This window comes from Asticcacaulis sp. AC402 (assembly GCF_000495835.1).
Classification (GTDB): Bacteria; Pseudomonadota; Alphaproteobacteria; order Caulobacterales; family Caulobacteraceae; genus Asticcacaulis.
Map to the genome: position 1 here is coordinate 1 of NZ_AWGC01000027.1, position 57,671 is coordinate 57,671.

50 protein-coding genes and 1 tRNA gene (1 of these 51 running past the window's edge) are annotated in these 57,671 nt (G+C 60.9%); 18 read left to right on the forward strand and 33 right to left on the reverse strand.

The features are described from left to right. Nucleotides 1–3,225, reverse strand: a 3,225-nt coding sequence (locus tag ABAC402_RS34835; protein ID WP_023450497.1) for an S-layer family protein, incomplete at its 3' end; no start/stop codon positions are given. A gap of 663 nt (nucleotides 3,226–3,888) precedes the next feature. On the opposite strand from ABAC402_RS34835, the gene ABAC402_RS34840 reads away from it, so the two are divergent. The 5 genes from ABAC402_RS34840 (at nucleotide 3,889) to ABAC402_RS34860 (ending at nucleotide 9,227) form a co-directional block, all read left to right on the forward strand. Further along, the gene (locus tag ABAC402_RS34840; protein ID WP_031235835.1) at nucleotides 3,889–4,935 is read left to right on the forward strand and encodes a 3-oxoacyl-[acyl-carrier-protein] synthase III C-terminal domain-containing protein; all 1,047 of its coding nucleotides are present in this window, start codon (nucleotides 3,889–3,891) and stop codon (nucleotides 4,933–4,935) included. Further along, nucleotides 4,929–6,113: a hypothetical protein gene (locus tag ABAC402_RS34845; protein WP_023450499.1), complete on the forward strand. Its 1,185-nt coding sequence runs from the start codon at nucleotides 4,929–4,931 to the stop codon at nucleotides 6,111–6,113. Before ABAC402_RS34840 ends, ABAC402_RS34845 begins: the two co-directional genes overlap by 7 nt. Beyond that, complete coding sequence (locus ABAC402_RS34850; protein WP_031235836.1) at nucleotides 6,110–7,207, forward strand: ATP-grasp domain-containing protein; 1,098 nt, start codon at nucleotides 6,110–6,112, stop codon at nucleotides 7,205–7,207. Before ABAC402_RS34845 ends, ABAC402_RS34850 begins: the two co-directional genes overlap by 4 nt. Further along, nucleotides 7,180–8,199, forward strand: coding sequence for a GNAT family N-acetyltransferase (locus ABAC402_RS39365; protein WP_082180000.1), 1,020 nt, complete (start codon nucleotides 7,180–7,182; stop codon nucleotides 8,197–8,199). The genes ABAC402_RS34850 and ABAC402_RS39365 overlap by 28 nt, the downstream gene beginning before the upstream one ends. A 65-nt stretch (nucleotides 8,200–8,264) precedes the next feature. Then, on the forward strand, nucleotides 8,265–9,227 hold the full coding sequence (locus tag ABAC402_RS34860) for a Rieske 2Fe-2S domain-containing protein (protein WP_023450502.1): 963 nt from the start codon (nucleotides 8,265–8,267) through the stop codon (nucleotides 9,225–9,227). Nucleotides 9,228–9,275: 48 nt separating this feature from the next. Here ABAC402_RS34860 and ABAC402_RS34865 read toward each other — a convergent pair whose 3' ends face one another. Together ABAC402_RS34865 and ABAC402_RS34870 are read right to left on the reverse strand one after the other, a co-directional pair. After that, nucleotides 9,276–9,620 (reverse strand): hypothetical protein, encoded by a 345-nt coding sequence (locus tag ABAC402_RS34865; RefSeq protein ID WP_031235838.1) that lies wholly within the window; start codon nucleotides 9,618–9,620, stop codon nucleotides 9,276–9,278. Between the two features lie 183 nt (nucleotides 9,621–9,803). Then, nucleotides 9,804–11,435 carry a S41 family peptidase gene (locus ABAC402_RS34870; protein WP_235079986.1) on the reverse strand — a complete coding sequence of 544 codons (1,632 nt, stop codon included), beginning with the start codon at nucleotides 11,433–11,435 and terminating at the stop codon, nucleotides 9,804–9,806. 222 nt (nucleotides 11,436–11,657) lie between these two features. Here ABAC402_RS34870 and ABAC402_RS41260 point away from each other — a divergent pair, with 222 nt between their 5' ends. Beyond that, entirely contained in the window at nucleotides 11,658–11,825 is a 168-nt protein-coding gene (locus ABAC402_RS41260) for an RES family NAD+ phosphorylase (protein ID WP_369751407.1), read from the forward strand. Nucleotides 11,826–12,842: 1,017 nt separating this feature from the next. Here ABAC402_RS41260 and ABAC402_RS34880 read toward each other — a convergent pair. From ABAC402_RS34880 to ABAC402_RS34890, 3 genes are all read right to left on the reverse strand, one after another. After that, nucleotides 12,843–14,252, reverse strand: a complete 1,410-nt coding sequence (locus ABAC402_RS34880) for an amino acid permease (RefSeq protein ID WP_023450505.1) — start codon at nucleotides 14,250–14,252, stop codon at nucleotides 12,843–12,845. Nucleotides 14,253–14,388: 136 nt separating this feature from the next. After that, on the reverse strand, nucleotides 14,389–15,153 hold the full coding sequence (locus ABAC402_RS34885; protein WP_023450506.1) for a class II glutamine amidotransferase: 765 nt from the start codon (nucleotides 15,151–15,153) through the stop codon (nucleotides 14,389–14,391). Nucleotides 15,154–15,213: 60 nt separating this feature from the next. Continuing rightward, on the reverse strand, nucleotides 15,214–15,591 hold the full coding sequence (locus ABAC402_RS34890; RefSeq protein WP_006270895.1) for a helix-turn-helix domain-containing protein: 378 nt from the start codon (nucleotides 15,589–15,591) through the stop codon (nucleotides 15,214–15,216). A gap of 119 nt (nucleotides 15,592–15,710) precedes the next feature. Here ABAC402_RS34890 and ABAC402_RS34895 point away from each other — a divergent pair, with 119 nt between their 5' ends. Then, a complete protein-coding gene (locus ABAC402_RS34895) occupies nucleotides 15,711–16,544 on the forward strand; it encodes an SDR family oxidoreductase (protein WP_023450507.1) in 834 nt (277 codons plus the stop codon). A 101-nt stretch (nucleotides 16,545–16,645) separates the two neighbouring features. Here the strand turns inward: ABAC402_RS34895 and ABAC402_RS40315 are convergent, their stop codons facing one another. The 5 genes from ABAC402_RS40315 to kduI form a co-directional block, all read right to left on the reverse strand. Continuing rightward, nucleotides 16,646–16,804, reverse strand: coding sequence for a hypothetical protein (locus ABAC402_RS40315; protein WP_023450508.1), 159 nt, complete (start codon nucleotides 16,802–16,804; stop codon nucleotides 16,646–16,648). Nucleotides 16,805–16,824: 20 nt separating this feature from the next. Then, complete coding sequence (locus tag ABAC402_RS34900) at nucleotides 16,825–17,610, reverse strand: IclR family transcriptional regulator (protein ID WP_082180001.1); 786 nt, start codon at nucleotides 17,608–17,610, stop codon at nucleotides 16,825–16,827. A gap of 98 nt (nucleotides 17,611–17,708) precedes the next feature. Then, a complete protein-coding gene (locus ABAC402_RS34905; protein WP_023450510.1) occupies nucleotides 17,709–18,968 on the reverse strand; it encodes a DUF2264 domain-containing protein in 1,260 nt (419 codons plus the stop codon). A gap of 349 nt (nucleotides 18,969–19,317) precedes the next feature. Beyond that, a complete protein-coding gene (locus tag ABAC402_RS34910) occupies nucleotides 19,318–21,396 on the reverse strand; it encodes a glycoside hydrolase family 88 protein (protein WP_023450511.1) in 2,079 nt (692 codons plus the stop codon). A gap of 23 nt (nucleotides 21,397–21,419) precedes the next feature. Continuing rightward, nucleotides 21,420–22,268, reverse strand: a complete 849-nt coding sequence (kduI, locus tag ABAC402_RS34915; RefSeq protein ID WP_023450512.1) for a 5-dehydro-4-deoxy-D-glucuronate isomerase — start codon at nucleotides 22,266–22,268, stop codon at nucleotides 21,420–21,422. Nucleotides 22,269–22,695: 427 nt separating this feature from the next. Here kduI and ABAC402_RS34920 point away from each other — a divergent pair, with 427 nt between their 5' ends. From ABAC402_RS34920 to ABAC402_RS34930, 3 genes are all read left to right on the forward strand, one after another. Then, on the forward strand, nucleotides 22,696–23,448 hold the full coding sequence (locus ABAC402_RS34920; protein WP_023450513.1) for a response regulator transcription factor: 753 nt from the start codon (nucleotides 22,696–22,698) through the stop codon (nucleotides 23,446–23,448). A 103-nt stretch (nucleotides 23,449–23,551) separates the two neighbouring features. Further along, a complete protein-coding gene (locus tag ABAC402_RS34925; RefSeq protein ID WP_023450514.1) occupies nucleotides 23,552–23,899 on the forward strand; it encodes a hypothetical protein in 348 nt (115 codons plus the stop codon). Nucleotide 23,900: 1 nt separating this feature from the next. After that, entirely contained in the window at nucleotides 23,901–24,359 is a 459-nt protein-coding gene (locus ABAC402_RS34930; protein WP_155847437.1) for a hypothetical protein, read from the forward strand. On the opposite strand, the gene ABAC402_RS34935 is transcribed toward ABAC402_RS34930, so the two are convergent. Then, nucleotides 24,356–24,817, reverse strand: a complete 462-nt coding sequence (locus ABAC402_RS34935) for a YaiI/YqxD family protein (protein ID WP_023450516.1) — start codon at nucleotides 24,815–24,817, stop codon at nucleotides 24,356–24,358. The two genes, ABAC402_RS34930 and ABAC402_RS34935, sit on opposite strands and share 4 nt — an antisense overlap. Nucleotides 24,818–24,866: 49 nt before the next feature. On the opposite strand from ABAC402_RS34935, the gene greA reads away from it, so the two are divergent. Continuing rightward, nucleotides 24,867–25,346 (forward strand): transcription elongation factor GreA, encoded by a 480-nt coding sequence (gene greA / locus ABAC402_RS34940; RefSeq protein ID WP_023450517.1) that lies wholly within the window; start codon nucleotides 24,867–24,869, stop codon nucleotides 25,344–25,346. Between the two features lie 6 nt (nucleotides 25,347–25,352). Here greA and ABAC402_RS34945 read toward each other — a convergent pair whose 3' ends face one another. Next, nucleotides 25,353–27,773 (reverse strand): glycoside hydrolase N-terminal domain-containing protein, encoded by a 2,421-nt coding sequence (locus ABAC402_RS34945; protein ID WP_031235842.1) that lies wholly within the window; start codon nucleotides 27,771–27,773, stop codon nucleotides 25,353–25,355. 203 nt (nucleotides 27,774–27,976) lie between these two features. On the opposite strand from ABAC402_RS34945, the gene ABAC402_RS34950 reads away from it, so the two are divergent. Continuing rightward, the gene (locus tag ABAC402_RS34950) at nucleotides 27,977–28,411 is read left to right on the forward strand and encodes an MAPEG family protein (RefSeq protein ID WP_023450519.1); all 435 of its coding nucleotides are present in this window, start codon (nucleotides 27,977–27,979) and stop codon (nucleotides 28,409–28,411) included. A gap of 3 nt (nucleotides 28,412–28,414) precedes the next feature. On the opposite strand, the gene ABAC402_RS34955 is transcribed toward ABAC402_RS34950, so the two are convergent. After that, nucleotides 28,415–28,894, reverse strand: a complete 480-nt coding sequence (locus ABAC402_RS34955; protein WP_023450520.1) for a hypothetical protein — start codon at nucleotides 28,892–28,894, stop codon at nucleotides 28,415–28,417. 194 nt (nucleotides 28,895–29,088) lie between these two features. Then, nucleotides 29,089–30,252 carry a hypothetical protein gene (locus ABAC402_RS34960; RefSeq protein ID WP_023450521.1) on the reverse strand — a complete coding sequence of 388 codons (1,164 nt, stop codon included), beginning with the start codon at nucleotides 30,250–30,252 and terminating at the stop codon, nucleotides 29,089–29,091. Nucleotides 30,253–30,570: 318 nt separating this feature from the next. Between ABAC402_RS34960 and ABAC402_RS34965 the strand changes: the two genes are divergently transcribed. Further along, nucleotides 30,571–31,074, forward strand: coding sequence for a hypothetical protein (locus ABAC402_RS34965; RefSeq protein ID WP_023450522.1), 504 nt, complete (start codon nucleotides 30,571–30,573; stop codon nucleotides 31,072–31,074). A gap of 129 nt (nucleotides 31,075–31,203) precedes the next feature. Here ABAC402_RS34965 and ABAC402_RS34970 read toward each other — a convergent pair whose 3' ends face one another. From ABAC402_RS34970 to ABAC402_RS35010, 11 genes are all read right to left on the reverse strand, one after another. Further along, nucleotides 31,204–32,076, reverse strand: a complete 873-nt coding sequence (locus ABAC402_RS34970) for an isoaspartyl peptidase/L-asparaginase family protein (RefSeq protein WP_023450523.1) — start codon at nucleotides 32,074–32,076, stop codon at nucleotides 31,204–31,206. Beyond that, complete coding sequence (locus tag ABAC402_RS34975) at nucleotides 32,073–33,332, reverse strand: cyanophycinase (RefSeq protein ID WP_023450524.1); 1,260 nt, start codon at nucleotides 33,330–33,332, stop codon at nucleotides 32,073–32,075. Before ABAC402_RS34975 ends, ABAC402_RS34970 begins: the two co-directional genes overlap by 4 nt. Continuing rightward, nucleotides 33,329–34,822, reverse strand: a complete 1,494-nt coding sequence (yfcC, locus tag ABAC402_RS34980) for a putative basic amino acid antiporter YfcC (RefSeq protein ID WP_023450525.1) — start codon at nucleotides 34,820–34,822, stop codon at nucleotides 33,329–33,331. Before yfcC ends, ABAC402_RS34975 begins: the two co-directional genes overlap by 4 nt. Nucleotides 34,823–35,165: 343 nt before the next feature. After that, nucleotides 35,166–38,240 (reverse strand): TonB-dependent receptor, encoded by a 3,075-nt coding sequence (locus tag ABAC402_RS34985; protein ID WP_235079987.1) that lies wholly within the window; start codon nucleotides 38,238–38,240, stop codon nucleotides 35,166–35,168. 180 nt (nucleotides 38,241–38,420) lie between these two features. After that, entirely contained in the window at nucleotides 38,421–39,443 is a 1,023-nt protein-coding gene (locus ABAC402_RS39370) for a FecR domain-containing protein (protein ID WP_023450527.1), read from the reverse strand. Then, complete coding sequence (locus ABAC402_RS0120580; RefSeq protein WP_082180003.1) at nucleotides 39,443–40,039, reverse strand: RNA polymerase sigma factor; 597 nt, start codon at nucleotides 40,037–40,039, stop codon at nucleotides 39,443–39,445. Before ABAC402_RS0120580 ends, ABAC402_RS39370 begins: the two co-directional genes overlap by 1 nt. Nucleotides 40,040–40,156: 117 nt before the next feature. Further along, nucleotides 40,157–41,620: a succinylglutamate-semialdehyde dehydrogenase gene (astD, locus tag ABAC402_RS34990; RefSeq protein ID WP_023450530.1), complete on the reverse strand. Its 1,464-nt coding sequence runs from the start codon at nucleotides 41,618–41,620 to the stop codon at nucleotides 40,157–40,159. Beyond that, complete coding sequence (locus tag ABAC402_RS34995) at nucleotides 41,610–42,875, reverse strand: hydrolase (protein ID WP_023450531.1); 1,266 nt, start codon at nucleotides 42,873–42,875, stop codon at nucleotides 41,610–41,612. The genes astD and ABAC402_RS34995 overlap by 11 nt, the downstream gene beginning before the upstream one ends. Before the next feature lie 3 nt (nucleotides 42,876–42,878). Beyond that, a complete protein-coding gene (astB, locus tag ABAC402_RS35000) occupies nucleotides 42,879–44,213 on the reverse strand; it encodes an N-succinylarginine dihydrolase (protein ID WP_023450532.1) in 1,335 nt (444 codons plus the stop codon). Then, entirely contained in the window at nucleotides 44,210–45,199 is a 990-nt protein-coding gene (locus ABAC402_RS35005; RefSeq protein ID WP_082180004.1) for an arginine N-succinyltransferase, read from the reverse strand. Before ABAC402_RS35005 ends, astB begins: the two co-directional genes overlap by 4 nt. A gap of 125 nt (nucleotides 45,200–45,324) precedes the next feature. Continuing rightward, a complete protein-coding gene (locus ABAC402_RS35010; RefSeq protein WP_023450534.1) occupies nucleotides 45,325–45,810 on the reverse strand; it encodes an Lrp/AsnC family transcriptional regulator in 486 nt (161 codons plus the stop codon). A gap of 121 nt (nucleotides 45,811–45,931) precedes the next feature. Here ABAC402_RS35010 and ABAC402_RS35015 point away from each other — a divergent pair, with 121 nt between their 5' ends. Then, nucleotides 45,932–47,284 (forward strand): aminotransferase, encoded by a 1,353-nt coding sequence (locus ABAC402_RS35015; RefSeq protein ID WP_023450535.1) that lies wholly within the window; start codon nucleotides 45,932–45,934, stop codon nucleotides 47,282–47,284. A 97-nt stretch (nucleotides 47,285–47,381) separates the two neighbouring features. Here ABAC402_RS35015 and ABAC402_RS40320 read toward each other — a convergent pair whose 3' ends face one another. Next, entirely contained in the window at nucleotides 47,382–47,597 is a 216-nt protein-coding gene (locus tag ABAC402_RS40320; RefSeq protein ID WP_162148530.1) for a hypothetical protein, read from the reverse strand. A 493-nt stretch (nucleotides 47,598–48,090) separates the two neighbouring features. Here ABAC402_RS40320 and ABAC402_RS35025 point away from each other — a divergent pair, with 493 nt between their 5' ends. From ABAC402_RS35025 to ABAC402_RS35035, 3 genes are all read left to right on the forward strand, one after another. Continuing rightward, nucleotides 48,091–49,227: a carbohydrate porin gene (locus tag ABAC402_RS35025; RefSeq protein WP_023450537.1), complete on the forward strand. Its 1,137-nt coding sequence runs from the start codon at nucleotides 48,091–48,093 to the stop codon at nucleotides 49,225–49,227. Between the two features lie 454 nt (nucleotides 49,228–49,681). Then, complete coding sequence (locus ABAC402_RS35030; RefSeq protein WP_023450539.1) at nucleotides 49,682–51,928, forward strand: bifunctional diguanylate cyclase/phosphodiesterase; 2,247 nt, start codon at nucleotides 49,682–49,684, stop codon at nucleotides 51,926–51,928. Nucleotides 51,929–52,307: 379 nt separating this feature from the next. Next, on the forward strand, nucleotides 52,308–52,754 hold the full coding sequence (locus ABAC402_RS35035; protein ID WP_023450540.1) for a hypothetical protein: 447 nt from the start codon (nucleotides 52,308–52,310) through the stop codon (nucleotides 52,752–52,754). On the opposite strand, the gene ABAC402_RS35040 is transcribed toward ABAC402_RS35035, so the two are convergent. Together ABAC402_RS35040 and ABAC402_RS35045 are read right to left on the reverse strand one after the other, a co-directional pair. Next, on the reverse strand, nucleotides 52,751–53,089 hold the full coding sequence (locus tag ABAC402_RS35040) for a hypothetical protein (RefSeq protein ID WP_031235849.1): 339 nt from the start codon (nucleotides 53,087–53,089) through the stop codon (nucleotides 52,751–52,753). The two genes, ABAC402_RS35035 and ABAC402_RS35040, sit on opposite strands and share 4 nt — an antisense overlap. A 297-nt stretch (nucleotides 53,090–53,386) precedes the next feature. After that, a complete protein-coding gene (locus ABAC402_RS35045) occupies nucleotides 53,387–53,905 on the reverse strand; it encodes a MarR family winged helix-turn-helix transcriptional regulator (RefSeq protein WP_023450542.1) in 519 nt (172 codons plus the stop codon). A gap of 83 nt (nucleotides 53,906–53,988) precedes the next feature. Here ABAC402_RS35045 and ABAC402_RS35050 point away from each other — a divergent pair, with 83 nt between their 5' ends. Then, on the forward strand, nucleotides 53,989–54,444 hold the full coding sequence (locus ABAC402_RS35050; protein WP_023450543.1) for a GNAT family N-acetyltransferase: 456 nt from the start codon (nucleotides 53,989–53,991) through the stop codon (nucleotides 54,442–54,444). A gap of 247 nt (nucleotides 54,445–54,691) precedes the next feature. Here the strand turns inward: ABAC402_RS35050 and ABAC402_RS35055 are convergent, their stop codons facing one another. The 4 genes from ABAC402_RS35055 to ABAC402_RS35070 all read right to left on the reverse strand — a co-directional run. Further along, on the reverse strand, nucleotides 54,692–55,126 hold the full coding sequence (locus tag ABAC402_RS35055; protein ID WP_023450544.1) for a nuclear transport factor 2 family protein: 435 nt from the start codon (nucleotides 55,124–55,126) through the stop codon (nucleotides 54,692–54,694). 438 nt (nucleotides 55,127–55,564) lie between these two features. Further along, entirely contained in the window at nucleotides 55,565–56,497 is a 933-nt protein-coding gene (locus ABAC402_RS35060; protein ID WP_023450545.1) for a phosphotransferase enzyme family protein, read from the reverse strand. Nucleotides 56,498–56,804: 307 nt separating this feature from the next. Further along, nucleotides 56,805–56,881: transfer RNA gene (locus tag ABAC402_RS35065), tRNA-Arg, on the reverse strand. A 338-nt stretch (nucleotides 56,882–57,219) separates the two neighbouring features. Continuing rightward, on the reverse strand, nucleotides 57,220–57,671 hold the 3' portion of the coding sequence (locus ABAC402_RS35070; RefSeq protein ID WP_023450546.1) for a glycoside hydrolase family 3 N-terminal domain-containing protein. The gene runs 1,831 nt beyond the window's last position; 452 of the gene's 2,283 nt are visible here — the last part of the coding sequence; its start codon lies beyond the right edge, outside the window — the gene reads right to left on this strand; the stop codon is at nucleotides 57,220–57,222.

The window sequence follows — 57,671 nt, forward strand, 5'->3', positions numbered from 1 at the left end:
GTTGGAGACCGTGGCCGAGTTGGTGAAGTTGCCGAACGTCAGGGCATCGGTGCCGGCGGCCAGGTTGATAACCGCTGCCGTGGCGATGGTGGCCAGGGTGACGTCGTCGGCCGCTGTGCCGCCGGTGATGGTTTCGACGTTGGAGACGGTACCGGTGTTGGCGACATTGGCCAGGGTCAGGACATCGGCGCCGGTACCCAGGTTCAGGGTGACACCGGTCAGGGTGGTGGCCAGGGTTATGGTGTCGATGCCGGTGCCGCCGGTGATGGTCTCGGCGTTCGAAACGGTGGCGGTGTTGGCGAAGTTGCCGAGCGTCAGAACGTCGGTGCCGCCGGCCAGGTTGATGGTGGCAGCCGCCAGGGCAGCCCCGATGGTGATGGTATCGACGTCGGCATTGCCGGTGAGGGTTTCGACGTTGCTTACCGTGACCGTGTTGGCGAAGTTGCCCAGGTTGAGCGTGTCGGCGCCGGTGCCGAGGTTGACGGTACCGGTCAGGGCCGTAGCGATCGTGATGGTGTCAGCCAGGCTGCCGCCGGTGATGGTTTCGACGTTCGACAGCGTGCCGGTATTGGCGAAGGCACCCAGGGTAAGGGCGTCCGCACCCGCCGCCAGGTCGATCGTCATGGTGTTGGCCAGGGCCGTCGCCAGGGTGATCGTGTCGGCTCCGGTACCGCCCGTGACGGTTTCGGTGTTCGAAACGGTGGCCGAGTTGGTGCCGTTGGCCAGGGTCAGGCTGTCGGTACCGGTGGCCAGGTCGAAGACACCGGCGGTGACGGCGGTAGCAAGCGTGATGACGTCGGCGGCGGTATTACCCGTGATGGTCTCGACGTTGGAGACGGTGCCGGTATTGGCGACAGCGGCCAGGGTCAGGCTGTCGGCGCCGGCGGCGAGGTCCAGCGTCATGCCGGTGAGCGTCGTGCCGAGCGTAATGGTGTCGGCCAGGGCGTTACCGGTCAGGGTCTCGGTGTTGGAAATCGTCGCCGAGTTAACGAAGTTGCCCAGCGTCAAGGCATCGGTGCCAGCGGCCAGGTTGATGGTCGCGGCCGACAGGATAGCGCCGATGGTGATGGTATCGTTGTCGGCATTGCCGGTCAGGGTTTCTACGTTGGAGACCGTGGCCGAGTTGGCGAAGTTGCCCAGCGTCAAAGCATCGACGCCCGTGCCCAGATTGATAGTGCCGCCGGTGATCTGGGTCGCCAGGGTGATGGTATCGTTAGCCGTACCGCCGGTGACGGTTTCGGTGTTCGAAACCGTGGCCGAGTTGACGAAATTGCCCAGGATCAGGGCGTCGGTGCCGGCGCCGAGATCAACGGTGCCGGCGGTCATGATGGCGCCGAGGGTGATGGTGTCGGCGCCGGTGCCGCCCGTGATGGTTTCGACGTTCGAAACCGTCGCCGAGTTGGTGCCGTTAGCCAGGGTCAGGCTGTCAGTGCCCGCCGCCAGGTTGATTACGCCGGCCGAAATGGCCGTGCCGAGGGTAAGGGCGTCAGCGGCCGTGCCGCCAGTGACGGTTTCGACGTTGGAGACTGTACCGGTGTTGGCGACATTGGCCAGGGTCAGGGCGTCAGCGCCACCGGCCAGATCCAGCGTCATGCCGGTCAGGGTGGTGCCAAGGGTCACCGTATCGGCATTGGCGTTACCGGTCAGGGTTTCGGTGTTGGAGACGGTCAGCGAGTTGGCGAAGTTGCCGAGGTTCAGGACGTCGGTGCCGCCGGCCAGGTTGATGACGCCGGCCGCGATGGCGGCGCCCAGGGTTATGGTGTCGACATCGGCATTGCCGGTGATGGTTTCGACGTTGGACACCGTGCCCGTATTGGCGAAGTTGCCGAGATTAAGGGTATCAGCGCCGGTGCCCAGATTGACCGTTACGCCAGTCAGGGTGGTGGCCAGGGTGATGGCGTCGACGGCGGTGCCGCCGGTGATGGTTTCGGCGTTGGAAACTGTTGCCGAGTTGGCGAAATTGCCCAGGATCAGGCTGTCGGTTCCGGCCGCCAGGTCGATCGTACCAGCCGTCATGATGGCGCCGAGCGTGATGGTGTCAGCACCGGTTCCGCCGGTGATGGTTTCGACGTTCGAAACCGTTGCCGAGTTGGTGAAGTTGCCAAAGGTCAGGCTGTCGGTGCCGGCGGCCAGGTTGACGACCGCTGCGGTGGCGATGGTGGCCAGGGTGACGGCGTCGGCTGCTGTACCGCCGGTGACGGTTTCGACGTTGGAGACGGTGCCGGTATTGGCGACATTGCCCAGGTTCAGCACGTCGGCGCCGCCGGCCAGATCCAGGGTCATGCCCGTCAGCGTCGTGGCCAGCGTAACGGTATCGACTCCGGTGCCGCCGGTCAGGGTTTCGACGTTCGAAACTGTGGCCGTATTGGCAAAATTGCCCAGGGTCAGGACGTCAGTCCCGCCGGCCAGGTTGATGGTCGCCGCCGACAGGGCAGCGCCGATGGTGATGGTATCGACATCGGCATTGCCAGTCAGGGTCTCGACGTTCGAGACGGTGACGGTGTTGGCAAAGTTGCCGAGATTCAGCACGTCGATGCCAGCACCCAGATTGACGGTACCGGTGAGAGCGGTGGCGACGGTGACGGTGTCGATGGCGGTGCCGCCGGTGATGGTTTCGACGTTGCTAACCGTGCCGGTGTTGACGACATTGGCAAGGATGAGAACATCGGCGCCGGCCGCGAGGTCGAGCGTCATGCCGGTCAGGGTGGTGGCCAGGGTGATGGTGTCGGCGCCGGTGCCGCCGGTCAGGGTTTCGACGTTCGAAACCGTGGCCGAGTTGGTGAAGTTACCAAACGTCAGGGCATCGGTGCCGCCGGCCAGATTGACGATGCCGTTGGTGAGGATGGTGGCGAAGGTGATGGTGTCGGCCGCGGTGCCGCCGGTCAGGGTCTCGACGTTCGAAAGTGTGCCGGTATTGACGACATTGGCGAGGAGCAAAGTGTCGGCCCCGGCGCCCAGGTCCAGGGTCATGCCGGTGAGCGTCGTGCCGAGCGTTATGGTGTCAGAGCCAGAACCGCCGGTAATGGATTCGGCGTTGGATACGGTCGCCACGTTGGTGAAGTTGCCCAGGATCAGGGCATCGGTGCCGGCACCGAGATTGATGGTCGCAGCAGGAAGGGCTTCGAGAACGGTGATGGTATCATCCCCCGTGCCCGACGTAAGCGAATCGAACGTTGTGACGGAGACGACGTTGTTATTGTTGCCGAGAACAATATTGACAGCCATGGCAATGCCCCTTTTACGAACACATTACGCCGTCCTGTTGCCCATGTTTGCGCGACGCCAACACGCACAGGAGTGCGCAAGTCGAATTGACCTGAATGGAGGCGCTTTCAGCAATCTGAGAGAATTTCTGTCTATTGAGAACGCAGTCCGCCCCGAAACGGGAACAGGCCTTATGCCAATGAGATTTTCACTCTCCAGCTCCCTTCTAGAGCCTATTGGTAAGTATTATGGGGACAAACGCTTGAACAAAGTGTTAATTGTTGCCCGTTCGTCTTAACGCGTAGCGCAGGGTCCTGCGCAACTGATAAATTGCTCATTAAATCAACGTTTTATAATATAGTATATAACCGTTATACGTGTTAATTTTTCGGAATCTCAACCCCTGGGGATCGCCTGGCTGGCTTGAATTTGACACTTTTGTTAATAATGGTGCGGCGCAATAAAAGTATTAACGGCAATACTTGCCGGGACTATACTGGGGGTAGGCAATTTTTGCCGATCTATACTGAATTTATCTCAATCACTGGCACAGCGGTACCTGATAACCCCGGCGATCGAATGTCGATCGCCCCCTGGCTTGCACGCATACAACCTTGCGAAAGACATTGACAAGACACGTGCAGAGTTTTATGAACAATGTTCAATATTGTCAGGAACGACAGCGTGACCTATCCCATCGGTCTCACCCTCGCCGGCGCAGGCACCTATGCCCCGCGCTTGCGCCGGCCCTCCAGCGAGCTGGATTCGGTTTACGGCCAGGCCGAAGGCTGGACGCAAGCCAAGTTCGGTATCGCCGAACGCGGGGTGGCGGCGCGCGATGAAACCACTTCCTTCATGGCGGCGCGGGCCTGCCGTGCCGCCCTGGATGAAGCCGGCTGGGGTGACGATTTCGACGTCATCGTCGGCGGCTGTGGTGTCATGGAACAACCGATCCCGGGGACCTCCGTCCTGGTTCAGAACGCGCTGGGCCTGCACAAGTCCGGCATCCCCTGTTTCGACGTCAACATGACCTGCCTGTCGTTCCTGAGCGCGCTGGACCTGGTCAGCCTGGGGTTCAAGGCCGGCCGGTGGCGGCGCGCCCTGATCTTCTCCAGCGACATCGCCTCGGCGGGGCTGGACTTCGGTGAGCCGGACATGTCGGCCATCTTCGGCGACGGCGCCGCCGCCGTCTGCGTCGAGGCCCCAATGGACGAGGCCACAATGGATGAGGCCCCAATGGACGAGGCCCCAATGGACAAGGGTGGTCCGGCCATCCTGGCGTGCCGGTTTGTGACGTTGAGCTCGGGCAAGGACCTGGCCCACCTGCGATCGGGCGGGACGCGCATCCGCATCGAGGATGGCATTGCGGCGTTGCAGGCGGGGGCGCATTTTCACATGGACGCCTTCGGAATCTTCAAGGCCGCCGGCCGGCGCCTGCCCGAACTGATCAAACAGACTGTCGACTCGGCCGGTTTGACGCTCGACCAGATCGATACCGTTATCGGCCACCAGGCCAGCAAGCCGGGTCTGGAATATGTCCGCCATATCATCGGTACGCGACCGGAGCGGGTGGTTGATATCTTTAGCCATACCGGCAACCAGATCGCCGCCTCACTGCCGACGGCCCTGTGCGCCGCCCGCGCCGAAGGCCGCCTGGCGCCGGGCAGCCATGCCCTGCTGGTTGGCACCTCGGCCGGGGTCAGCATGGGCGCCATGGTCATGCGGTGCTGACCGCCGTTTCGGCCTATTTCAGCGCCCGTTGGCCGCCGCAGTCGCGCTCTGGCCTGGAACAGCAGCAATTGCGGTTGTGGGGCCGACTGCAAAGCCGGTTTGCGCTCAGCCCAGCCCTGGCCAGCTACGCCAAAAAGCCGCTGGCCGAGCTCCCGGTGATTTCGACGGCGGAGTTTCGTGACCGGTTTAGCGATTGCACAACGCAAGGCCTCGATGCAGCAGTTGCCGCCGATGCGGCGCTGGCGGCGGAAACGGACGGCCGGGAGATTCTGCCAGGGGGTTTGAGCGCCGGATTTTCGACGGGCACGGGTGGGGGAACACGTGGCCTGTTCGTCGCTTCACCCGTAGAGCGCGCCATCTACGGCGGCCGGCTGGCCGGCAAGCTGTTCGGTCCGCTGGAGCTGGCCGGGCTGACGCGGATCGGCGTCTGTCTGCGCGCACCGAACCGGCTATACGAGAAACGACGGGTGCGGTTTTTCGGGCTTGCCGATGGCGACCGCGACACGGCGATTGCGGCCTGGGATCCGCAGGTCCTGATCGCCCCGCCTCAAGTCCTGCTCGAGCTGGCCGACGCCGGCCGCCCCCTGCCCGCCCTGCGCCGGCTGTTCTACGGTGCCGAGACGCTTAACGCCGCAGAACGCCGTTTCATCACGACCCGGCTGGGCCGGCGGCCCGACCCGATCTATCAGGCGACCGAAGGCTTCCTGGGTGCGCCGTGTGAGATCGGGACCTTGCACCTCAACGAAGACGCACTGATTGTCGAACGCGCGCCTTTGGGCGGCGACCGATTCCAGCCGATTGTCACCGACCTGTTGCGGCGCACGCAACTGGTGGTGCGGCTGAAGCTGGACGACATCCTGCGGCCCAAAACCTGCGCCTGCGGTTCGCCGTTGATGGCCGTCCATCCGGTCGAGGGCCGGGTCCAGGACATCTGGCGCTGGGGCGAGCAGGTGGTCTTCCCCGGCGACGTCGAAGCCGCCGTAGCGACGCACATCGCCCCCGGCCACCGCTGGATCGCGATCGGTCATTCGGGCGGCATCGCCTTTGCCTGCGAACAGGACGCCGATGCCCCACGGCTGGCCGGCGCCCTCGCCGCCTTTGGCAGGAAGCTGTCGCGTGAACCCTATGACCGCGGCCTGGACTTCCCCAAACGCCGCCACGTGCGATGGCGGCCATGAAGATCCTGCTGACCGGCACCCGCGCCCCGGTGACGCGCGACCTGGCAAGCGCTTTTACAGCCTGCGGCCATGAGGTCCACGGCATAGACAGCCTGGCCGCCGCCTCCACCAGCCGGGCCCTGGCCAGCTTCACGCTGTGCGCCGCGCCGGCCCGGTGTTTCGATGCTTTTGCCCGTCAGGCCGAGGCGATCGTCGACCAGCTGAAGCCAGACTTGATCGTGCCGCTGTGCGAGGATATCTTTTACTGGGCCAAGGCGAGCCACGGCTGGCCGCTGTTCGCGCCCGGCCTGAAGCCCCTGATGCGGCTGCATTCCAAGATGGCCTTCATCGACCAGGCGCAAGCGCTCGGCCTGAGCGTACCCAAGACGCGACGCGTTAAGCCGGACGAAGGCGCCACACCGGGCGACTGGGTCTATAAACCGGAATTCTCCCGCTTTGGCACCCACACCGTGATCCGGCCGAAACGGGACCAGGCCCTGGCGCACGACCCGGCCAATCCGTGGCTGCAACAGGCCTGGATTGCCGGCGAAGACCTGAGCTTTCACGCCATAGCCAAAGATGGCCGTGTGCGCGCTTTCGCTGCCTATCGCTCGGACTGGCGCACAGATGGCGGGGCCAGCTACTATTTCGACCCTGTGGAAGGTGTCCTCGCCAACAAACTCGAAACCATCGCGACGACCCTGGCGGGTGCCCTGAACCTGACCGGACAGTTTGCCTGCGACCTGCGCCGCGATGGTGACGGCGGGCTATGGCTGATCGAGTGCAACCCGCGCGCCACCAGTGGCCTGCACCTGCTGGTCCACGATCCGCAAGCCCTGTGCGCCGCCTTTACCGGCACCGGCGACGGCGTCGTGCATTCGAACGGCCTGGCAGCCTGTATCGGCGCGGCCATGTGGTTCTACGGCCTGGGTCAGGGACGTTTGCGTCAGTGGCAAGGCGATCGGGCGCGGGCGCGCGATGTCCTGGACGGGGTCGCCTGGACGGCCGCCCTGGATACGGCCGGGTTCATGACGCGCGCCGCCCTCTGCGGCCAAAGCCTTCAGGCGTTTCTGACGGCGGATTTCGAATGCAATCGAGACCTGACATGTACCTGAAAAATGCCTCTGTCCGGTTCGATGTGGTCGCCGTCAATGGAGAGGCCATAGACGTCCTGATTCCCGGAACACCCAATGCCTGCTGGCTGACCTCGCTGTGCGCGCTGATCGGACCGGTTGCCCGCGAAGAGGCCCGCCGCGCCATGAAGGGGCCAGAGCTTTGGGGCGTCCTGGTTCTGAGCCATGTCACTGAGGTGTTCGCCCGCCTGTTCCAGATCGACAAGGCGGTCTATCCTGGCCACCAACTGCTGAGCACCAGTCTTTACGGCGGTCGCGTCGATAAGGTGATTGCCGCAGCACCGGCCTTGGCTCAAGCCTATCCCGACCACGCCATCATCATCCGTTCCCTGACGAAGCGTCCGGAGTCCGGCACCTACTGGCCGTTGCGCGTGGTGTGGATCATCGACGATCAGCCCGAGGTCTGGACCAGGCACCGCGACAGCCGCCGGGATCTGAAGAAGCTGGCCGAGCTCAACCTCACCCCACGCCGATTCGGCGGCGAGATCGATGAGGCCCGCCTGGCGCGCTGCCTGGACCTCTATAGCGGCCTCTATATCGAGACCTATTCCGCCTTCAATCCCGACTATACGCCGACCGGTCTGCGCGACCTGCTGGCGCGGGGCGTTGTGGAATTTTGGACCCTGGAGGCGCGCGACGGCACCATCGCCGCCTTCTGCGCCGCCCAGGACGACGGCGAAACCCAGATTTTACCCCTGGTCGGCTATGATCGGACACGGCCCCAGGAGGACGGCCTGTACCGGGCGATCATGGCGCACATGGCGCAGCAGGCCATGCAACGCCACCTCAAACGCAACCTTTCGGCCGGCGCGCCGCACTTCAAGCGCCACAGAGGAGCCACCCCATGGATGGAATATCTGCTGATCGTCGACAGCCACCTGCCGATCTGGCGGCGGATGGCCTATCGCCTGATCGGGGCACTGCTTCGCCAGTTCGAGGCGAAGCTCGCGGCGGTCGCCACGGCCGGAGCCTGAGCGAGGCGCACGGCGACCAAACCAGAACGGGCCTTCCCGCCGGTATCGAAAAGGCATGGCTGCCGGTGGCGCTCAGTGGTCAGGTCGCAAAGCGCCCTTACGCCGTCAAGGTCGCCGGCGTGCCCGTTGTGCTGTGGCGCGGGCGCGAGGGCTTGCGCGCCTTTCGCGACCGCTGCCCGCACCGCAACTATCCGCTGTCCGCCGGACGCATCGAAGACGGCCGGCTGGTCTGCGCCTATCATGGCTGGGCCTTTACCGGCGAAGGCGCCTGCGCCGCTGTGCCGGGCTGCGCGACGGCCGACCTGTCACGACTGAAGGCGGAACGCGTCGCGGTGGCCGAGTGGCAGGGCATGATCTTTGTCAGCCTTAAGCCGGAAGACAGGTTGAGCGATGGCCTGCCGGACATTCCGCAAGGGCATGACTACGACCACTTCTGGTGGGCGATGAAACCCCAGCGCGCCCGGGTCTTCGACGCACTCGACAATGTGCTGGACCCGTTTCATACCAACTTTATTCACGACGGTCTGATACGCGTCAAACACCGCCGCCAGCGCGTCGAACAGACGATCGAGACCTTCGAGAACGGCTTTGAAGCGACCTATATTCAGAACACGGACTATGGCTGGATGTCGCGGGCGCTCGAGGGTGAGCGGGCCCGCAGCCGCGGCCGCTATATACCGCCGGTGGCGTTTCAGGGCCGCTGGGAAGGCCGAAAGGGTCTGAACCTGTGTGTCACCATCTGGTTCGTGCCGGAAGATGAGCACACCGTTCAGCCGATGGCGCGGTTTACCACTCTCAAATCGAAAGGCCCCGCCTGGCTGAAGCAAGTCATGATCCGGCTGTTCCTGTTCCAGGTGATCCAACAGGATGCCGATGCGCTGACAAAGTTGCACGATAACATTGCCGCTTTCGGCGGGCCGCAGTTCCACGCCGGGCCAGGCGACCGGGTCAGCGACAAGCTGATGCGGTTGTATAATGGCGGCAAGTTAGTGCCCGAGGTCCTGGGGCCTTATCACATCGAACTTTAAAGATACTGCGTCACTTTGGGGCGTGGCTGCATCCGCTGAAAGCCAGGTTTACTTCGGACGGCAGGTCACGCCGGGCATCGGCCAGGCTCGCTGCGTGTCGCGGCGTATCGCCAGGCATTGGCCGTCTTCGAGGACAATATCGAAGCGGATCGGCTGGGCGGTGGAATGGGTCTCATGCGGCCCCAACGGCGGCGGCAGGACGGTGACCACCGCGCCGTCGCTCGCGCCCAGTTCGATGCGGGCCTTGCCGACAGCCTTTGCCAGGGCGGAGGTGACGGCGGCCCGGGTGTCGGAGTCGCCGAGGTCGACCGTCGCTGGCGCGCGCACGGCGGCTGTGGATTGGCAAGCCGTGAGAACTAAAGGCAGGCTCACCAGGATAGAACGCAGTAACATTTCAAGGGCTCCGGACGGGACTCCCTCTCCCCGGCCTCGCCGGCAGGCAAGCGGGGAGAGGGTGGGGGTGAGGGGCAAGCTGTACCGTCCGAAGCTCAAATGTCCTCGGAAGGCCCCTCACCCGATCGCGTTCACTTCGTTCCGCTCTCGTCCTCTCCCCGTAGACGGGGGAGAGGTAAAATGTTAATGCGGCAATCTCATGTCGCGGTTGGTATCCATGATCCAGCGCTCCGGCGCTTCGAGCGCGATCGACGGCACCCTGGACGTCGCGCTGCCGGCCGAGGACGACCGTACCGCCGAAGACACCGGCGTCGGACAGGTTCCGCTCGCCCGGTAACTCAGCGCCGTCTGCAACAACCGCTCACTGGCGTCGCCCAGTTCATGGCCAAAGTCGTCGCCAACGACGCAGCCCGGCAACCGAACGCCAAACGCACTGGCAGAATTGTTCGGTATAAACCCGTCGGCATAGTCGCCAAAGCCGAGATGGTTTACGCCCTGGAACTGAATAGAGTAATAGGTCTCGCCGCAATTATCCTGCGGGTAGAAGCCGTACGGCTTGCCGCAGGTCTTGTCGCCGATCAGCACGACCTCGACGCCAGCCCCGCGCAGGCCGTTGACGACGGCCTCGCTGGCGCTGCAGGTATCGCCGGTCGCCAGGACATAGACGCGCGGGAGGTTCAGGCTGGGCAGAGGCGTACCGTCTGCGACGCTGAAGCCCAGGCCGGTGCGGTAGAAGGGCACAGGATCATTGATCTGGCCGGTCACCGGATTTCGGTTTCCGGCTGCCGCATTGAAGCGCAGTAACTCGAACGTCTTGCCCGCTGTTTGGGTGTCGCCGGCCACCATGAAACCGAGTTGCGAGGCCACGGCCAGCAGGCCGCCGCCATTGTAGCGCAGGTCCAGAACCAGGTCCTGGACGCCTTCGGTCTGCATCTGTTGCACGGCTGTAACCAGTTCGGTCTCGCTGGAATAGGGACTGAAGGTATTGAACAGGATATAACCAACCTTCTGGCCGCCGCTGGTCAGTACCCGCGTGCGGTTGACCGCCTTGGCGACCAGGTTCTGTGAGGTCAGCACGACCGTTCGCGATCCCGATGCCCCCGGATCCTGGACGGTAAAGGTGGTGGTGGTGCCGGCATTGGCCGGGAACAGGCCGGCGTTCAGCGCGTCGATCTCGGCCTGGGTGGCACCGCCATTGACCAGGTCGATGCCGTTGACGGTGAGAATACGGGTGCCGCGGATCAACTTCCTTTGGCCGCCCGACATGTCCTCGGCCGGGGAGGCCGGCTCGGTGAAGACGACCCGGACATCGCGCGGCACCGTCGGGGAGATAATGACAAACTCAGCGCCATAGCTGGCGCTGGCGGCTGAGTTGCGGCGTCGGAGATACTCGGTCGTCGGCTCACTGAAATGGAAGTCGTCCTTGGCCTTACCCGAGGCGGTGGTCGCGAAGGTCTTCAAGGTGTCGAAATACTGCAGGCGTGTGCCGCCCAGCGCTGGATTGCTATCGGCAACCTCGGTGTTCCACAAATAGGTCTCACGCGTCCACGAACGCAGCCAGTTCTTTTCGTCGGTGGCTGTTCCGGCGCGGTCAGGGAAGCCATTGCCTTCGATGTCCGTACCGGTGCGCACGGCTGCGCACTTGTCCTTGAAACTGCTGGCCGCCTGGAAGACGCCGGCAACCCAACCACCAGGCGTCGGTGTGAAGCCACCGCCACCTCCGCTGCTGCCACTGCTGGCGCCCCCACCACCACCGCCGCAGCCGAGAAGAGAGGCGGTTACGGCCACAACAAAGACAACTCTGACAAGGTTCACGGAGATATCCCCCATCTAAAAACACCTACGCTACGACTGACGTACCTAAAACTTATTGACGCCTCAGGTTTACCCGAATGGCGGCCGTGGGCATCCTTACCCTTTGCAGCCTAAGGCCAGGCCCCTGTCGATAATGATCCTGTTGAGGCCATCATGCAAGAGCCCGCCGAAGTCGGGCATGTGACGACACCGGGACGCCATGTCCGTCAAGCCTGATTCGCTTTGGGCGACGCCTGGCTCACCTCGCGCAGATCGCGCCTTCTGAAGGTCCCATCAGTCGTGGTGCCGCTGGAAACGAATAGACTTATCAACCCGCGCCACCCCTCCGCCGGTCAGTTCAGGATCATCAACACGACCAAATTCGTCTACGACAGCCGCATACGGCCGTGACAAGCAGCTAACTTCGGGCTCCATACGCGCCGATCCGAAAGATATTCGATATGAAGTGGCCCGCCACAGATCAAGGGCGGAGTGGCGATGCGTAGTAAAGACCAATCCTGTTTGGACGAGTTGTGCTGTTCGCAGGAACAGATCGTAAAACTGAAATGGAGCACCGACACGGTTCTTTATGCGTCCGCTAGGTGGCTATTTTTCGCCACGTTCATGACTCTGCTCGCCGGATGCGGAAACAATCACGCAAATTCCGAGCGGGCGCACCACCCAGCGGAATTGAAGCTGGGGCGGTTGTTTCCGGCGCCGTCGACAGAACATTGACTTATGAAACAGGCCTAATTGTCTTCGAATTACCCGCTGAACTCGCGACAAAAATCCAAAACAGCGGCATTTCGGCCCTTAACGAATTGTCTAATACCAAGCCTCATAAAGAATGACGCTCGGTATTCGCATTTTTTCAGCTCAAGCGCCGCATGGCTCCTCGCAAAAGCTCGGGCGCGCAGTCGCGCTTGCCAGCCCGCGATGAGTCAAGGTCATCGCGGGCTGGTATAAGAACGGTCGTGGCTCGAGCTCCAAGTATGGACCTTGGCAAGAAACACCTGTCATTAAGCCATCTAACGCCGTCGGAGATTTTTATTCGAAATATAGCATCGATGCGCTGACTGAATTTAGATGCACCGACTCAAAAGGTAGCTGGAAAAATGAGCAACCTTTGTGCAAAGCTCTCTCACTCCCAAGAAGCTATTACTCGGTTGGGTCAGATAACGAACTGGTCCTCGTAATGCCTAGAGCGCAATCCGATAAAGTGGACACCACTTTATCGGATTGCGCTCTAGACGAGCGATCAAGCGAAATAACTTACGGAAAAGGAGGTCCACAGATTTCACCGATTTAAGGGGATTTCACAAATTAAGCCTCTGAAAAATCTGTGAAATCTCCTTAAATCGGTGAAATCTGTGGACCCCTTCAAGAATATCCCCGCTGCACAGCGGAGGCAGAACGCCCCCTGCCCTACTACGCCTTTTCCTTCCGCAACCGGCTGTTCCAGAATCCGTAGGCGAAATAGAAGACCAACCCGATCACCATCCATAGCAAGGTAAAGCCCTGGCTGATCAGGGGCAAGCTGGAGAAGATGAACACGCATCCGCCAATCGTGATCAGCCCCACCAGCCAATAGGCCGGCGTCTTGAACACCCGTTCGACCGACGGATGCTTACGACGCAGAATGATCATCGACAGGGCCACCGCCACAAACGCAATCAAGGTCCCGGCATTGGAGAGCTCGGCAATCTGCTTCAGCGGGACAAAGCCAGCGAAAAACGCCACAAACAAACCCGTAAGCAAGGTGATCAAAGCCGGCGAACCCTTGGCATTGACCTTGGCCACCGCCTTGGGCAGCAGGCCATCACGCGCCATGACGAAGAATATCCGGCTCTGGCCGTACATCATCACCAGGATGACCGACGGCAGCGCCACAATAGCTGCGCCGCCGACCAGGGTCGCAATCAGGGGCTGGCCCAGGCTGCGCAGGACGTGCGGCAGGGGCTCGCCGCTGTCGGCGATCTCCTGAAAGGGCGCCGCCCCAATCGCCACGCCCGCGACCAGCATGTAGATCAGGGTCGAGATGGCCATGGAACCGACGATGCCGATGGTCAGGTCGCGACCTGGGTTCTTGGCTTCTTCCGACGAGGTCGACACAGCGTCGAACCCGAAAAATGCAAAGAAGACAATCGCCGCCGCGGCCATGACCCCGACCTTGGCGCCTTCGACCTCACGAGCCAGGAAGCCGAACGGCATGAAGGGGTCGTAATTGCCCGCCTGCACGGCCGGCAAACCGATGACGATAAAGGCGCCAAGGGCGATAATCTTCACCAGGACCAGTATGATGTTCAAGGTCGCGCTCTCACGCGCCCCGATCAGCAACATGCCCATGACGGCCAGCGACACCAAGACTGCCGGCAGATTGACCAGGCCGCCCGAGGCCGGACCGCTCAACAGGAAGGCCGGCAACTGCAGCCCGACGCCCTGCTCCAGCCATCCGACCAGGTGAGCCGACCAGCCGACAGCAACCGTCGAACAGGCCAGGGAATATTCCAGGATCAAGGCCCAGCCCACGACCCAGGCCGCGATCTCACCAATAGCCGAATAGGTGTAGGTATAGGCCGAGCCCGCTGTCGGGATCAAAGTCGCCAGTTCGGTATAGCACAGGGCGGCACAGGCGCAGACCAGGCCGCATAGGGCAAACGAGATGATGACACCCGGCCCGGCCAACCCGGCGCCGACACCGGTCAGGGTGTAGATCCCCGTGCCGATGATGCCGCCGATACCCAGGGCGATCAGGTGCGGCCAGCTCAGCGTCTTGGCCAGCGCCTTGCCGTCTTCCTCCGTCCGATAGAGCGGCTTGAGCGGTCCGAACAGTGCCATCAGGCATCCCCTAATAAAACAAGGCCGCGTCCCCTTGGCAAAGGTCGCGGCCTCAAGTGTTAACCGGGTTTCGGGGTCAACTCAAGGATGGTCTCGGATGCACCGAGTTCGGCGACAGGCCCGGCCATGACGGCGGTCAGTCCACCCGCTCTCCATCCCTGAAAACGATGGTCGAACCCGGCGGCACAACCGTCCAGCTTTCGTCGCGTGTCAACGGCGTCGAGGCAACGATGATCACCTTGTCATCCGGCGTCGTCTCCTTCGCAAAGTCGACCTCCATATCTTCGTCGATCAGGCTGGCGCGTCCGAACGGCGCGGCCCGGCGGATGTAACAAAGCTTGGTCGAGCAGCTGGCGTAAAGGGCGTGACCATCACCCAGCAGTGCATTGAACACGCCGAGGTCGCGAAGTGAGGCATAGGCGTCGGCGACAATACGTTTCAGCCTGGCGTTCGACGGCCGCTTGGCGCAGGCGATGCGGATCTGGTCCAGCAGCCAGCAGAAGGCGTGTTCGCTGTCGGTGCTGCCGACGGGTTGGTAGTGGACGAGGGGTCGTTTCTTGATGCCCTTGAGCTGACCGTTATGGGCAAAGCTCCAGTACTGGCCCCACATTTCGCGGATGAAGGGGTGGGTGTTTTCCAGTGCTACCTTGCCGCGGTTGGCCTTGCGGACATGGGCGATGACCAGGCAGCTCTTGATTGGATAGGCCTTTAGAAACTTAGCCAGTTCCGAATGGGCGCTGGGGTTGGGGTCGTGCAGGCTGCGGCAGCCCTTCTGTTCGTAGAAGGTGATCCCCCAGCCGTCGGTGTGAACGCCGGTCGCCCCGCCGCGCTGGACCAGGGCCGAAAAGCTGAACCGGATATCGGTCGGCACATTGGCGCTCATCGCCAGAAGTTCACACATTGCGGCCGCTCCTTTGTGCCCCTGTCTTTGCGCATTCACGGGCGGGCGTGCAACCGGAATTTACAGGATATCGGCGCGGGTATCGTAAGCGTCCTGGGCCTGAAGGATTTCGGTAATGTTGCTTTCGGCCCACTGGGAAATCTGGGCCACGGTCCCCGAAAGGGTCTCACCCAGCGGTGTCACCCGGTATTCCACCGTCACCGGCACCGTCGCAAAGGCCTGACGCGAGATCAGCCCATCGCGCTCCAGCTTTTTCAGCGTCTGAGACAGAACCTTGTGCGAAATGCCCTGGATGTCCCGATGCAGTTGGTTGAAGCGCGTCGGGCCGTCCATCAGCCGCCGCAAAAGCAACATAGCCCATTTGTCGGCCAGCCGGTCCAGCACCATCCGGGTCGGACAGTTCAGATCGAAGACATTGGGTATCTGATGAAAGCCCATGGCGGTTTCCTTGAGGTAACCTACTGAGTTTAAGGTGCATTCTTTCGCAAATCCGCGCGAATGTCTATCTTCTAACTCGTGGAAAGCAGATTTCCAACAGAAACCCATGGAGAAGCACTATGAGCGGAAAGATTTTGGTTGTGGGCGCCACCGGTACGGTCGGACGTCATCTGGTTGCGGCCCTGGTGGCCAAGGGTGAAACGGTGAAAGCGGCGTCGCGGACACCTGCGGCGATCGCCGGTGCCGAAAGCGTGGCCTTTGATTTTGCCGATCCGGCGGCGGCTTTGGAGGGCGTCGACCGGCTTTACCTGCTGTCGCCGACCGGCCATCTCGATCCGGTCGGCCTGTTGACGCCGGTGATCACCGAAGCGGCCAGGCGCAAGGTCAAGATCGTTCTACAGACCGCGATGGGGGTCGATGCCGATGACAACATCCCGCTGCGCCAGGTCGAACTGGCGGTCGAGCGGTCGGGTGTTCCGTTCGTGATTCTGCGTCCGAACTGGTTTGCCGACAACTTTGAGACCTACTGGAAGGGCGATATCCTGAACGGCACCCTCCGCGTGCCGGCCGGTAATGGCGCGACCAGCCTTGTCGACGCTCGCGACATCGCCGACAGCGCGGCCGGCGCCTTGAAAACGGACCGTTTCAACGGCCAGGCCTTTGCCTTGACCGGACCGGAGGCGCTGACCTATGCCCAGGCGGCTGAGTTATTGTCGAAGCACTACGGTCGCACCATCGGCTATCAGCCGACCGATGACCAGACATTTGTCGCCGCCATGACCAAGGCGGGTCTCAATGAAGGCTACGCGCAATTGCTGGCGGCCATCTTCCACCCCGTGCGTGAAGGCTGGACCGCCAGCGTGACGGACGCGGTGGAGAAACTGTCGGGCCATGCACCGCGCAGCCTGGAACAGTGGGCAAAGGACAATGTCAAGGCGTCGGTAGCGCAGTAGGTGAGCGTCGGCGCATCATCGGCCTCGAAAGGCCCCTCACCCGATCGCCCGCGCTTCGCTCGGCTCTCGTCCTCTCCCCGTAAACGGGGAGAGGTATTAATTTACCGAAACCCTGTCTCGATGTCCTGAAACAGCACCATGTCCGACGGTTCTGGAAACTTCGCCTGAGGCAGGTCGCGGTTGGGTAGCAGGGGCGTCGAGGCGGGTGGAGGCCGGATGGCAAAGCGGGCGCTGTGACCGGCCGATACACGGAAAGACATTTTGTGTACTTTCGGGAACTTTACCCGCCTGTGTAGCCGAACTGGCGGCTGATCTGGGCCGTAGTGTCCTTGACATAGGACTTCACCAGCTGAATCCGGTCGGAATCCATGTATTGAGCGGCCGAGGAGACGGAGACGGCGGCGATGATCTTGCCGCTCATGTCACGAATCGGGGCGGCGACGCAGCGGATGTGGTCTTCGTTTTCATCGAGGTCGAGGGCGTACTGCTCCTCGCGATAGTGTGTCATGACATCGAGCCACTGCTTGATGTCATATTTGTAACGGGGATAGAGGGCCGCCTCACGCAGGTAGACCTCGCGAAGGCGGTCTTCGGATTCATCCAGCAGAAGCGCCTTGCCCAGGCCGGTATGGCGCAGTGGCTGCCGTTCGCCGACGATGCAGCGGACCTCAATGCGACGATTGCCGGGGATTTTGGCGATATAGTGGACCTGGTCGCGTTCCAGTATGCCGAGATTGACTGTGTCGCCGGTATCGGCCGCCAGCCGGCCAAGGAAGTCCTGGCTGACCCGCGTCAGGGTGATCTGCTGTTGCGCGGCAAAGCCCAGCTCGAGCAGCTTGGTGCCCAGGGCATAACCTTCATGACTTGAATAGGAGAGGAAGCTGGACTCGACCAGGGTAGTGGCGAGACGGTGCACCGTCGTCTTGTTCAGGCCCAGGGATTTAGCCATCTTGCCGAGCGTATTGTCCCCCTTGGCGACCCGCGACAGAACATCAAGCCCCTTGGCCAGGGTCAGGGCACCGGCCGTTTTGACTTCGAGAATCTCAGGGCCCAACGAGGTGTTCATGCGCATGATTCCCATAAGTGAGGATAACCGTTCCTAATAGTGATACGGTCAAAATCAGAAATCAAGCGCCGTTGCAACACTTCGGGAATACGGAAAGCCTAGTAATCGACGGCGTAGTCCTTCGGGAAGGTCTGGTTGGAGAAGGCTTTCTTCTGCGTCCAGTCCAGGGCCGGTGAGGTCCAGTAGCTGTCGTCCTCGGCCAGGCCTAAAGACATAAAACCTTCCGACGTGATGTACATGCTGCCGTTGTTGGAATAACGGTCGCCCAGGGTCGGTTGATGCCCTGCAAAGCCTATGGTCAGGTAGCCATCGGCGGTAAAGTTGCTTGGATCAGTGAAGATGGCCCTGTGCGCCGCCGTCACCGCGGCGCGGACCTGGCCTTCCGGCAAGCTGGGCGGCAGCGATTTGCGCCAGGCCAGCAGACCCAGGGGCTGGAAGACTGCCGTACGGTAGGTCAGGGACCGTCCGATCGGCGGATAGGTTCCGATGGGCGATACGAACCGTTCCAGATGCTCGCCGTAGCGCTGCATGCGCTTGAGCCATTTCGCCAATTCATCGGCCGGCTTCAGGTTGTTGAATTTCGCGTCATAGGCCTTCAGGACCTCGAGGATTTCGACCAGCATCGGGTAGATGACGTAGGAATTGTAGTAGTCGAAGTGGAACTTGCTTCCGTCCGCCACCCATCCGTCGCCGGCGTACCATTCCTCCATCTTCTTGATGGCCAGGTCGACCCGCATGGGATCCCAGTCTTCGCCGATCATCAGGAGGAAGGCTTCGTTCATGGCGGCGAACAAAAGCCAGTTGGTGTAAGGCGGTGACACCCGGCGCAGGCCCTTGATCTCCTGGACGATGCGCTTTTTGGTGGTCGCGTCCAGCGGCTCCCATAGCTGTTTGCGCGCGCGCATCAGGGCGTTGGTGAAAAAAGCCGAGTCGACCAGAGCCTGGCCATGGCCGCGCCACAGCAGATAGTCCGGACTGTTAGGGTCAACCGAATGGACATAGGCTTGGACGGCGGCGTCGGTCAGGCTTTTGCGCATCTGGCCCTCGGGCGTAGCGGTGTCCGGCAGGCTGAGCCACGGCGCCGCACCGGCGATCAGACGGCCGAAGGCCTCCATGTAGGCGACACGCTTGTCGCGGCCGTCCCAATTGGGGGCGACCTCGACCGGGAAGGTTTTCTTGAGTTCGCCTTTTGCCATGTTGACCAGGACGGGCCCGGCCATCTTCTGCAGCAGACCGGCCATATAGGCGCGGTCACTGAGTTGGGCCGTGTTGGGAGCCTTGGCGGCAGAGGCCGCTCCGGCTGTGGTCAAGGCGGCGGTACCGCCAACAGCGGTCAGAAGAAAGTCGCGTCTTTGCATGGTCGGTTCCTCGGATCGCCAAGGTTCGTTTGAGACGGAGTAAGTTGCAGGGCGTTGGAAACAACGGCTGGCCAAATCCCCCCACCGTCTGCTCGCTTCGCTCACATCCACCTCCCCCGTATAACGGGGGAGTATAAGAAAAAAGCTATCCGCGGCTGGATGCGCTGTGCACGCAAGCGGCTTATACCAAGCCTCATAAAGAATGACGCTTGGTATTCGCATTTTTTCAGCTCAAGCGCCGGACTAGGCGCCCCCCATGGCTCCTCGCAAAAGCTCGGGCGCCCCAGAAACGTACACTGGCGCGCTTGCCAACCCACGATGAGTCAAAATTTTCGCGGGTTGGTATTAGTTAGTTCTTCGCCAGTTCGGCCTGGCGCACGGTCAGCCAGGACTTGAAGCCGTCCAGGGTCTTCACGCCCTGCTGGTCCTGGGTCCAGGCAATGCCAAAGGCATAGTCGATCGCCGCTGGGTCCTTGAAGGTGACGAACACCGTGCCTCCGTCATCCTGAGGGCCGCCGGCTACGCTGCCGGGCCTATAAAAGACCGCGATACCGAGATCGTCCTCCGCCAGGGACTGCTTGCCCCACGAGGCGATATAGGCCCAGCCGCCGGCCCCGGCCTCGCCTTTCAGCACCGTCACGCCCGGGTGTTTGATCAGGCCGGTGACCATCTGCGCGGTCGTGCCGGTCGCTTTGGCCTTGACGTGCGTCAGGGCTGAACCCTGTCGGATGTCGAGGGTGGTGACCAGTTTCGAAGCCGCGCCATCGAAGCCGGTATTGGTCACTTGGGAGACGGCATGGCCTGAGCCGCTTTCCAGTACCTTGACCGAAATCACTGACTTGCCCAGTTGGGTTGCCTTGCCGCCGCGCAGGACGCCGATGCCGCCGATGCCGACCGTATCGCCGACCTTGAAGATGTCCATGCCCCACGGCGCCATGTCGTGGTAGTTGTCGAGGCCCTGGCCGATGGTTTGCAGCACAGGGCCCGGCGTCTTCTTGCCGAATACATCAATGGCCATGCGTTCGTCGAGATAGAGGCGATAGGCGACCAGGTCTGACTCCCAGCCCAGGCCTTCAAAGGCGATCAGGCCGTCATGGATGAAGTGGTCGGCCGGAACGACGTATTCGAGCCGGGGACGGAAGGTTCCGCCTGCCAGCACGGAATTGACGAGCCGGCCGCCGTCCTGGACGTTCAGCACCGCCTGGACGGTCGCCACCTCGCGCTGGATGGTCAGGTCCTTGCCCGGCTTGAGGTCGAGATCGGCCACCGCCGTCGCTGCCAGCAGGAAGGCGCCAACGCCGTAGAATTGGGTATCGTCGTAGGAGACGCTTTCAGGACGATCGGACACCGGCTGGACCCAGCCCAGCTTGCCGTTGGAATGAACGGAACGAACCAGGGCGGTCCAGCCCTTGCGAACCGTCGGCTCGTATGCCTTCTGGTCCAGCAGGCCGGCCTTGATGCCCCAGGCAAAGCCATAGGTAAAGAAGCCGGTGCCGCTCGATTCGGGCAGTGATTTCGACGGGTCCGACAGCAGGGACGGCGACCAGTAGCCGTCGGGCTTTTGGATGGTTTTCAGGCTGGCCGCCATTTCCTTGAAGACGGTTTCCATGCGCACACGGCCGGGATCGCCCTGCGGCAACAGCGGGATCATCCGCGCCAGGCCGGCAAACACCCAGCCGTCGCCACGCGACCAGAACACCTTTTCGCCGTCGGGACCACGGCGCTCGAAGAAACGCGAGTCGCGGTAATAGAGGTGTTCGTCCTTGTCGTAGAGATAGTCGGTGGTGGCAATGAATTCCTTCGTGGCGTAGTCGGCGTATTTGGCATCACCCGTCACCTTCGACAGTCCCAGCCATGCCGCCGGGGCCATGAACAGGGCGTCGGACCAGCACCAGCGCTGGTCGCAGTCGACACCGCGCGGGTCGGAGTATTCGCGGTGTTCCAGGCCGACCTGGGGCGGGAAGGCCAGGATAGAGTCGAAGCGGGCTTTCAGGGGGGCGATGGCCTCAGGTCCGGCGCCGTTGCGCGACGCCCACAGATAGGACTGGCCGATGACATGGTCGTCGGCGTGATACGGCATCGGTCCCAATTGCCAATTGTTAGCGGCGCCGCGCGCCAGGATGGTTTCCTTGTAGATCGGGTTGGCGGAGTGGTCGGCCATCTCGGTCAAGCCTACGAAAAGGGCGCCCTGGACCCAGCCGGTCTTGTTGGGCGTATCGGGCGACGCCTTGGCCGGAATGGATCCGCCGGCCATGGTGGCCAACTGATAGTTGGCGACTTTTTCGGCCAGGGTCATGACCTCAGCCGAGCGGAAGGGGGTGGCGTAAGGCGCTGCCGCAGTGGGTTTGGCAGGGGCGGAAAAGGTGGTGACCGGGGCGGCTCCCAAAAGGGCAGCGACGGCGACGGTGGCGAAAATCCGGGCTTTCATATGTGGGTCCCTGTGTTTTGTGATTATGTCAGCTGACAGATATCGAGATTGTTCATGTCGTTATAGTCGAGATTTTCGCCGCCCATGGCCCAGATAAAGGCGTAGCGCGAGGTCCCGACACCGGTGTGCACCGACCACGGCGGACAGACCACCGCCTGTTCGTTGCCGACCACGATATGGCGCATCTGTTCGGGACGACCCATGAAGTGGAAGACGCGCGACTGGGGTTCAACGTCGAAGTAGAAATAGACTTCGGAACGGCGGTCGTGGAGGTGCGGCGGCATGGTGTTCCATACACTGCCAGGGTCGAGGATGGTCAAGCCGACCAGAAGCTGGGCCGATTCGCAGACGCCGGGCACGACCAGTTGGTGGATGGTGCGGGCATTAGCGGTTTCGGGCGAACCACGGCGCAGCGGATTTGCGGCGCGGATGGCTATGTGTTGGGTCGGAATTGCGCGGTGGGCCGGGGTCGAGGCCAGGTAGAAGCGGGCAGGGGTGGCCAGATCGGGCGAGGCGAATTCGACGTCGCAGGCACCGGAACCGATATAGAGGGCGTCGTTAGGGGCCAGATCGTAGGGGGTTCCATCGACGGTAACGCGGCCGATGGCCGTACTGATATTGACAGCAGCCATTTCGCGATGGGCCAGAAAAGGCTGGCCCTTCATCGACGGCGGATCATCGTGGCGCGGCAGGCGGACGGGTTGCGATACCGGCATGGCGCCGCCAACGACCAGTCGTTCCTGATGGACATAGGTGAGTGTCACGGCATCGCAACGGAAAAAATCCGTTATCAGGTAACGATCACGCAGGTCACACTGGGTCGCCCCAGATACCGAACCCGGATGCGTTGCATAGAGAACTCTGTCGTACATGGTCCCCGACTCTGCCCAAAATACAATGATCTGACGGCTCAGTGATTTTTAAAGGATTTTAGGTTGTGTATCATTTAGTGAAGATATGGTCCATCTATAGAAACGACAAATTTCCGATTTTCCGCCGCAGTTTTTGCAGGGCGCCGCACGTCGAGGCGCAGAGGTCCGCTTGATGTCGCTCGGTCTTGAGCTTCGCAGCCAGGCAGAGCGTCTCGCCGCAGGGGGGGCACTTGCTCACCACCTCCCGATTGAAGACATAGGGAGGAGACGTCGTTTTGTGGGCGTACCGGTATCCCTGACCCAAGTACCCCCTCACCCGTCACAACATACCTTTCGGAGGAAATCTTCCCTTACGGAAGCGCCCTAGCCAAAAGTGTTTTTTGCCGTTAACCTTTCTGGTTCGCTGAGGGCGTAACGGGGAAGTGGCATGCCGGACATCGATGACGATACCAAGGTCGACGCATCGTCGGTGCACCCGACGGATACCCAGCAACCGCCGGTGCCGGAAAAGGATGGCGACAACGATGATACCGCCGCCGACGGATTGTCGGCTCGCCAGAAGGAAATCCTTCGTATGGTGGCCCAGCATTTCGAGCGCAAGGAAATCGCCAACGCGCTGAAGATCAGCCCACACACGGTCAAGGCCCATATCGATGCCGCCCGCAAACGGATCGGTGTCAGCACCGACAAGCAGGCGGCGCGGTGGCTGGCCGAGCGCGACAAGGCCAAGGGACTAAAGCCGGGGGGTACCTCAATGCGGCAATCCCCCACGGAGGCAATGGCGGACCAGGACAGCGTTGCGTCATCTTTGGGGCATGAGCAAGCCCTTCGATCCGAACGCCAATTACATGCTGATCAGCTGGTCCGAACTGGAGATGGCGCTGCGGGTGCTTTCAGCCCCGGAGAAGCAATCCCAGATCGAGGACAGCATTCAGACCGTCCAGGTGCTTTACCGCACCGCCGGCCCGGAGAAGGCCATCATTCATCTGGTGGCAATGACAGCCTGGCTGACGGATGGGGGGGTGCACTCTCTCGACGTTTGATGAGCCTCAACGTTACGCAAGGCATCGGTTCCATCATTGTCCTGGCCATACTTCTGGCTCTGGCGTTTGTGGTGCTGATCGCCGGCGGCGCGACGACCATGCAGGCGATTCAAAACCTTACTGGCCAAACCGGCTGACTGTCGCCGACGCGGCAGTTTATTGTTCTGTCGCGCAATTTTTCCGAAAAGTGCTGCACACTTTGTCGGATGGTGCTCGAGCCGGCACCGCCGGAAAGGGACTATGATGCATAAAGCCGAAATGGTGCGGGCCAATGCCCAGCAATTGTTTGTTGCCGAAGACGCCGTCGACCAGGCCCTGGTTGAGGTTTCCAAACTGTCCCAAATGCTGTTGGAATCCCGCAGAACCACCAAAATGTCGGCTGTGGTCGGCCAGGAGGCTATTGACGGCCTGGCGACTTTGTATCAGCGTCTTTCGCAGGCGCGAGGCGATGTCGTGGATTTGCACAGAACTCTGGACGACATCAAAACGCAGATCGGCGCCCGCACCGTCATGATTGGTTCAGACAACGGCAAGCCAACTCCGGGCGGGACCGGCCAGTTCGAGGTGATCAAGGGAGACGCGGCCTAAGGTGTTGATGTACGGGCTCTGGATTGTGTGGACCGTCGGCGGCAATATTGCCGCCGCGGTTTGCTGTCTGTGGGCCTTCTGGCGCGGCGGGACGTTCGAACGCTGGGGCGCTAGCATTCTGGCGGTGGGCTGGATACTCACCATGATCGCCAAGCAACCCGGCATGGGGCCGAATGCGATCATCGTCGGAATCGATTGTGCGGCCCTCCTGGCGTTTGTTGTGCTGGCCCTATGGTCGCGGCGAATCTGGGTTTTCTTTGCCGCCGCCTGCCAGCTGAATGCGGTCTTTTCGCATTTCGCGCACCACTTCACCGATTTCGGGATTTACAGCTACGCAACGGCCAACGGCTTCTGGGGTGGATGGGCGCTGATTTTCTGCCTGGCCGCTGGCGTCGCCAGCTACCGCAGGCGCTACAATCGGCAACTTAAGGCCGCAACGGCACAGGCTCCGACGTCTTAGGCACCGGACAGCCTTGTCTGACGTACGATGATCTGATCCAGGGTCTGAAGGAATTTTGAGCGGTCGGTATTGGAGAACGGCGGCGGCCCGCCGGTGATCTCACCCGTAGAGCGAATATGTTCCATCAGCGCGCGCTGGGCCAGGGCTGCGCCGATCGAGTCCTGGGTGAAGGCGCGGCCGTTGGGTGCCAGAGCGTGGCCGTTCTTTTCCAGCACCCGGCCGGCCAGGGGAATGTCGTTGGTCACCACGACGTCGCCGGCGACGACTTGCCCGGCGATCCAGTCGTCGGCGATGTCCGGCCCGGCATCAACAATCATGCGGGTGATCTGCGGCGATTTGGGAATCTGGATAAAGCTGTTCGACACCACGAAGACCGGCAAGGCGTAGCGCGCGGCGACCTTGTAGGTCTCGTCCTTCACCGGGCAAGCGTCGGCGTCGATGTAGACAGTTATAGCCATAAGGGTCCTGAAATTGCTGTGCCGGGTGGTGTCTGCTATAGCATGGCGAATGAGTGTTGCCTTTACCAAAGACGAAGACCACGAGGCCGCGGCCGCCAACCTGCCCGACCGTCCGATTTCCCCGCATCCGAACCTGGTCACGCCACAAGGGTTGGCGCAGCTTCAGGCGGCGTTTGCCGCGGCCAAGGCCGCCTATTCCGCCGCCCAGTCTTCCGGCGAGGTCAGCGACGATCGCACTGCCATGGCGCGGGCGACACGTGACCTGCGGTACTACACAGCGCGCCTGAGCTCGGCCCAGCCGATCGAGCCGGTGACGGCGCCTCAGGCCGTCGTCTTCGGCACGACGGTGACGTTCGAGCGCGATGATGGCCGCACGCAGACCTTCCGTATCGTCGGCGAGGACGAGGCCGATCCGAAGCAGGGGAGCATTTCCTATGTCTCGCCGCTGGCCCGGGCATTGACGGGCAAGGCGGAGGCTGACGAGGTCAGGCTGGACGGCGTGGAAATTGTGGTCGTCAGTATCCGCTGAACCGGACTACCGACGATAATGTCCCGCCTTATCCAGGCGCACTTGCGTGACCACCGCGTTTTGGCGCAAGGGCACGATTGCATTTGGCGGGCCTTTCAGAGTCAGGGCTGTGACGCGGCCGTCACGCCAGGCCATGTCGACCGAGAGGGCTCCGCGAACGCGCAGTCCCGCCACCCGGCCCGCAGGCCAGGCCTTCGGCAGCGCCGGCAACAGGTGCACCTCTCCGCCCCAGGACTGAATCAGCATTTCGAGGATCCCGGCGGCACCACCGAAATTGCCATCGATCTGGAAGGGCGGATGGGCATCGAACATGTTGGGATAGGTGCGTTTGGGACCCAGCAGCGCCTTTAGAACACCGTGGGCATGGTCGCCCTCAGCCAGGCGCGCCCACAGGCAGAACCGCCAGGCCGTGCCCCAGCCCGTCGCCAGGTCGCCGCGCTGGCGCAGGGTCACCTTCGCCGCCTCGGCCAGGTCCGGCGTATCCCTGACATTGACCTGATCGGATGGATAGACGGCGTAAAGATGCGAGACATGGCGGTGGTGCGGTTCGGGCGCCGCGCCATCCCAATCCTCCAGCCATTCCTGGAACTGGCCGCTCGTGCCGATCCGGTCGGGCGCCAGCCGTGCGCGCGCCGACTCTACCTGCGTCAGCCATTCGGCATCAAGGCCAAGCGCCCGGCCTGCCGTCACCGTATGGCCGAACAGGTCGCGGACAATCTGGCGGTCCATCGCCGGCCCGGCACAGACCGAACTGCCAAAGGGATGCTGGTTTTCAGGCGACATAGAGGGCGAGGTGATCAGGCCCCGTCCCATGGGATCCTCTACCAGGGTATCGAGGAAGAAGGTGGATGCGCCCTTCATCAGCGGATAGAGCCGCTGAAGCACGGCTGCGTCGCGGCCATAGTCGTAATGGTCCCACAGGGTGTTGCACAACCACGCCCCGCCGCACGGCCACAGGCCCCACATCGGGCCGTCGATCGGTGCCGCCGCTCGCCACAGGTCGGTATTGTGGTGGGTCACCCAGCCGCGGGCGCCATACATGGTCTTTGCCGTTTTCGCTCCGGTGACCGACAGGTCCTCGGCCATGCGCAGCAACGGTTCGACGCAGGCGCTTAAACCCGCCGGACCCGCCGGCCAGTAGTTCATCTCGGTATTGATATTGATGGTGTATTTGCTGCCCCAGGGCGGATTGACGCCTTCGTTCCAGATGCCCTGCAGATTGGCGGGCTGGGTGCCCGGTCGCGATGACGAAATCAACAGGTAGCGGGCATAGGCGAAATACAACGCCGCCAGGGCCGGATCGTCGGAGGTCTCGCCGGCGGCGATGCGGATATCGGTGGGCTTGTCGGCGGCGGCTGTGCGGCCCAGCTCCAGTGACATGGTTCCGTACAGCGCCTGGTGGTCGCGAATATGATCGCGCTTCAGCGTTTTGAAAGCCTTGGCCCGCGCGGCCTCGGTTTGCCGGCGAACGCGCGCAATCGGATCGCCACTGACGTCGTCGTAGCTGACGAAGCTGGTCGCCGCGGCGATCAAGAGGGTGGCCCGACCGGCACCCGTTACCGTCAGGTGGCCGCTTTCGTTGCTGACCACGCCATCGCTGACCACGGCAATGCGCATGGCATAGGTCAGGCCGGCAGGAATGCCCGGGCCAGCTTCATTTCGGCCGGTGAACAGGACGGCACCCTCGCCATCGGCGGCCTTTGTGACGTCGGACCTGTCCGCCCAGGCGGGCTCCGTCGGGTCCCAGGCCGCTGACTGCGCCTTCGTCAGATCGGTTGCGGCGCCGGCATAGTCCGGCGCGGTGTAGTGGACCGAGCGCGGCCCACGCCAGGCCAGCTCGAAGCCCAGACCCGCCTCCGGGCCTTCCAGATGCAGGACGATGACCTGATCCGGTGCCGAGACGAAGGCCTGGCGCCGGAAGGTCCCTGCTGGGGTGCGAAACCGCGTCGTGGCGACGGCTGTGGCCAGGTCGAGCGCGCGCATGTAGGATTCTGCTTCGGCCATACCGTCATGGGTCAACAGCAAATCGCCCAGGGTGCCATAGGACATCTGCCACAGGGGCTTGGCCATCACCGCACGGCTGGCCAGGTCCGTCGCGTCCTTGTATTGCCCCGCAGCGATCATGCGGCGGACTTCGGGCAGGGCAGCCATGGCATCGGGATTGTCGGGCGTATAGGGCGCGCCGGCCCAAAGCGTATCCTCATTGAGCTGCAGCCGCTCCTGTCCGACCCTACCGAATACCATGGCGCCCAGGCGTCCATTGCCCAGCGGCAGGGCTTCGTCCCAGGTCGCGGCAGGCCGCAGATACCACAGGCGGTCCGGCGTGCCGGGTTTTGCAGCGCCGGCAACGGGAATCGCCGCCATAGCGGTCAGGACTCCGGTTGCGGCAAGTACAGCGCGGCGTGAGGCGTCATGGCGTTGCGTCAAACTACCCTCCTGAATTAATCCTGGCTCTCGCGGCCAGATTGTCACGTAGGCGAAAATCTATGCATATGCAAAAGTCATTGCAAGCCGAAGACGGCCACGGCGTGCTGCGTCTGGAGGGCGCATGGACGTTGATGTGGTACGGGCCCAGAGTACGGTAACCTGAGTACAGCAACCACACCAACCTAACCAGACCGGGGATAATCATGACGCTGGAACAGCTGTTTCTATTGCCGTTTCTGGTCCACTTCGGGCTGGCAACCGTGCTGTACGCCTGGCTGACCTTCGAGCGCCAGGTGGCGGTGCTCAAGCGCGAGGTAAGGCCTGTCGACTTCGTCAATGCCGGCGCCGATCCGGAACGGTCGAAACGCGTCGCCCGCAACCTGTCCAACCAGTTCGAACTGCCCATGTTTGCGCTGTTTGCGGCGGCGTTCCTGTATGCGTCCGGGGATATCGGGGTTATCGACGTCGGGGCGGCGTGGCTGTTCCTGGTGGGACGGCTGATCCATACTTTCGTGCAGACCCTTACCCGTAACGTGCCCCTGCGCGGCATGGTTTTCACCCTCAACTTCGTGGCCGTGGTGATATTGATGGCGCGGGTGGCGCAGGACGTCTTTCCGCAGTTCAGTATCGCCCTATAGATTTCAAGGCTGCACGAAGTAGTCCAACTGGATGCGGCGATAGCCCTTGCCGCGGACGAACAGTTGCAAATAGGCGATGTCACCGGCCTCGCCGTCCCAGCCTTCGAACACCAGAAGGCCGCTTTTGGCGATTCCGGGGGCATATTCGGTCTTCAGGTAGCTCCTGCTGTAGAACCCCGCGATGGCGATCTGGCGGGCGACGATCTTTCGACCGCCGGCCATCAGGTAGGTGCCGTTGCGGTTGTAACCCGGGCCGGCGAGGGCGATTTCCGACGTCGCCGCGCCCTCGTTCAGGACCTCGAAATAGACGGTGATGGTCTCAGAGTTGGATTCGATCCGGGTGAGCGTGATCTTGATGTCGCCGACATGCTGGACGGCCTGGCTCAGAACGTGATCGCGTCCCTCTGACGCAGCGCCTGCGCCCGCCATGACGGTCAGGGCCGCCGTCAGGGCGAGTACGGAAAACAGGCGACTTATCGGCATTTATTATCCTCTTATACCAAGCCTAATAAAGAATGACGCTTGGCATTCGTTTTTTTTCAGCTCAAGCGCCGCATGGCTCCTCGCAAAAGCTCGGGCGCGCAGTCGCGCTTGCCAACCCACGATGAGTCAAGATTTTCGCGGGTTGGTATTATCTGGTCTTTGGGCGATCGGCGCCACGGGGCAGGAACAAGTACCTACCCGGGGGCTCCGGACCAAACGGCCGCGCCCGGCATGTCAAAGCCGTAGATACGGCTGAAAAGCGTGCACATCCGGGGAAAGCGCGTAAAATAAACGGCAGGTCGTAAACGATCCGCCAGGCCGCCTGTGGCCAAGGCGACGTTGCGCTCAGAGTCAGCCGAGGGCTGATCGATGCGAAGTTGCACCTTCGGTGCCGGCGCCAGCGGATCGACGGCCGCATCGACCGGGACCATGGTGAAGTGGCCCAGGTCGACGACATCGCCGGCTGCGACGTCAAACGCGACTGTGCCGAGGCAGAAGGTCGTAAAGTCGTAGCGGCCCGTGCGCACATTGGCCAGGCTGTAGATGCCGGCCGGGATAACAAAGGCAAATTGCATCGCCGCGTTACCCTTGGCCTCTTTGGTGCGGGCTTCGAACCCAGGCCAGTTCCTGCCGCGGGTGGTTTGAACAATGCCTGCGTCTCCGCTGGCTTCGCGGCGATCAAAAAGTATGTGGGCACCGGCTCCGGTGGGAGAAGAGACGGTCATAAGGACGACCGCCTCATCCGGCCCAGGCTGCGGGACCGTGCCGGCCGGGACAGGCTTGACCGATTTGGTTGGCCCCCAGCGATTAAAGGTCGGAATGTCAGGCGAACGCGGCACGAATGACAACGGCTCAGCGGGCGCAGGCGCATCACCGGGCGCGGAGAGCCAATAGGTATTGGCCCATTTGCGCCTGAGTGTCCCTTCCGGCGGAACTTCGGCGCCGGCATAGTGTGCCTGAACCTCTGGCGCCAGCCGCGCGTAACGCTCGCGAAACTGACGCAGGTTTGAGCCGGTAATGTCAAAACGCCGGTAACCCCGCGCCATCATGCAGTCGTCGGCATAGGCAATATTGGGTCCGGCCGCAGCGATTTCACCGATTATGGCTCCGGTCAGGCCGTAGGTCATGCCTTCGTTGACGGGGTTGGTTCCGAACATTGACCGACCAAAGCTCAGGCAGGCATTCTGGTCCGCCGCAACCTGTTCGGTACCGGCGCCAGGACGGTTATAGAACCAGGCGAGATCGTCAGAATCCAGAACCTTGGGTTCGAGGGGGCCGGCTACCGCGGATAGGGCGAAGCTGGCCTGCAGCGTCAGGACCGCAGCCAAGGTACTGCACCAGGAAGTAAGTGACCGCATTTCTGCCCCCTTCGATTTTCACCAAATCTAACCCGAAGGCGGGGGGAGCACCAGTCACAATCCGGCCCGGCTACTCAGTTCGCCGGGCCGGCATACAAGCTATCATAAATCAGGTGCTCTAGAGCGGTATGCGTTTTGATGGAATCAAAACCCCGCTCTAAGTTTTTGTTTTGTCGCGCAATTTATCCGAAAACGGGGATGCCCGTGCGGTGGCGTCCACTTTATCGGACTGCACTCTGGCCTTGACGTACGCGACCTTTTGTCGGCTCCCGCGAGGTCGTCGACTGTGCGATAGATGCGATCAAATGAGAGACCGTTATGCGTGTGACCGTTGTCGATTCCCCGCCGGAGACGTCGCTCCTGAACGCCTATCACGAGGCCAAGGCCTATACCGATGGCTACAGCCTCGATCTGCCGTTCGAAGTGACCCTGGCTGAGTATGTCGAGGCTTTTTACACCACCTGGCTGTTCAAGCTGGAACGGCTGGTTCTGGCGACGCTGGTGGACAAGCCGTCGAATGATAAACAGGCGGCGGAACTGGCGGCGGGCGAACGAATAATCTTCGCGGCCTGGACCCTGGAGGCGCGCGAAGCCGACCAGATCCTGATGTGTGATTTCCTCTCCAAGACCCGGTCGTGGCTGATGTGCGACGGCAACCGGATGTGGTTCGGATCGGCCATCGTGCCGAAAGCCGTTCATTCGAACGGCAAAGCCTATCTGGGGATCGGCTTTCACCTGCTGATCCCATTTCACCGCCTCTATTCGAAAGCTTTGTTACGGGCGGCGGCGCAAAAGCTGATTCGTCTGAACAAAGCCCACTGACCTCAGTGTGATGAGAGCGCGTTTCGATCCGGTAGAGTCGGATCAGCACTCCAGGTTTTCGTTTTATCGCGCAATTTATCCGAACGCGGGAACGCCCGTGTGGTAGCAACCACTTTATCGAATAGCACTCTACCCTACGGAACCCACGATAGCGTCCTGGTCGTGGGCGCAGGCGGCGCGTTTCATTCCGTCCGTATTAAATGGCATGTGAATGCGGCCTGAGCGGTCAATAGCGATCAGGCCGCCATCGCCGCCCAACGACGCCACCGCGTCCAAAACACCCTGGCCTGCGGCCTCAAGACTTTGATTGCCATAGCGTATCCGAGCGGCAAAATCATGGGCGGCGGCGGTGCGAATGAAGGCTTCACCCCAGCCCGTACAGGAGACCGCCACCTGATCATCCGCCCAGGTACCGCATCCGATCAGAGGGGTATCTCCGACCCGTCCGGCCCGTTTTCCATAGACGCCGCCCGTGGACGTTGCCGCCGCCAAATGACCCTGTATATCGAGGGCGACTGCCCCGACCGTCCCGTGCCCTGTGTCCAGATCGCGCTTCAGAAAGCCGTCCGGCTGCGTGCGCCAGGTTTCAGGGTCATCGATTGTCTTTAGCCCGGCTTCCAGGGCCAGGCGCTCTGCGCCTTGCGCCGTCATCAGGACGTGGTCCGTGCGCTCCATGACCGCGCGCGCGGCCGCTATGGGGGATTCAAATCCCTTCAGGGCGCAAACTGATCCGGCGCGGCGGGTGTGGCCTTCCATCAAGGCGGCATCCAGTTCGATGAAGCCGGCCGTGTTGGGCGCCGACCCGCGGCCGGCGACAAACAGGCCCGAATCTTCCATAGCCTCGCACAGGGCCTGCACGACATCGAGCGCGGTCATCCCCGCCTTCAGCCGGTCTGCGCCATCCCTGACGAGATCATATAGAAACGCTTCCGCGCGGCTATAGTCGCGGTCGGCATGGACACCGGCGCCACCGTGAATGGCTATCGCCCAGGGTCTGTTCATTCTGGCTCCAGCGTTCTAAAAGTCACCGCGGCCTGCACGATGCTGAAAGCCAAGGCCGAAATACTATAGCGATATTTTCCCGCAGCATCCTTCCCGCCAAAAGCCTGGGTTATGGGCCTTTCCTCGAACCGATACCGCACCGCAGTTCCGTTATCGCCAAACGTCCAGCGATCAAGACGCCCGGCCTTGGCGTTGTCGACCAAATCGAGCGTCAGCATATCTTCCAGCTTTTGATTGGGCAGGGCTATGCCGCCGCCGGATGCGTGGACATGATCGTAATAGGGCTTTTTGAGCGCGTCTGTTGTTTTAAACGCGGCGTGTCTGACCTGAAGGGTCTTAAGATCGACCTCGTCGCCCGCACTGATCAGGCCCAGACCCAGGTCTGTAACATGAAATCCAGGTCCTGAACCTTTTTTCGCTCCACTGGCGTCCAGCAAAGTCACCGTCCCGGGGCCAGCGACGGTGGCGCGGGCGGTTTTCAGATCAACGATCAGAGCGGTATTTTCGTCAATACCAAACCCGTGTTTCGGTCCGTCCGTCAAGGTAACCGCCCGCGCCAGGCGGCCCAGGCGGGCCTGACGGTCGAAATGCTGATCAATAACGCCGAAAGGGAAAAAATTGGCCCCCCTACCCAGAACCAGTGCCCCGTCATTCATGCTGGACTGATCTGCCGCGTTCCCTACGGGTGTCGTCAACGCGGTGAAACTGTCACCGCTGGCAATCATGGTTCCGCTCTGGATCGCTGCTCCGGCGCTTGAACCGCCGATAACCGCGCCTTGCTTCAAACGTTCGTGCAGCGCGGCAAGCAGAGGTGTGGCCTGCCCCTCGGAGGTGTAGAATATTCTGGCCGTGCGCACCTGATCGCCACCGGTTAACCACACCCCGCCGGCCGTGGCGATGATCCTGAGATTATCTGCGTCAAACCCGCCCTTTTGCCAGTCGCGTTCATCCTCTGACGTGGACGGATCATCGATGACGGCGGCCTTGATCAGGATCACGCGTTCCCTGGCAATACCATGCTTTTCCAGAGTCTTGCGCGCACTCTCAAAGGACAGGATTGGCTCGCCGGACGCCGAGACGATGACGGCAATCCGATCGCTTTCCGGATGGGGCAAGGCGTCAATGAATTTGCCCCAGATTGCGGTGTTGTCGGGTTCCACCGCACCACCGGCAATGACCAGGACGCCTTGGTCCCCGGCCAGAGCCGCGGACGGCATAAGCCCGACCACGGCTGCAATCACACAAGCGCGAATCATGAATACCCTCCAAAATGGGCGGCCAGAACAAACCCGGTGGCGATGACAAGCAGGCCAAGTGTCGGTCGCCAGATAAACCCGATCCAGCGCATCCATTCGATCCGCGCCGCCGTCAATGAGCCCAGCAGAGCCGCAGACGCCGGACAGACGATATTGGTCAGGCCGTCACCCAGTTGAAAGGCCAGAACGGCTGTCTGGCGCGTGACGCCGGTCATATCGGCCAGGGGTGCCATCAATGGCATCGTCAGGGCCGCCTGACCCGATCCCGACGCGACAAACAGATTGATCAGAGACTGCAAAAAGAGCATGGCGGTCGCCGAAGCCCAGTCGGGCAGCATCGCGGACACACTGCCCAGACTGTTCAAAAAGGTATTCAGCACGCTGGGGCTCGTCGGAGCGTCACCCCCCAGGATCAACACGATCCCTTTGGCGATAGCCACCACAATCACCGCCGGGGCCATCTGGACTGCGCCATCGCGAAAGGCATGGGCCAGACCGTTACCGGTCACCCCTGGTAGTCGAAATGCCAGGGCTACGATCGCCGCAACCAGACCCATCGCGAAAAACTGCCCGGCGATTTCCGCCAGATAATAGCCCTTGACCGTTACCCCCCACGCGATCCAGCCGATCGCTGCCGCCAGCAGGGACAGGATGATAACATCCCCCGTTTTCAGCTTTTCCTGAAGGGCTATAGCGGGATCGTTCCGGTCGCGAATGGCGCGATCGCTGTCGTAGCTGATGGAACGTTGCGGCACGGCCTTGATGCGCGCGGCATAGCGCCATACCCACACGGCAGCCAGGGCGGTGAACAGGATCCACATCACGATGCGAAAGGACATCCCAGATAACAGAGGCACACCGGCTATGCCTTGAGCAATGACCAGACTGAACGGGTTCATCCATGAGGTGGCAAAGCCTACCTGTGTGGCTACATAGGTTACCAGAACGGCGGTGACACTGTCGTAGCCGGCCCGCACCATGGTTGGCGACAGGATTAGCACAAAAACGATCGCCTCCTCTCCCATGCCGAATACGGCGCCCCCCAGGGAAAACAGAATAAAGATACCCGCAATCAGGGCCGGATGGGTCGCCTTGGAACGGCTCATCACGCCCTTCAGAGCCCGTTCTATGCTACCTGTATGCATGACCATGCCAAAGGCCCCGCCGACAATAAGCAGAAAGGCCATCAGGCCTACCGTGGCGCCGTTGCGGTCGCCGGAGACCAGGCCCTCAAACAACAGGTTAAGAAAGCCGACCTCGCCTCCCGCTCCGAAGACGGGCGCACCGCCCCCTTGCGCGCCGGACACAATGTGAAAACTATCAGGATCAATCATCGCCCGCCCATGACCATGCCCCGAAACGGGCAGGAGGTTGAACAGGCCTTTTGGGACAAACCACGTGGCTAGATAGGCCATTACGGCGACCGCCAGCATGATCAGTAAGGTATCGGGACCCTTTGATGCCGGTTTGGGCGATGATTCAGCGCTCATGAACGTTTCCCAGTATTTTTTTCTTGTTCTGTCCAGAGCGGGGTTTTGATGGAATCAAAACCCCGCTCTACTACCAAGCCTCATAAAGAATGACGCTTGGTCTTCGCTTTTTTTCAGCTCAAGCGCCGCATGGCTCCTCGCAAAAGCTCGGGCGCCCGAAGTACGTTCTCTGGCGCGCTTGCCAACCCACGATGAGTCAAGATTTTCGCGGGTTGGTATAAGTTTTTGTTTTGTCGCGCAATTTTTCCGAAAACGGGAGCGCCCGTGCGGTGGCATCCACTTTATCGGATTGCGCTCGGGTATCACCCCCCTCCCCCGCGGATCGGGAGAGGGGCAATCCGGTTCAGAACCGGCGCTTGTAGCGCACGGTCACGAAGCGACCGCGGGTGTCGTGGTTGATATGATCGACATTGGCCCCGGACCCCAGAACGCGAGGCGCGTCTTCATCGCTGAGGTTCTGGATATTCAGACCAAGGGTCGAGTTTTCACCCAGATCGTAGCTCAGATCGGCATCAACAACGAGCCAGGCCTCCACATCGACCACGGCCGTCGTGGGCAAGCCTACCGCCGTCAGGGTACGCGGGTCAGGATCGTCACGATAAGACGAGGTGTAGTTGGCCGACACGCTGGCGCGCCAGGCCCCGTTACGCCAGCGCAGTTTTGTATTGGTGAGCCATTGCGGATATTGGTACTCACCCGCCTCATCGACCGGTGCGGCGCCGACCGAGGCCTGACGCTCGAGCGCCATCAGATAGCTGGTGTCGATCGTGAAAGTGAAGTCACCATAGGAGTCGGTATAGACCTTCTGGCGATAGCTTAGGTCTATCCCACGCGTATGCTGATAGCCCAGATTGCCGATCTGGAAGTGGGCATCCGTCACAAAGCCCGTCGCCGAAACCTCGATACCGGCCGTGCCGGTTGGCAAAAGACCCGGGCCTGCCTTGGTAAATTCGCCGTTCAAGGCGCGGCGGATGAAGTCATCACGATCAATGCCGACCAGGTTTTCATGACGGATGTCCCAGTAATCGACACCGATCTCAATCCCGGATGTCGGCTTATAAACGGCCCCGAAGCCATGGGATTCCGCGGTTTCCGCCTCCAGATCGGGATTGCCGACATCTTCGGATAAAAGCGCCTGTCCGGTGGCCGCGGCATTGTTGTTACAGGCCTGAGGCGTTATGGCGCAACGCACGCGGAAAGATGACAACAAGACCCCTGCGCCGCTTTGGGATAGCGACGGCGCACGGAACGAGGTCGACCAGTTGGCGCGGGTCACAAGTTGTGTGAACGGCGACCAGCGCACCGCTATCTTCGGATTGAAGTCGGAACCGAAATCGTCATAGCTGTCGTATCTGCCAGCCAGTTGGACATCCAGCGCATCGGTGAGCGGGAGGTAGATTTCACCAAAAGCCGCCCATTGATTGCGTTCGCCGCGCGCCGAGGTCGAAGAAAAGCCCAGGATGGGTTCGGGATTGGTCAGGGTCGCGACGGCGTCGCCTGACGGCGTATCCTTGATCCTTTCGTGACGCAGTTCAGCCCCAAAGGCCCCCTTGACCGTGCGACCGTTCCACTGGAACAGATCACCGGTGGCTGAGACATCAAACGCCAGCAGGCTCGACAGACCGCGGCGTTCTGCCGTGGTTTCCAGAGTATCCTTCAGCTTCGGGTCCTGGTTCTTTTGACCGCCAAAGGGATTGTACCAAAGGGTGGTCTTGCCCGCGGCTTCACAGGTGCTGCCGCGATAACTGGCGTCGGGACGGGCGGCATTGACGCGCCAGCGATCCACCTTGCTGCCGTCTGTACAGAGGTTACCGAGGTTGGCGTCGTAAAATGCCAAAGTGCGATACAGGCCGGAGGTCCCCTTCTGGAGGCGTTCGTTGCCGCCGACCGTCAGGGCACTTTCCATGGACCAGCCATTGGTGAACTCATGCTTCAGGCCAGATACCATGCGGTAACTTTTTGAGCTGACCTCAACCGCGCGCGGTTCCAACAGCTTACCCCACATGTAGATCGGGTAGCGATTAAAGCTCGAAAAATTGCTGACTCCCCCCTCTGCCGCGAGATCGGCTTTGAAACTGGCGGGATAGTTGGGGTTTTGCGGATCGCTCGGAGTCCGGGAGAAATTCGCCGGTGAAGCCGTGCCCTGACTGGTATACTGCTGGTACAAGACGTCGCTAAACCATGTCGTGCGGTCGTTGATCTTATAGTTGTGGGTAAACAAAAGGCCTTCGGATTTATATTCGTCGTCGGTGGCCGCATAGTCATTGGTATCGACCGCACAATATTCACCCAGATTGCCAACCGCAAACTTGTCAGCCGGACATCCGCCGTTCTGCGGGGACTCCGTCTGGTCATTGGTCATCAGATAGAGGTCGTTGAAGCTGGGGTAAAATCCCTGCTGGCTGGGACGGAAGGAATCCTTTGTATAGTTGCGATCGCGGTCATAAAGCCCATTGCGACGATAGATGTCGGCGACCAGCATGAGATTGTGCTCACCCAGTTTGCCCCCGATAACGCCCGTCACATTCAGACGGCCTTCATCTGTTTTCGCGGTTGAATCGCCATAGGATACCGATAACTCAGCGCCCTTGTAATCCTTGCGCAGCACGTAGTTGACAACACCGGCCACGGCATCGGCACCATAGAGGGCCGAGGCACCGTTTGGCAGAATATCCACCCGCTCAATAGCCGCCAGAGGGATCGAGTTCGCGTCGATGAAGCCTTCCTGACCCCGCGCAAACGCGGCCACCGACGAGCGGCGATTATTGATCAGGGTCAAGGTGGCACTGGTCCCCAGACCGCGCAAGGACACGCCGGCCGCGCCGACCGGTGTGGCGCCCGACAAGGGTCCGGCGGTCGAGGTGGAGAAGGTGCCTGATCCGCCGCCGGTCTGTGGGAGATCGCGCAGAATATCGATGATGGATCCCGCACCCGACTGATCGATCTCATCGCGGGTAATGGTCTTGGCCTGTACCGGCCCGTCACTGGGCAGGCCACGAATGCGACTTCCGGTGATGATGATCAACTCGGGGGCTTCTTCCGGGGTTACGACCGCGGAGTCCGTTTCTGCACGGGTCACTTTAACAATAGCATACCCGCCCGATGGCGTCGCCCGATAGGTCAGGCCGGTGCCTGCCAGGATAGTCTCAAGGGCCGCCGCCTCAGACGTCGCCCCACTAACACCCGGGGTGCGCTTGTCCGCCACCAGATCGCCCGAAAAAATCAGGTCCTTGCGCGTCGTCAGGGCGAATTGACGCAATCCGGCGGCCAGATCTCCCGCTTCGATAGTGATGGCCACCGGTGCGACCTGAGCGTTCGCCTGCATGCCCCCCATAAGATGGGAACCTGTTATGGCTGTACCGATCAGTAGAGCAGCTCTGAGGCCGTTATAGGGTTTGCCTTGTCTTACGCGCGTCATGAAAGTTATCCCCTTGAAGTTTTTGCGCCTGATGCCGACTGCGGACTGCGAACTGCGGACCGCTCAGGCAGATTGACGCGAGCGGCGGAAACCTCCTCACCGGCTCTTGACGTTTTTTTTAATATAATGCGACATTGGCATTACATCTTGCAGCTATGTTGCCGAATGGTCGCAGTCTGGTCAGATACCCGGCGCGGCACGCAGTTGCACGGTATCGCCGCCCTGATGGGCGATTTCGACCGGAAAGGCCGCTGTGACGGCCTCGGCAAAGGCCTCAGGGCGACCCGTCTGAAACACGCCACTGATGCGAATGTCAGCAATGGTCGGATCGATCAGAACAATCTGACGGGTATTGTAGCGGTTTATTTCCGCCACCGCCTCGGCCAGGGGACGATCTTCCATGACCATAAGTCCGAACCGCCACGCCCCCATGACCTTGATATCGGCCGCCTTGACCGCCACCGCACCCGGATGGCCAGGATCGCCCGTCTCAGCCGACTGACCGGGCTTTAGCACAGCCATGGCTCTGGTTTGCGGCGTAGCGGAGGCCGGACGTTGCGTATCACCCTGGTAGAAAATCGCAACGCTTCCCTCTTCGAGCAGCACCTGCACTCGTGCACCATCACGACGGACGTCGAATACGGTGCCCAAAGCCCGCACTTCTTCGGTAGCCGCAAAGACCCGAAAGGGTCGGTGCCGGTCCTTTGCCACCTCAAAACGCACCTGCCCCTCATCGAGCCAGATGCGGCGTTCGGTGTCGCTATAGTCGATACGCACCCGCGACCGGCTGTTGAGCAGAAGCACACTGCCGTCATCCAGTTTTACGGTGCGCGTTTCGCCGATACGGGTTTCATATACCGGATGGCGCTGGATGAGGGCCGGCGTGATCATCAGGCCGACACCCACAATCACGGCCGCGGCCATACCCCCGAACAGGGCCCGTCGATCCGGCGTATGGTTGCGAACACGGTTCAACTGACGTGCTATCAGAGGGTCCGATGACAGCAAGGACAAGGTTTGCATCTGACGCCGCATCGCCTCAGCCTGCTCCGCTTCGGCGGGGTGTGCGCTGGCCCACTGCTCATAGGCCGAACGGTCGGCCTGCGTGCATTGATCGGACATCAGACGCGCAACCCATGCGGCGGCGTCCTCCGGTCTGGCGACGGGTTGAGACTTGACATGCGGCCACAGGTATAGAGACATCAGGACTTTGTCCTGTCGGAATGCGATCCCATGCGGGTATGGATATGAGCTATCGCCTTCATCATCTGTTTTTCAATCGCACTTACCGTTACACCGTATCTCACCGCCAACTGGCTGTAGCTTAAGCCATCCAGACGGTTCAATAACAATATTTCCCGCCGTCGCGGCGGCATGTCTTCCAGCGCCAGGAGCAGGTTTGACAAATCTTCTCGCACGATTAAGACGCGCTCGCTGGACGGCTCCTCACCCCCAAGCTCCAGATTTTCAGTAGAAATATGCATGTCCTGATGGCGGACGCGCTCCCGTCGCCCCTTATCCACCGCCACCGAAGCGGCGACCCGGAACAGATAGGCCTTCGGATTATCGATGAGGCTATCCGCCTGAAGACCGGACAGGCGCGCGAAGACTTCCTGCGCGCCGTCTTCGGCCTCAGGCGTCTGAAACCCTCTGCGCTTGAAAAATCGAACGAGGGGAGAAAAGAAGCGATTATGGACCAGGTCGCCTAAACGTGAGCGTTCCGACCCCGCCAGTACTGGGTCGGCTGACGCCGTGGTGTTCCCGGTCGGCGGTGAAGAAGGCGGCGCCTTGCCGTCCATACCTGCTCCTGTGGATGAGGGTCCCTTGTCCGAGCCCTTCACATGTAAGATAGCATCAACCCAACGCGCCAAGCTCTGTGACGGCTCTGTGGATTTGACGACTTTAAAAAAGCTAACTTAGCGCCCAAAGCCACCACCGTAGCCTGCCGGCGTCTGTCGGACGGCTTTTTGCGCGCTTTGGGTTGCCTGGGGCCAGGCACAATAGTCGGCGGCATAATAGGCGCTGGGGCGATGATTACCTGACAGGCCCGGCCCCCCGAATGGCAGGGATGATGGCGCGCCGGCGGTCGGACGATTGCGCGTGAGGACGCCGGCGTTCAAGTGGCTGTAGGCCTTGCGCCACAGGTCGTCGTCATCGCCGACAAATCCGGCGGCCAGGCCAAACCGCGTAGCATTGGCGCGGTCTATGGCGCTGTCGAAATCCCGAACACGGGTCACCTGCAATAGCGGCCCGAACAGTTCGGTATCCGGTACATCACGGGCGTGAGTCACATCGATCAGGGCAGGTCGCAAAAACGCGCCGGGCCCAAAAGGGTGCTCGAAAGCCTGAACAGGTTTGGCCCCTGACGTGAGCAGATCCGACTCAAACCTCAGGGCAGCCTGGGCGGCGGGGGCCGAGACCACAGACCCCATGAAAACATCCTGATCCCACGCGCCAATCGGCACGGTGCGAATACGTTCGACCAGCGCTGTCAAAACGTCATCTCCAAACCCACCTTCCGGCAGGATCAGGCGGCGCGCGCACGAGCAACGTTGACCGGTCGTCACAAAGGCTGAGGTGAACACAATATCGGCGGCGGCCTCGACATCGGCCGGATTCCACACGATAAGCGGATTGTTCCCGCCCATTTCCAGCGCCAGTATAATCTGAGGCCGTCCGGCAAAATGCCTGTGGAACGCCAGGCCCGCCTCGACCGAACCGGTAAACAACAGCCCATCGATTCGGGCATTGAGGACGGCGCTACCCACCTCGCGCCCGCCGTGCACCACATTCAGGCACCCTTGCGGCAACCCGGCAGCTTCAAACGCCTCGACCATCAGGGCAGCGACCGAAGGCGCCAGTTCCGACGGCTTGAAGACGCAGGTGTTGCCAGCCAGCAAGGCCGGAACCAGATGGCCGTTGGGCAGATGACCCGGAAAGTTGAACGGCCCAATCACGGCCATGACGCCGTGCGGCCGATGACCCAGGTCGATCGTTCCGAAGGCGGCGGCGGCAGATTTTTGCCCCGCCCTTTCGGCTTGCGCTTTTACGGAAATCGCGACCTTGGCCGCCATCGCATCCGCCTCGCTCAGGGATTCCCAAAGGGCCTTGCCCATATCACGGCTAATGGCGCGGGCAATCGCGTCGCGACGCGAGGTCAGGGCGTCGGCGTAAGCCTCCAATATGGCGATACGTTCAGCTTGTGGCCTCAATGCCCATGGCGCAAAGGCGGCGCGGGCAGCCCCCACCGCTGCCTCGACCTGCGCGCCACTGGCGGCATGACCCGACCAGACGACTTCATCGGATGCCGGGCAGGTTTTCTGAAACGCAGGTCCGTCCCCGGCCGACCACTGGCCATTCTTATAGACATCACGCGTCATGGTGCGGCTCCATCAGGGCGTGGATCCTATGGGCATCTATGCGCCCATCGGCCAGCCGGTTAAGGATAAGGGCCGATAGTCCGGCCCGCTCAGCTAAACTCTCTACGACCATGAACTCTGCGGGTGAATGGATGAGGCCTCCGCGTACGCCCAGCGTGTCTATGTTCGGCACGCCCGCGGCAAAAACATTATTGCCTTCGCATACCCCGCCGGTATCGACATAGGTGATCGAAAGGCCAAGACCGGCCCCGGTTTCGGCAATGGCCAGGCTGAGAGCGGCCTGAGCGGCATTATGCGGTTTGGGTGGACGGTAAAAGCCGCCGTGTATATGACCCGTGATGCCATCGCGCTCACACACCTGATCAAACGTCGCGCGCACCTTCTGCGTGGTCCAGGCTGCCGCACCCTGATCCGGGGCCCGCACGCCCAGACGAACAATGGCCAGATCGGGCACAATATTGACCGCGCCCCCGCCATCCAGACGCCCGACATTGAAAGTCACGCCCGGATATTCGTGTTCCAGACGCTCCATCTGCGTAATAAACTGGGCGGCGGCATAAAGGGCGTTGCGGCCTTGCTCCGGGGCGCGACCGGCATGGGACGCCTTGCCATGGAAAACGATGTCAAAAATTGCCGAACCTTTGCGCGCGCCTGCCATGGCTCCGCTTTCCATCGCCGGTTCGTAGGTCATGCCGATGTGGGCGCCTGTCGCGGCCTTATGGATTAGCTGTTGGCTGGCGAAATTGCCGGTCTCTTCGTCAGGCGACAGGACGATACGATAGCCGAGCCTGTCCTTCAGGGGCCCGGCTTCAAAGGCTTGCAGCGCCTCCAGCATGACCACCAGTCCCCCCTTCATATCGGCGACGCCGGGACCATTGATGCGACCGTCGCCAAGATCGGTGATGGCTTCGAACGTGCCGGGCGCATAAACCGTGTCGTAGTGGCCGGTGAGAACGACCTGCACTGGCGCCTCCGGTCTGGCGGTCGCCTGCAATACCGAACCGCTTTGAAAGCGCGTCGATTCACCCTTGGTGTCGATCTTATCCACCGGCGCGCAGCGAATCAGCTGAATGTCAGCATCCAGTTCCGAAAAGGCGTCTTCAAGAATGGGGGCAAAGGCCGTCAGGCCCTCGATATTGGTGCTGCCGGTGTTCAAGCGGGCCCAGTCCAGAGTCCGGGTCAGCAGGGCGGGTTTGCGCGCGTCGATACGCGCCAGGACCACGCGATCGTGGTCATCCAATTGGCGAAGGCTCATGAATTACCCCTGCTGAAAGTCATACAACGCCCCCAGACCAAGGATGCGCGTCAATTCATCCAGCGCGGTTCGGGATTCCGTCATCAGGTTCGGATCGCCCAGATCGTCCGGGTCCAGTCGGTCGCGATAATGAGACCTTACCCAGGCTTCAAGCTGCGTGAGCGTCTCCGGTGTCATCACGACGCCCGAATGCACGCCACGCATTTCCTCCGCGGTGAGTTGGACTCTCAGGCGTAAACAGGCCGGGCCGCCACCGTTGCGCATACTTTCGCGGATGTCGCGGTAAACAACCTCATCGATCGGGTTCTCACCGGCAACACACGCCGCAGCGAATTCACGCGCGCTATCAACGTCTTCGGCATCCGATGGCACGATCAGGCTCATTTTGCCGTCAGGGCGGGTGATCAACTGACTGTTAAACAGATAGGATCTGATGGCATCCCCGATCGGCATCTGTGCGGCCGATGCCATCACAAAGATCGGCTCAAACCCTGAGGTCTCTGCGGCACGACGGATAACATCCTTCGTAGACGCCACGTCGTCGAAGGCCTGTTCGTGGAACAGCATCAGCCGTTCGTTGGTGACGCACACCACATCGTTGTGAAAGGCTCCGGCGTCAATGGCGAGAGGATTTTGTTCAACAAAAACGGCGTGCCTTGTCCCGTGCAGCCGCGCCACTGCCTGAGACGCCTCAAGGGTTTGTCGACCTGGAAAACGGGTGCGATTTGCGTGCCGTTGCAAACCGACGCGGCCATAAACGAAGACCTCCAAACTCCCGGTTCCATGCCTGGCCCCCATCAGATTATGATTGGCCGCGCCTTCATCGCCGAACAGATCACAGGCCGGCAAGGCTTCATGAACGCAAAAACACGCCTCATCCTTAAACACACGGCGCAACACGCGCGTAGTGAACTCAGATTCGAGACTGCGATGGGGCATGGCGACCAGATTGGCCGGTGTCAAATGCACCCGCCCATCCCGGGTGTTCCCGCTGGGGCTGACAGTGGCGGCATTGGCCGTCCACATGTTGGAGGCAGAACTGACATTGGCGACAAGGGCGTGATCCGTCACCCAGGCTGTCTTGAGGACCTCACGGTCGCTGCCGCTAAAGCCAATCCGCCGCAGGGCTGGCAAAAACGGCCGCTCATGGGGCGGCAAGACCCCCTGCACGAGGCCCATCTCCATCAGGCAACGCATTTTGGCCAGGCCCTGCAAGGCCGCGGCCCTGGGGTTGGCGCGCTCACCGGCATTGAGTCGCGACGCCATATTGCCAAAAGAAAGGCCGGCATAGTTGTGCGTCGGGCCGATCAGGCCGTCAAAATTCATCTCCTGGCTCATGGCATGACCTCTGCGTCAATTCGCGCCATTGTGAGAATTTCGGTGGCAAGTTCGTCCACAACGTCGCGCGAAACCCGTTGCGATCCCCAATCGGCAAGACCGATCGTCGCGCGAAAGTCAGCGCCCTGGCCCCCAAATACCAAGGCCGACTGAAGGGCGGCGGCGGTCACACCCTGAACGGCGGTCACGGTGCGGGCAATCAGGGTCCGGTCCGTTTCGCACACCATGGAGGGCCCTCCGTCGAAGACATCGCACAGGTCTGTGCGACGAAACCCTGTGCCTTCCAGCAGTTTAACCGCGCCGGCGGAATTGTCATTAGGCCGTCCAACACACCGGGAAACCGTTTCCGGCAACAGATTTAAAAAGATGGGCAAGGACGGCAAGAGCTGATCGATAAAATGACCGTCATTCATGCACAGTTTATCGGCCTGATCATAGGGCACATCGATGAATTTCGAGGTCAGGTGGGTCCAGAACGGCGACTCACCGTCAGCATCGAACCACCCTCGAATATCGGCCATCAACCGGTCATCAAACGCCGTACGGTGGTTGGCTATGTAGGCCAGTCGTCCCAGAGACAACAGGCGCGCAAAACCTGACCCGCGCGCCTGCGGTGCCACATAAAGGGTGGCCAGCTCGGTATAGCCATCAAAATCTGTGGTAAGCTGAAGCGTTTCATAGGTTACCGTCAACTTGGGTCGCGATGCGTGCCGGGTATGCCGACTGCGCTTGAAACTGTAGAACGGACGATCCACGCCCAGTCTGGGAATAATGGACGAAATACCCGCGATTTCACCCGCGTGTTCCGCCACAAACAGCAGGCGGTGGCTGGTGGGATCACCGGCCAGACACCTGAGGGTTTTCTCCACGCACTCCGTCACTTCGGACCGGGTTCTGGGCACGGTTGTCAGACCCGATCCCGCCGTGGCGGTTAACCGGGCTATCGCCTCTATATCGTCAGCTTTCGCGAGTCTGAAAATCGCCACGCGGAGGTCCTTGTAAGGTTTGAAGCCTTAAGGTGGCACGGCCCGGGGAGAATAAAGCGTTGTTGTGGCGCGAGGCATACGACGACTATGCGGTAGGCAGGCCATAAACCGCATAAAATTCGGTATCAGGACGTGTGTTGCAGCCTCTCGATCGGAAAGCCGTTGAAGGCCTTGGCAATATCCAGCACCGGGACCGTTACCAGCTTGGCGATCGGGAGATCGCCCTCCAGAAGTTCATCGGACAGAGCATTGAGGGCCGGCATGTCGCGCGTCGTCACCGCCAGAAGATAGTCAAAGCGCCCGCTGACCTTCACCGCCATGATGATTTCATCGCGTCCGGCAATGGCGCGTTCAAAGACCTGATGATCGGCAAGCTTATGGTTAGATAAGGTAATTTCGAGCAAGGCATGTAAAACCGGCCCTATTTTTGACGGAGACAAGACGCTAATGTCACGGGCAATGTATCCCTTGTCCCTCAGCTTCTGAACCCGTGACAGACAGGCACTGGCCGACAGGGCAACCTTGTCGGACAGGGCCAGATTGGTAATGCGGGCATCGGTTTGCAGGGCACGCAGGATTTTCAGGTCGATCTTGTCGAGTCGCAGGGTCATGACACGTCTTAACACAGTCAACCGAATAAAATTCGGCAAAAACTGCATTCCGTGCGTTTATTCTCAGAATTAGAGCGGGTTTACACCTTTCATACGCCACCATCCGTGCTGAAATGCCGTCATGACCCCACACAGCAGACTTGACGTTCTTCATCCGGCCTCTTCGATTGCGGCCATGCTGCAGTCCGGCCCCCGCCGCATGGCCTCGGCCAAGGGTGTCAGGATACGCGATGACACAGGTCATGAACTGCTGGATGGAACGGCAGGTCTCTGGTGCGTTAACATTGGCCACGGGCGCGAGGAGATCGCGCAAGTTATGGCCGATGCCGTGCGAAATCTCGACTATTTCCACACCTTTGGCGGCTATTCCAATGCGGCTCAGGAGACCCTGGGGGCTCGACTGGTGGCCATGGCGCCCGGCGACCTCAACCATGTGTTTTTTGGCTCATCCGGGTCAGACGCCAATGACACGATCCTGAAAATAATCTGGCATTACAATAATCTGTTGGGGCGGCGCGACAAGAAAAAGATCGTGTCGCGCTGGGGGGCCTATCACGGGACCTCGATCTCGACCGCCAGCCTGACCGGTCTCAAAAGCTTCCACGATCAGTTCGACCTGCCGATAGAGCGCATACTTCACACCGAATGTCCGCACGCTTACCGATTTGCCACTGAGGGCGAAGATGAACTGGCCTTTTCAACCCGCCTGATTGACGCGTTCAAGCAGTTGATTCACGATCAGGGTGCCGAAACCATCGCTGCTTTCATAGGAGAGCCTGTTCTGGGTGCCGGTGGGGTCGTGCCGCCGCCGAAAGGCTACTGGGCTGGTATTCAGCAAGTGTGCCAGGAAAATGACATCCTGCTGGTGGCGGATGAGGTTGTGTGCGGCTTTGGGCGCACGGGTGCCGACTTCGGCAGCCAGACCTATGACATAAGGCCCGATTTCATGGCCACCGCCAAAGGGTTGACCTCAGGCGTTTTCCCGATGTCAGCAGCCTTTATGACGACCCGTATCTGGGACGTTTTGCACGACGGGTCTAAAGCACTGGGCGGCTTTTCGCACGGCTATACCTATTCCGGTCACCCGGTTGGGGCCGCCGTGGCCAATGCCGTGCTGGACATCTATCAGGGTGAACATCTGGCCGATAATGCGCGCCGCGTCGGCGCGCACCTGATGCAAAGGCTTAGCGACGAACTGGGTGATCATCCGCACGTCGGCGAAATTCGCGGAGTCGGCCTTGTTTGTGCCGTGCAGTTGGTGGAGGATAAATCCAGCCGCAGGCTGTTCGAACCCGGACGAAAGCTGCCCGCGGCCATCGCCGAAGCGGCCTATGGGTGCGGCCTCATTGTCCGACCGCTGCCCAGCATTGGGGCCCTGGCCTTTTCGCCGCCGCTTACCCTGACCCTGTCAGACGCCGATGAGATGGTAACACGTTTTGTGAGCGCCTTCACCCGTATCATGTCAACGGTTTGACCCCAGAGGGCCATGGGCAGGGTTACCAACTGGCTGAACACGCCCTGTCTTTACGTGGTCCCCGAGGGCCCCGGGAGCAGGGCGGTTTCGCCGGACCCTACCCGCCACGGCAGGCACGCCGCGCCTTCAGTTCCGCCACGTTCACGTGGTTGCGCATCATGGCGCGCTGACGGGCACCGCCATTACGATAGGCGGCCTGGCTGACCGTAGTCCGGCCAGCGTCCGCATTGCATTGCCGGGTTTGGGCGACACTGCGGTCCGGCTGTGCGACGGCCACGGACGAGATGCCGGACAAAACCAGCACGAGAGACATCAGACAGATTCGAGACACACACCACTCCTGAGCGAAGATCCACGTATCCGCAGCAAGAAGGGTGCCAAGGTTAAGCCTGGTTAACCTTGTCTTCAGGGCGCGGAAATTGTGTTCCGAGGTCGCGAACTCCGCTGGCACTAGAACTGGATGAGTTTTGATCAAAATGTGGCGTATACCAAACCTCATAAAGGATGACGCTTGGTATTCGCATTTTTTCAGCTCAAACGCCGCGTGGCTCCTCGCAAAAGCTCGGGCGCCCAAAGAACGTTCTCTGGCGCGCTTGCAAACCCGCGATGAGTCAAGGTCATCGAGGGTTGGTATTAGGCCACCAGTTGTACCGCCATGGCGCAAAGTCAGGTTTCCGAAGTGGAAGTCGCCGCCTGAAAGGCGTCGTCACCTGGCGCCTGTGTAAACCTTACCGCCGCATTAACCTTACCCGTGAACGGAATATTGGCGCGTTTACCCTAAGTTGTCCGGCGAAACGGAAAGCGCCATGAAAACTTTTGCCTACCTTATTACCGCGATCACGCTTGTGACGAGCACAATGGCCTGCCAGGCCGCGGCCGAAGACGCCTCTCCGGTGCACTTTGAAGCGGCCGCGACCGTCGATCTGCTGGGTAACACTCAAGGGGGTCTGCGCACCGGTACGTGGGCCATGAGCAACATCGACCTGACCGCAGCCTGGACGGGAAGCGACGGGTGGGAAGGCTTCGCCTATGTGTTGGCCAATAATCACGGCGGCTTTTCCGAGCGCTATGTCGGCGATGTCCAGGTCCTGTCGAATATTGACGCGCCGCCGGGCGTTCGGCTGATGGAGGCGTGGGCACGCTACACCACGCCCGACGAACGGTTTGTCACCACGGCGGGCATTGTCAATCTGAACGCAATTTTTGATACCCAGCCGATCGGGGGCGTATTTCTGAACTCTTCGGCCGGAATCGGCGCTGATTACGCCCAGAGCGGTCCGTCCATCTTCCCGGTGACCGGCCTCGGCATCGTCGAAGAGTGGCGCGTCACGGACGCGTTACGGCTGCGCGCCGGCCTGTTCGACGGCGTAGCGGGGGATCCGCAGCACGGATCCGTGTTCACGTCGCTTCGGTTGAATGCCGAGGAGGGCAGTCATGCCGTGGTCGAAGCGGAGTTTCTGTTTGACCGCGGCTTTGCCAAGGCAGGCACCTGGTCGTACAGCGCTCGGGGTGACAAGCTTGACGGCATGGGGACCGGCCCACGCACGGGGAGCTATGGCCAGTTGGGTCTCTACCTGACGCGCGAGAACGAGGACGACGACCAGGGACTGGCGGCCTGGATTCGTGCCGGCACGGCATCCGCCGCTGTGCACGACCTTTCCGGCTACGTCGGAGGTGGTCTGACCTATACCGGCCCCCTGCCCGGCCGCGATAACGACGTCGTTGGCGTTGCGGTTTATCGTGCCGAATTCAGCAAGGCCTGGCGTTTGCTTAATCCTCAGGGCGCTGCCGCGGAAACGACCTGGGAAGTCACCTGGCAGGCACCTGTCGGTTCTCGTTTCGTCATCCAGCCTGACCTGCAGTATATCCAAAATCCCGGTGGTTTCGGCGCCAAGGACGCCGTTGTTGCGGGTTTGCGGCTGCGGGTTACGTTCGGCGGATAACCGCGGGCGCATGCAGAGCGCAATCCGATAAAGTGGACGCGACGGCACGGGCGCTCTCGTTTTGGGCAAAATTGCGAAACAAACCAAGAACCTGGAGCGGGGTTTTGGTTCCATCAAAACACTTCCCGCTCTAAACGCCGGCCTGCACCCGGAAAGCCGCCTGAAGGTTATGGCCGGTTGCGCCATGGCGTGACCACGGTCGAAGATACCTGCAATGCCGATACGGAGACGGATTCCGCCACGAGATCGGCAGTGTTGGCAAGATCCGTTCCATTGCCGGCAGCGGGCGATCGATCACCTGGGCCGAAGGCTGTTCACAGGTCATGGTGGTATATTTTTTGCCACAAAAACAAAGATTTTCACGGTCGTAAGGGACGATTCAGGGATTTGGTCTAGGGTCAGGACATGCGCCATCATTACAGCCATCAGACTTTGAACCAGAGACTTTGACCCTGTGATTTCCCGCATCCTCGCCCAGTTGAGCGCCTGGCGTTCCCACACCACGTCCAGCGCACGCCTGCTGGTCGGCCTGGTTGCGATCGTCGGGGTCGGAACCCTGGCCGCCATTGTCTTTCTGATGCATGCATCTCTGTCGGCCATCGCCGAAAAGACCGACCAGATCGATATGATGCGCGGGCATGAACTGGTTCAGGCGGCGCTGGTATCGGCCATCGCGCAGATGTCCGAGACAACAACCGACAATGCCATCTGGGATGATGCGGCCGACCAGTTGTATCGCGAAACGTTCGACGATACCTGGCTGCACCAGATATGGGGCGCTGGCTCCTCCGGGACAAAACCCTATGACGGTGCGTTCATTCTTGACGAGACCTATGCGCTCCTTTGGGGCCGTTACCTCGGTCAGCCTGAGTCGGATGTCCGGCGCCTGGGCAGCGGCCTGAACACACTTATTGCCGCCCACCATCGGGACATAGAGGCCGGGCGGACGGTGGCTTCGGGTTTTACCATGACGACGCACGGTCCGGCCATTGTCAGCATAGGCCTGATCCGGCCGCTCAATGGCCCAGAAACACCTCAAGAAACGCCCCAAGGAACGCCTCAAGGAACGCCTCAAGGGACGCACCCGGAAACCATGCGCCGCTACCTGGTGATGACGCAGCATATCACGCCGCAGCGGCTGGCCAATCAGGCCCGGATCTTCGGAGTCAAGGATCTGGCCTTTCGCCCTATCGGCGAAACCACGCCGCCGTATCTGATTCTGAAGGACGCCGGCGGACAACCCGTGACGCAACTGACCTGGACGCCGGAGCTGTCCGGGGCGATCACCGCCGGTGCCGCCCGCTCGCGCGTCGAGCAGGTCAGCTGGCTGACCGGCGCCCTGGTGCTGATCTTCATTGCGGTGACCGCTTTCAGCATGCGCAAGCTGGCGCGCAGCGAGAACGAAGCCCGCACCTTCGCGATGACTGACGGCCTGAGCGGCCTGCCCAACCGCCGGGCCCTGTTCGACCTTTTGAGCGATAGCCGGCGGACCAAGCGTGGCCGCAAGTCCGTCGTCTTTATCGACCTCGACGGCTTCAAGGATGTCAACGACATCTACGGTCACAATACCGGCGACAAGCTGATCATGATCGTTGCCGCGGCACTTAAGGGTTTCCTGCCGGCCAAGGCCATGCTGGCGCGCATGGGCGGCGACGAATTCGCCATGCTGATCGGCGGCGCGGAGGGCCCGGCCAAGGCCCAGGCGTTCGCCGAAGCCGCCCTGGCGTTTCTGGGGGCACCCATACGCATCGGTGACATCACCGTCCAGATCGGCGCCAGCATCGGTATCGCCGACGCTGACCTGAAAGCGCGCACCAGCCAGGAACTGCTGCGCCGCGCCGACATGGCGATGTACCATTCAAAGGCTTCGGGAAAGGGACGCATCACCCATTACGACGCCGAACTGGACGCTGCCCGCCACCGCAAACAGGCGATCGAAAAGGACATGCGCGCTGGTCTGGCGCGTGGCGAATTTGATGTCGTCTACCAGCCGATCGTCGACACGTGGACCCATCGCACTACCTCGGTCGAGGCCCTGGTGCGGTGGCCGCGCCGGCCTGACGGCCCGTTGGCACCCGATCAGTTCATCGACATCGCTGAATCGAGCGGGCTGATCCATCCATTGGGCCAGTTCGTCCTCAGACGGGCGTGCAGCGATCTGCGCGACCGGCCGGACTTGCGGCTTAGCGTCAATATTTCACCGGCCCAATTCCGCGACCCCTTGTTCGAGCACAAGGTCTCTGACGTGCTGAAAGAAACGGGCTTTCCGGTCGAGCGACTGGAGCTGGAGGTCACCGAAGGCTATCTGATCGAGAATCCCGACCGGGCCATTGCCGCCGTCAGGAACCTCAAGGCGCTGGGGGTTTCGCTGGCACTGGACGACTTCGGCACAGGCTATGCCAGTGTCGGTTACCTGCGCCGCTTCCAGTTCGACCGGATCAAGATCGACCGATCGCTCGCCGGGCGGATCGATACCGATCGCCAGGCGGCCGCTCTGGTTGTCGGCACGGTCAGCATAGCGCACGCCCTGGAGATCGCCATCACCGCTGAAGGGGTGGAGACGGCGGAACAGGCCAAGCTGCTGAGACTGGCAGGATGTCATAGTTTGCAGGGCTTCTATTTTGGCCGGCCGCAAGCCCTGGCCAGCGTCATCGAGACCTTCTGCGAGCCCGTTGGGATCGTGAATTCCCAGGCGTCCTAGCGAAATCCGACAAAGCGTTCTGCAGTTAACCGATTGTGCTAGGGCCGGATGAGCTTTGATGGAATCCCCGAGCGGTGGCGTCCACTTTTATCGGATTGCTCTCGTATTCACATTTTTATTCAACTGTTTAAACGCCAAATTACAATTTGAAACTTTTCTTCTTTGAGTTGAGGCGCGATACCAAGCCTCATAAAGAATGACTCTTGGTATTCACATTTTTTCAGCTCAAACGCCGGACTCCGCACTTTACGAGCGCAAGGACTTCGCCAGCGGGGCAGGATTTGAAAAACAATCAACGAAAATCAAAACCGTCGCTTGAACTTGTGAGGTTGGTCGCATTGTGCAACACGTAACAGCATAACAAAAAAAAGGGGGCCTTATGCGCAAATTGATTGCCGTCATGACTGCGGGGGCGCTGGTTTTGTCATTGGCGGCGTGCGATCGATCCAGCGACGGCGACCCGATCGACGTCAAGAGCGCGGACAAGCTTGCCGAAATTGTTCTGACTAAGGCCCTGTCCCGATATCGTCGGGGGCAACTGAATAAGCCCGTGACTGTAAATTTAATCCAGCCCGGCACATCACCAAACGCACTTTTTGAGCTGTCATGGAGCCCGGCGAGACTTTCAGCGATCGGTGGTGAGGAAGTCGACAACGACATATTGCTGGATCGGGCGGATATAAAGATCCTGAGCCGCGAAGGCCTGCCGGTGTTTTACAACTACTGTTTTGTCGATGACGGCGACCATGCCCAAGTCGCAACGACGTTTTGCACCAAGACTTTGATCGCCGCCATGAAGAAGACCGACTTTAAGCCAACCAACTAGGCCATCGGGCAGTTTTTATCGATCTGAAGCTTGCGCAATTGCGCCTTACGCTCTGCGGCACTTTTGATCGCCGCGTTCTTTTCGAGCGTGTTGCCGATTCCATAATCGCCTAGGAAGCCGGCGACCGACTTCCAATCGATTTCGGCGCCTTGTTCCACTTGAAGTTCAAAGCCCTCAACCTTTGCAATCTCGATTCCGATTTGCTTACAATCGAGAGCAGCGGCTTCTGCCGGAACAAGCGATTGCATCCGACCGTAACGCTTTGTCGCACAACCCGCGACACTGGTAGCCATAACTAATGCGATGACGACCGAACACACTTTAACAGTTTTCATTTGAAAACCCCCTTTTGGTTAACGCTGTCATGTAGCGCACGAAAATTCGCGCAGAGCAAGAGCGGAGCGGCTATCCGCACCAATAGTAGACAAATAGAGACGGCTCATTGAGTCAGTCCGCGCATATGAGATATTCAGACGCGTACTTTGCCCCCGCTAGTGTCACCCTAGCGTCTCCGGGCAAATCTCAGAAAATCAGAAAGCGCCGCAAACCCTTATAAAATATGGCGCGCCGGTGAGGATGAAACTGGGAACCGGTATGTGGTTGTTTTTGAACGATGATCCTAAGGCTGCGCGCTACGCGGCCGACAACTCAAGGGCTTTCTTGTGGACCGGGCAGTCGACCTCCGGGCACGCGACGTGATCGCAAAGCCGACAGATATGCGCGGCTTCGAGCGGCGATTGCGTCATATGTTTCAAAAGCGTCGCGGCGATATCGTCAAGCGCTGCACGTTGCGCATCGGACAAACGCTCAACCAGGTCGGATAGAGCAGCGCAACGCGCTTTGAGCGCCGTCTCGGCCGCGCGCTTCCCCAAAGGAGTCAGGTGCAGCGCAACAGCGCGCCGGTCTTTCGCGTCGTGCCGGTTCACGAGCCCATCCACTTCCAGCTTATCGATCAGGCGCACCGTGGCGGAATGAGAAAGTTGCAACGCGCGGCTGAGATCGTTGTTCGAGCAGCCTTCAAACAAGGCGATCAAATTGAGAGCCGCAGTTCCTGTATCCGTTTGATTGGGGTGGCTTCTCGCGGCCTGCGCCAATTGCCCGGCGACTGCGGTCGCTAGCGCGCCGAAGAGATTGGCTGTTCGCAGCTTCAAGTGCGTTGCTCCTGCGTGTTGACTTCGAACGCGTACCACAGTAACTAGGTGCGTGCAACACACACATAATAACGGAACGTCACATGATCAGACCCTCGGTCGCCGAAGACACGCCCAGCCTTTCAAACGTCATCAACGCGGTTGAGCTCTTTCCGGGGGAAATGTTGGCCGAGATGATGGAGCCGTATCTCTCGAGCGCCGAAACCGCAGAGCATTGGCTAACGTTTGAGGACGGCGCGCCACGGGGCGTCGCCTATTTCATTCCCGAGCGGCTCACCGATCGAACTTGGAATCTGCTGCTCATTGCGGTCCACCCTGACCAACAGGGTAAAGGGCACGGTGCGGCTTTACTTCGGTCAGTTGAAGCAAAACTCGCCGAACTGGGAGGCCGCATGCTGATTATCGAAACATCCGGGCTCGCAGGCTTCGAAGCGCAGCGGGGTTTTTATCGCAAATGCGGCTATGAAGAAGAGGCTCGTATTCGAGACTTCTATGAAGCCGGCAACGACAAAGTGGTGTTTCGAAAAGTGCTGGTCTGAACGCGACGTGGCAATGGAATGCAGGACGCGGAAATGGGCGGGGCCGAAGTGCTTTCGCCAGCGTGACCAATTCGTGCCCAGGACCATCATGCGGTGGTCATGATAAACCGCAGATGGCGCACCGGTGAGGATGAATCCGGGAACCGGTATAGTGTTGTCCTTGAGGGCAGTCCTACACGCATGAAACAGCAAAGGCGTGGGTGCGCCTAACAGCGTTCCTGTCGGTCTCGCACGTCTCGGCGACGCATCAATCCGGATTGATCGCCGTTGCGTGGCGAACGGACAGCAGCCAGCTTTGCCCTTCTTGCCGCCAAATGTCGGTGAACCTGCGCCGCTCCTTGCCCCCGTCGAGCCGAACATTCGAGCTCTTGGGAAATACCTCTTCCTCACCCATGATGAGATACTCGCCATTGGGTCTGCGGGACAGATGCTCCACCCGCCGCACGTAGCGCTCATAGGTGATCATGTTGAGCGCCAAGCCTTGACGCAACATCTCGCGGTCCATGACAAAGTTGGCAGGCACGTTTGCGCGCATTTCTGGGGCTGCGGCCCGCAGGACGGCGTCGTGATCATCTATCACAAGCGCCAAATCCGAAGCTTTGACCGCTTCGAGAAGGCTGTCGATCTCCGGATCGGATTCGAAGCCTGGAGGCAGTACAAGTTGGCATGGGTCGCTGCGCATCGGTCACGCTCCAGTCGAAGGGGCCTGGTCGAAGATACTTCGAATGCACCGGCGATGCGACAAGGATGCTTTAGCGAGATGGTCCTTCGGCTAATCGCAGAGAAGCCTAAGACCGAGCCATCCCGTGACCAATTCGTAGCCAGGGCTGTCGCCGCGGACAGTGGCAATATGAGTGACCCGAGACATGGGTAACGGGAAATGGCGCACCAGTGAGGATGAACACCGGAACGCGTACACTCTTGTTATTGCCGCGTTTCTCTAACGCCGCCAGCCTCTGCGTCGAGCACGTTGGCCGCCGTCCGGGCCTGTTTGTGCCGCGGCTGGGATTGTCGCGAAGCGTTCATTCCCGGCCAGCGCGACGGAAGGCAAGTTCATCGCCTGATGACGACATTCGCGCCAGCAGCCGCAGTGACAGCAGGGGAAGCGCTTCCGAAACACTCAAGGCGAGTCGAGCAATGCTTCGAGATGACGGACAGAAACCTCGATATTGTCGCGCGCCTCCTCTTTGTCTCCCGCAAGCCGCTCCGGAGACCAATCGCTGACGGGCCATGTGATCACTTCCAGGCTTCGCATCGCTTCGAAGACCGGCAGGGTCTTGTCGACAATGGGCTCGGCCTCTGGAGTCACCGTGCAGTACCCTGCGACAAGGTTTTGACGACAGACCTCGCCCCGCTCGGGCGCATCGACGGCGCTATCAGCGACCGCCACGCCCAAATCCCAGAATAGGGCGCCGAAGCCGCATTCGCCGAAATCGATAAGGCTACCGCGTGCGCCGTCGATCACAACATTATGGCGATGGCTGTCGGAATGAACCAAGCCCGTCCAGACACCCTCATCAATTTGCGCCTGGAACTGCGGGCCAAACCGATCGAGCGCTGCTGCAACGATAGTTCTCTCCTGATCGCTTAAGAGTTGAAGCAGAAGCGGGTTTTCATAGTGGCGAGCAACGCGATGCAGGTCCCAATTGGTCGCCCCCGAAAGGCGCTTCCCCTTTGAGATCTTATGAAAGCGCGCAAGCGTGGCGCCGAAAACTCTAAAATCTTCATCGCTTTCAAACGCCGGATGCCGGCCAGGCACATATCCAAGGACGAAGACCTCAGTTTCATCACTGAGGCTGTGGCGCGACACAGGTTGCGGGCCGGGGAAGTCTGGCTCGGCGCTCAAAAGCATCAGCGCTTCCCACTGGAAAAAGAGGTTTGCGCGCTTCTCGCTGGCTGCCCGCACGGCTTTCATCACAACCTGGCGCCGATCTGTTAGTGTGAGAAGAAGCGTTGCGACTTCACTGTCGCCAGCAAGAATCTCAGCGCTTGCATCGCCCAAAAGTGCGTGTGCCGCTTCTAGCCAATAGGCGTGGGTTTCGTCAGACACCATGACCGCTCCGAACGACGCGCTGTGTAAGCAAGTTGGCGGCGGCTGTCTATCTCGGCAGCGTTGCCCATCAATGGATGCGTTTCCAATCGCCATGAACAGGCGGGAAATGCACCAAAGCAGTCGTTACAGCCATGAAGCCAGACCGTCCGCTGTCCGCGAGTATCTGCGGGGCTGGAGGCTCGCTTCGGGTGCCGCGTTCGCGCGAGAGTGTCGTTCGGAGCGAGGGCCCTCGGCCGTTGCGGCTTCACTTGCCGTCGTGACCAATTCGTGGCCAGGACCGGCGCTGCGGGCGGTGATAAACGGGAAATGGCGCACCCGACAGGATTCGAACCTGTGACCTTTGCCTTCGGAGGGCAACGCTCTATCCAGCTGAGCTACGGATGCATATGCAGGCGATATGCCGAACGCATAAGCTAAAGCGCAGAGGCGCTCAACCCGAAACATTCTGTCCGGATCATTTTTCAGGCTTTTCTCTTTACCTTCGCGCCTTCGCGTCTTCGCGTGCGATTTCTTTGATCAACCGGGTCAGGAGGTCTCACGCGAAGACGCGAAGACGCGAAGAAGAGGTAAGCAAGAATTGCCACAGGCCGCAAGCTTTGCATGCCAGAAAGGATAGCAGAGCGGACAAGGAAGTCGCCCCACGACCGCCGCGCTTGCCGGGGCTGTATCCCGGCTGCGCTCACCCTCCCCGCGCGATAAAGCGCAGGGAGGTATGAGCGCCTTTACTTCGCCAGGTCGAAACTGGCTGGGGTTCCCGTCGTTGCCGACGGCGAGATCCAGACCTCGAACCGGCCAGGCTCCGGCGCCGTCGTCAGGTCAAAGTGCACAAACGCCAGATCCGCCGGCATCAGGGTGAATTCGACCGTGGCACTGGCGCCCGGCTCCAGGTCCAGGTGCTTGATGCCGCGCAATTCGCGGATCGGCTGGGTTATGCTGGCGACCTTGTCGTGGATGTACAACTGGGCGACCTCGTGGGCCCGGCGGCTGCCGGTATTGGTCACCGTCGCCGTCACCTTGATCGACCCCGTCCAGCCCAGGGTCGCCGAGCTGACCGCCGTGGCGCCGTACGACACGGACGAATAGGTCAGGCCGTGACCGAACGGATACAAAGCCTCGTTGGTGACCTCGCGATACCGCGTCTTGTAGTTCTTGTCGTCGGTCAGCTGCGGCCGGC

Bases quoted from the DNA above. Each gene is read 5' to 3' on its own strand.
- ABAC402_RS40320 (WP_162148530.1), bottom strand. From the start codon at position 47,597: ATGTCTCTCGTGCTGGTTTTGTCCGGCATCTCGTCCGTGGCCGTCGCA.
- ABAC402_RS35040 (WP_031235849.1), bottom strand. From the start codon at position 53,089: ATGAAAACTGTTAAAGTGTGTTCGGTCGTCATCGCATTAGTTATGGCT.
- ABAC402_RS34970 (WP_023450523.1), bottom strand. From the start codon at position 32,076: ATGAACAGACCCTGGGCGATAGCCATTCACGGTGGCGCCGGTGTCCAT.
- ABAC402_RS34965 (WP_023450522.1), top strand. From the start codon at position 30,571: ATGCGTGTGACCGTTGTCGATTCCCCGCCGGAGACGTCGCTCCTGAAC.
- ABAC402_RS39365 (WP_082180000.1), top strand. From the start codon at position 7,180: ATGCAATCGAGACCTGACATGTACCTGAAAAATGCCTCTGTCCGGTTC.
- kduI (WP_023450512.1), bottom strand. From the start codon at position 22,268: ATGTACGACAGAGTTCTCTATGCAACGCATCCGGGTTCGGTATCTGGG.
- ABAC402_RS34865 (WP_031235838.1), bottom strand. From the start codon at position 9,620: ATGTTACTGCGTTCTATCCTGGTGAGCCTGCCTTTAGTTCTCACGGCT.
- ABAC402_RS34885 (WP_023450506.1), bottom strand. From the start codon at position 15,153: ATGTGTGAACTTCTGGCGATGAGCGCCAATGTGCCGACCGATATCCGG.
- ABAC402_RS34975 (WP_023450524.1), bottom strand. From the start codon at position 33,332: ATGATTCGCGCTTGTGTGATTGCAGCCGTGGTCGGGCTTATGCCGTCC.
- ABAC402_RS34960 (WP_023450521.1), bottom strand. From the start codon at position 30,252: ATGCGGTCACTTACTTCCTGGTGCAGTACCTTGGCTGCGGTCCTGACG.
- ABAC402_RS35010 (WP_023450534.1), bottom strand. From the start codon at position 45,810: ATGACCCTGCGACTCGACAAGATCGACCTGAAAATCCTGCGTGCCCTG.
- ABAC402_RS34950 (WP_023450519.1), top strand. From the start codon at position 27,977: ATGACGCTGGAACAGCTGTTTCTATTGCCGTTTCTGGTCCACTTCGGG.
- ABAC402_RS34905 (WP_023450510.1), bottom strand. From the start codon at position 18,968: ATGCAAAGACGCGACTTTCTTCTGACCGCTGTTGGCGGTACCGCCGCC.
- ABAC402_RS35050 (WP_023450543.1), top strand. From the start codon at position 53,989: ATGATCAGACCCTCGGTCGCCGAAGACACGCCCAGCCTTTCAAACGTC.
- yfcC (WP_023450525.1), bottom strand. From the start codon at position 34,822: ATGAGCGCTGAATCATCGCCCAAACCGGCATCAAAGGGTCCCGATACC.
- ABAC402_RS34900 (WP_082180001.1), bottom strand. From the start codon at position 17,610: ATGAACACCTCGTTGGGCCCTGAGATTCTCGAAGTCAAAACGGCCGGT.
- ABAC402_RS35015 (WP_023450535.1), top strand. From the start codon at position 45,932: ATGACCCCACACAGCAGACTTGACGTTCTTCATCCGGCCTCTTCGATT.
- ABAC402_RS34880 (WP_023450505.1), bottom strand. From the start codon at position 14,252: ATGGCACTGTTCGGACCGCTCAAGCCGCTCTATCGGACGGAGGAAGAC.
- ABAC402_RS34910 (WP_023450511.1), bottom strand. From the start codon at position 21,396: ATGAAAGCCCGGATTTTCGCCACCGTCGCCGTCGCTGCCCTTTTGGGA.
- ABAC402_RS34890 (WP_006270895.1), bottom strand. From the start codon at position 15,591: ATGGGCTTTCATCAGATACCCAATGTCTTCGATCTGAACTGTCCGACC.
- ABAC402_RS34920 (WP_023450513.1), top strand. From the start codon at position 22,696: ATGCCGGACATCGATGACGATACCAAGGTCGACGCATCGTCGGTGCAC.
- ABAC402_RS39370 (WP_023450527.1), bottom strand. From the start codon at position 39,443: ATGTCTCTATACCTGTGGCCGCATGTCAAGTCTCAACCCGTCGCCAGA.
- ABAC402_RS35060 (WP_023450545.1), bottom strand. From the start codon at position 56,497: ATGGTGTCTGACGAAACCCACGCCTATTGGCTAGAAGCGGCACACGCA.
- astD (WP_023450530.1), bottom strand. From the start codon at position 41,620: ATGACGCGTGATGTCTATAAGAATGGCCAGTGGTCGGCCGGGGACGGA.
- ABAC402_RS34955 (WP_023450520.1), bottom strand. From the start codon at position 28,894: ATGCCGATAAGTCGCCTGTTTTCCGTACTCGCCCTGACGGCGGCCCTG.
- ABAC402_RS40315 (WP_023450508.1), bottom strand. From the start codon at position 16,804: ATGTCTTTCCGTGTATCGGCCGGTCACAGCGCCCGCTTTGCCATCCGG.
- ABAC402_RS35055 (WP_023450544.1), bottom strand. From the start codon at position 55,126: ATGCGCAGCGACCCATGCCAACTTGTACTGCCTCCAGGCTTCGAATCC.
- greA (WP_023450517.1), top strand. From the start codon at position 24,867: ATGAGTGTTGCCTTTACCAAAGACGAAGACCACGAGGCCGCGGCCGCC.
- ABAC402_RS34985 (WP_235079987.1), bottom strand. From the start codon at position 38,240: ATGACGCGCGTAAGACAAGGCAAACCCTATAACGGCCTCAGAGCTGCT.
- ABAC402_RS35025 (WP_023450537.1), top strand. From the start codon at position 48,091: ATGAAAACTTTTGCCTACCTTATTACCGCGATCACGCTTGTGACGAGC.
- ABAC402_RS35035 (WP_023450540.1), top strand. From the start codon at position 52,308: ATGCGCAAATTGATTGCCGTCATGACTGCGGGGGCGCTGGTTTTGTCA.
- ABAC402_RS34925 (WP_023450514.1), top strand. From the start codon at position 23,552: ATGATGCATAAAGCCGAAATGGTGCGGGCCAATGCCCAGCAATTGTTT.
- ABAC402_RS34995 (WP_023450531.1), bottom strand. From the start codon at position 42,875: ATGAGCCTTCGCCAATTGGATGACCACGATCGCGTGGTCCTGGCGCGT.
- ABAC402_RS34850 (WP_031235836.1), top strand. From the start codon at position 6,110: ATGAAGATCCTGCTGACCGGCACCCGCGCCCCGGTGACGCGCGACCTG.
- ABAC402_RS0120580 (WP_082180003.1), bottom strand. From the start codon at position 40,039: ATGGACGGCAAGGCGCCGCCTTCTTCACCGCCGACCGGGAACACCACG.
- ABAC402_RS34935 (WP_023450516.1), bottom strand. From the start codon at position 24,817: ATGGCTATAACTGTCTACATCGACGCCGACGCTTGCCCGGTGAAGGAC.
- astB (WP_023450532.1), bottom strand. From the start codon at position 44,213: ATGAGCCAGGAGATGAATTTTGACGGCCTGATCGGCCCGACGCACAAC.
- ABAC402_RS34895 (WP_023450507.1), top strand. From the start codon at position 15,711: ATGAGCGGAAAGATTTTGGTTGTGGGCGCCACCGGTACGGTCGGACGT.